A 55,340-nucleotide genomic window follows, 5' to 3' on the forward strand; every position below is an offset into this window, starting at 1 on the left:
TATTATTACAACCATGAACGGATACATACAGCCCTAAGATGCCCGCCGGAAACATTCGCTAAGAGGTATCAGTTAACTAACAGGACAAGGGAGTTACAACTTGTTTAAAAAAGGGGTACTTGACATTTTGTGTTCTGTCAAGGCCTTCGTACATAGCAAAAGCAGTTTTTTCGTCCAGACCTGGTGAATTGTCAAGAAAGACAGCTTCATTTAACTCTCTTCCCCCCAACAATACATTGGCTTGCCAGTAGAACAGTTTATATCTTTGATAAAAATGTATCTTGTCTTGGGACCCGAAGGGACATCTTAAGAATTTGGCTTCCAGGTCAACAACATGCCGGATTATCTCTTTTTTCCCACTATCTATCTTTAAGGGATCTCCGGTTTGTATTGCAGAATAGTATCTGCCCAGCAGGTCTATCTCTTTATCCATTAGATACCCGTCAAGCAATTTTCCTGCTTCGCCCTGCCGCACAAGCGCAACTTTTGCCGCGTTATCCATGAGGCTTGATTCATCCGCCTCTACACCTAGGATCTCCAACGCCGTTTTTCCGGCAATGACAAAAGCATAAAAGTTATTCCCGAGATTTGAATATACCGTCATTCTTTTCCCGTCATAGCCTTTTATGTCCTGAATTATCATATCTGCACATCTGTTGCAGAACATTTCTAGACAAGAACTTAGTTCTTGAGGCCGAGAATTAACCAGAAGAGACAGTATTTCCTTGTCGTCTTCAGTAATATCTCTCAAAGATCCAAGGCATTCTATATATGTTGAGACCTTTTGATTTGAGATTCCTTCAGGCGTCGGGTTTGAATGCAGTGGAATCATTGGGAAGCTATCGGACCTTTCAACTTGGGTCCCCTGGCTCAAAACCCCAAGCGGCCGGCCTGCGGGCTCTGCCACAAGACCACGAGGTGCTGTCTGCACGGATCTGGGACCGCCAATGCTCCCGGTGGGCTTGAGCTGACCGAAAACGATAGATGCTGCCATTTAAGTTCCCCCCCTCCCAATAATTGACGCATTAAAGAATGTTCGGTACCAGCCGGGGAAAACTTGCATGTTTTTTATGAGAACAAAACCTGTTGCGAGGTGCTATCCCTCAAGCCTGTCAACGATCTCTTTTATGACCCATTCAGGAGTGGACGCGCCGGCGGTGATGCCGACCGTTTTTTTGTTTTCTAACCATCCTGTCTTTATCTCATCAGCAGAGTGGATCATATGCGTTTCCACCCCCTGGCCAAGGCAGAGCTCCCTCAGCCTGTTGGTGTTGGCGCTTCTAACATCGCCTATCACGATCATCAGGTCGGCCTGCCTTGCAAGCTCTATGGCGGCTTCCTGCCTCTTTTCGGTGGCTGAGCAGATGGTGTTCTCCACTCTAACGGTACCGGATTTTTCTTTAAGCGCAGCCACCGTTGCTTCAAAATTCCCGACGGACTGGGTCGTTTGCGCCACTATCCCCATTTTTTCGCAAAAAGGCAGTGTCTCAACATCTTTTGGCCCTTCTACAACTATGGCGCTCTCCTGAGTCCAGCCCTTTATTCCTTTGACTTCGGTGTGGTCCCGGTCTCCGACTATGACGACCTGGGACCCATCTTCATAGAGCATTTTTGCTATCTGCTGCGCTTTTTTGACCCAGGGACAGGTGGTGTCAACTATTTCAAGCCCCATCTTTTTTGCATCCTCATAGGTCTTTGGCCCTACCCCATGGGCGGAAATTATCAGACCGACCCCTACGGGTATTTCACCTGCAGGGATTTCTGATAGATCCTTAATACTGTTTACGCCCATTTCTTCCAGTTTTTTTATGACATCCGAATTGTGGACGAGGTAACCGAGGATATAGGCTTTTTTGCCCTTTTTTGCGGTTTCAACGGCCTTTTCGTAGGCAAAGGCCACTCCCGTGCAAAACCCGCAGCACTGCGCTCTGACTATTTTCATTACTGGCAGGCCGGCATCCTTATGGTAAATGCCGTCCCTTCCCCCTCTTTGCTGTCAACCTCTATAAAGCCCCCGTGGGATTTAATTATACCGTGAACAACGGTCAATCCCAAGCCGGTCCCTCCGTATCTGCAGGTAAAGAACGGGTCAAAGATGTTCTTAAGGTCCTGTTTGCTGATACCGCAGCCGTTGTCCGATATCTTTATCTCGACCTGGTCCCGTCCTTCGGGACATATCCTTGAGAGTTCTATCTCCACCCTGCCTCCTTTTTCCACCGCGCTCTCAGCGTTCTGCAAAAGGTTTAGGAAGACCTGAAAAAGCTTCTGCATATCGGCGGAGATCTTCATTTTGCCTTTAGACTCTAAAGACAAACTGACGCCTTTGGCATCATACTGGGGCTTGACAAAATCCAGCGCTTCGCCCGCCAGCTCTTTGAGGTCAAAGGTTTCTATCTTAAGGTCCGAGGCTCTAACATAGCCGAGCATGCTGTCAATTATCCTGTCCATGCGGCCGATCTCTCTCGGGATTATTTTAAGATAATGGGATCTGTACTCCGGGTCGTCAAATTTTCTGCTCAGCAGCTGTGACAGGATCTTGATGGAAGAAAGAGGGTTCTTTATCTCGTGGGCCATGCCCGCGGCCATGGTCCCCAGGGCTTCAAGTTTTTCGGATCTTATCCTGCCGACATTATCGGACCTTGTAAAAACGGCCGTCACTCCCCTTGGCCGGCCCTTGTAATCCTTGAGCGCATAGGCAACGGCTATCCGGCAGGTCTTTTCTTTTTTTCCGGAAATGCTTATCCGTTTTTCCCGGGCTCCGCCGGGGCCAAGCGCTTCTTCTATAAAAGAGATGACTTCCGGATCACCGGAAAAGAAGGTTTTATATTTTTGCGGTTTTGGACCCGAGAGTTTTCTTCCGAAAAGCTCTTCGGCAGCGTCATTGTACGAAGTGATGAGACCGCTGCTGTCGATGGTTATCAATGCATCGGGCATATCGACAGTTTATCGTGCTTCTTTTGCCCGGATTTCACAAAAGGCCGCTTTTTCTGATCCTTTCGACAGCCTCTTTTATCCTGGCCTCGTCAGCGGTGATGCAAAACCTTACATATCCCCTGCCGCTGCCGCCGTAGCCGCTTCCCGGAACTACCAGCACGGCGCATTTGTCAAGAAGCGCGGCGCAGAACTGCTCGTCGGTATATCCTTTCGGCACGGGCACCCAGACATAAAAGGTGGCTTTTGTATACTCAAGCTTCCAGCCCATTGAGTTGAGCCCGTCAACAAGGGTTTTCATCCTTTTTTCGTACATCAGGTTGGTATTTTCGGTAAAACCGCCGGACCCGTCGAGCGCTTCGATAGCGGCCCTCTGAATAGCCTTAAAAGCGCCTGAATCTATATTGGTCTTTACGACAGCAAGGGCTTTCAGCGCCTCTTTGCTGCCCACAGCCATGCCTATTCTCCAGCCGGTCATGTTGAAGGTCTTAGAAAGCGAATGGAACTCGACCGCAACATCCTTTGCCCCGGGGATCTCAAGAATGCTCTGTCCCCTGTAGCCGCCAAAGGTTACTTCGGAATAGGCCAGGTCCGAGCAAAGCACGATGTCGTTATCCTTGCAGAAATTAACGGCATTCGTTAAGAACTCGGGAGTTGCCACTGCGGAGGTCGGGTTGTTGGGATAATTGATGAACATCACTTTTGCCTTTTTGGCGGTCTCTTTTGGGATGGAAGAAAGGTCAGGCATAAAACCGTTCTCTTTTGTAAGCGGCATAAAATACGGCTCTCCCTGCGCAAGCAGCGTGCACATCTTATATACAGGATAAGAGGGGTCCGGAATAAGAGAGATATCGCCCGGATCAAGGAGGGCAAAGAGCATGTGGGCTATCCCTTCTTTGGATCCGATCAGGGACATGACCTGCGTTTCAGGGTCAAGCTCAACGCCGAACCTCTTTTTGTACCAGTCTGAAACAGCCTTTCTGAATTCTTTTGTTCCCTCATAGGGAGGATAATTGTGGGTAGCAGGGTCATCTAGGGCTTTTTTCATTGCGTCTATAATGTATTTAGGCGTCGGCTGGTCCGGGTCCCCGATAGAGAGATCTATGATATCCGCCCCTTTGGCCAGAGCGCTTGCTTTCTTCTTATCTATCTCGGCAAACAGGTATTTTGGTATCTTTGAGATCCTTTGGGTGTGCTTCACTCTAAGCCCCTCCGGTTAAATTATACCTGAAATCAGCACTAAAATGACACGATACATTTGTAGCGGTCCAAAATCAGAAAAAGGAGAAGAATAATGGGTTTTCCTGCGGGATTGGCAGTTGCAGGGCTGTTCAGCGCTGGAGGTTCTATGCTTTCACAGGGAAAAAGACGAAGACATGTTAAAGAATTAGAGACAAAGCTGGAAAATGCCGGCAATGATCCCTATAAATACTCGCTGACAAGGCATGAATTGGACCAGGCAAGGCTTTCGATGGCCGCCGGTTCCCCAAGGTCAAAACTGCTTCATATTCTTACTCTTGGGCTAAGCACCACCCTGGGCAACAACACGCTTAAAGCAGAAGAAAACAAAATAGGCGCAGAAGTGCTCGCCCTGGCCTCCCCCGACCTGACCGATAAAGGCTCCATGTATTATCTGCTGTTCAAGGCAATGGATCCCGGAACAAGCCTGCGGGTAAGGACAGATGTAGCCGTGTTTCTGGCAGGCAGACCTCAACAGACAAAAGATGAATTGATCGATCTGTTGACCGCCGGCAAAAAAAGCTCCGGCATGGATCATAATTTCTATCTGGAATTGGACCGCCTCGGCAACAGCCGCCTCGCGGTCGGGAAAAGACAATTCCAAAACGCCAGAGAGTTTATGCTTTCATGCCTTAGAGGAGAACAGAGCTCTGATGCTGCGGCCAATACTAAAGCAGCCGCTCCCGCAACGCCGGCCGCCGGCAAAGAACCGGCAGTTTTGAGAAAACCACTGAGGCGCTCAGCAACCGCTCATGTGCCGCAGCCTGAAAGGGTTGGAGGCTTTAAGGGCACATCCAGCTGGTTCAGGGCCATTTATTAAAGCTTTTTGGCGCCGATATAGACCGCCGCACAGGCACTGAGAAGCAAATAGTTGTAGATAAAATCCTCTGCCGGTATCGTAAAGAACCTGATGTTTGAGATATGAAGTGAGCTGTAGGATACTACCGGCAAAGCGGTCAAAATTGAATTAAAGACCAGGAAAAGCCCAAAACAGATGATCAGATAGCCCCAATAATTCCTTGACCGTAAGATATCCGGAAAAAACCTTTCAGCGGCCAAAATAAATGCAGCCGTAAGTTCGACCACTAGCACTGTATAGAGCCTGCTGGGAAAAGCCAGGGCAAAAAGCAGAAGCGCCGCAACAACAGCATAGATCCACCTTCTATTGATGTTAATGACCTTGTCCCCGATAAAAACCTCCAGACACTCCAAAATAAAAAGGCAGCTGAACGGGACCGCGACAAAAAATAGGGCCTCTTCCAGCGGCAGCCCCGCAAGCTTGAAACCGCTTATATAGGCCGGATTAAAGGACCAAACGCCGATCTTTGTAAATATGATATCCCACAGCACAAAAGGAATGCCGACCGCTAAAATTGAAAGAAAGACCGCTTTGTACCTTTTTCGGTATCTGACAGGTGCAAGATCGCCGAACAAAAGCGGAAAACTTACGATCAACAGGTCCAGCGCAAGATATAAACTCATTTCTTCTTTCCTCCATGAATAATAATATTTTTCAGCGCACAGAGCAGTATCTTTGTGCGGGAGGGTTTGACCTTTTTCGAAAAAACAATGAGAGGGTCTTTTTTTATCTGATGTGCCGTCCAGTCATACATGTCCGAGGCTGTCTTTACGGGAACCAGATATCTTTTTGGCAGGAATCTGAACCCGGCAGAGGCATCTTCCATCCATGTCCCATACCTTTTGATCTGAAGTGCGATCAGATCTCTAAAGGCATCTTTTGAGGCCGAAGCGCTGCAAAAGTCTTTGGCGCTCAAGCCAAAGCGATCGATCTCGTCCTGCGGCAGATAAATCCTTCCAAGCGCAAGGTCTTCTTTTATATCCCTTATAAAATTGATAAGCTGCATAGCCTTTCCAAGTTGTCTGGCACAGTTGTCCGCCTCTTTGGGAAGATCCATTATCCTTGCCATCATAAGCCCGATCACTTCCGCGGACCCGTAGATATACTCTTCCAGCTCTTTGATGTCGCGATAGGAAGTTTTGACAAGGTCTTTTTCCATGGAGGACAAAAAAGCGGCGGCCCAGGCCGGCTCAAAACCTTTTTCTCGGGAAAGCCGGACAAATCCTCCTATAACGCTGTTCCTGCTTTTTTGATTGCTAGCGGCTTTTTCGTATTCCTTCTTGAAAGAATAAAAGCCTTCCTTATCCTGAGGAACGCTGTCAACAAGATCATCTGCCGTCCTTACAAAAGCATACAGTTTAAAGACATCCTCTCTGGCCTTTTGCGGAAAGAACATGGATGAAAAGTAGTAGGTCGTGCTGCCGGAGCGGAATATCTTATCAAGAACTTTGTCCGGCATATTTTTCTTTTATGGAAGAAGCACAGATCTGCGCGCTTATGAGGACCATCGGGACCCCTATCCCGGGATGGTTGTAGGCCCCGCAATAATAAAGGCCGTCCGCTTTTTTACTCTTTCTGGCAGGCCTGAAAACTGCCGTCTGAAAAAGGGTGTGGGAAAGCCCCAGAGATGTTCCCTTGTATGAGTTATATTCCCTGATAAAATCGTTATGGGCAAAATCTCTTTTCACTATGATCGAGTCCTTTATGCTATCTCCGCACAGCTTTTCCAGGTGAGCTATGGTCTTATTAAAGTACTTTTCCCTTATCTGCGGCAGGTCCTCTATTCCCGCTGCAACGGGAACAAGGACAAAAAGGTTTTCGCAGCCTTCGGGAGCCACGGACGGGTCGGTTTTTGACGGACAGCTCACATAAAAAGATGGGTTGTCAGGCCACTGCGGCCGTTTAAAAATTGTGTCAAAATGCTCGCTCCATTTTTCATCAAGGTACAGGTTGTGATGCTGCAGTCCTTTTATCCTCTTGTTGAGCCCCAGGTATATAAGGTAAGCCGAGGGCCCCATCTTTCTGCTTTCCCAGTAGCGCCTGCCGAAAGAGCGCCATTCTTTATCAAGCAGTTTTGACTCGGCATGCTCGTAATCGGCATTAACGACAACCAGGTCGCACGGATAGCTGCCCAGGTCCGTTTCTACTCCGCAGACCCTGCCGCCGGACACTTTTATCTTCTTCACCTCTTCACTAAGCCTGATCTCTACCCCGTTTTCCGAAGCGACTTTTTCAAGCGCCTCCGTGATACGGCCCATTCCGCCCATGGGGTACCAGACACCGAGACCAAAGTCGACATGGCTCATTATCGAATAAAGAGCAGGGGTATTGTCGGGAGATCCTCCCAGAAAGACCATAGTGTACTCGAGGACCTTGCGCAGTTTGTCGCTCTTAAAATACCTTCGCGCGAATTTATCCACGCTTTCAAAAATATGGAGCCTGAGCCCCTGTGTTATCAGGCGCAGGTCAAAAAAGTCCATAACGGAAGAAAAATCCCTGTACAGGAATTCCTTCATGGCTATGTCATACTGGTATTTTGCCGCTTCAAGATAGCGGCGCAGCTTTTTAGCAGATCCGGGCTCGATACCTTCAAAAACCTTTTCTATTCCATCCATGGATGAGGGTATATCAATTGGAGCAGAGTCCCCGAAAAAGACCCTGTAATTGGGGTCGAGACGCTTTAACTCGAAGAGGTCGCTGATCTTTTTTCCAAAAATAGAGAAATAGTTCTCGAACACTTCCGGCATTAGGTACCAGGAAGGCCCCATGTCATAGACAAAACCTTTTTCCCTCCATACCTGCGCTCTGCCGCCGGCTTGGGAGTTCTTTTCTATTACTGTTACCGAAAATCCGTCCCTGGCAAGCAGGTTGGCAACGGCAAGGCCGCCAAATCCGGCGCCGATAACTATGATCTTTTTTTTGTTCAAGATACTGACCTTAAAACGCCTTCGAACACTTTTTCCGCCGGACCTCTCATAATAATGTGCTTGTCCTGTTCCCATTCTATTTCCAGGTCGCCTCCGGGCAGATGAACAGCTACCTTTCTGTCGGCAAGCCCGTTAAGGATAGCCGCGGCAACCGCCGCGCAGGCCCCGGTCCCGCAGGCAAGGGTCTGTCCCGCTCCTCTTTCCCATACCTTGAGGTCCATTTCGCTGCGGCTTATGACCCTGGCAAATTCCACATTGGTCCTGTCGGGGAACTGAGGAAGGTTTTCTATGACCGGCCCGATCTGCGCAAGATCTACCGCCTTTAGGTCATCCACAAAGATGACGCAATGCGGGTTCCCCATAGAGATCTTGTTGATCTTATAGGAAGCCCCCTCAACCTTGAGAGTTTCGTTAAGAGCCTCTTCTTTGGGGACACCCATATCAACTTCTACGCCGATGAATTTGCCGTCATCCTCAATGATCGCCGGAATAATTATCCCCGCCAATGTCTCAACGGAAATGATGTCGGACCGCTCAAGTGCGGCAACGGGGGGATCGGGTACGGGCAGGACTTCGGCGAGCTCAGTCGAGTCGCGGCTGCCTGCCCCTTCAGGCCCATCCGCACCTATTTTATTCTCCCAAGTATATCTGGCAAAACACCTGATCCCGTTGCCGCACATCTCGGCCTCGGAACCGTCGGAATTGATTATCCGCATCCTGTAATCGGCCTTTTCGGAAGGCAGGGCCAGGATAAGACCGTCGGCGCCTATCCCGAAATGTCGGTCGCAGATGCGGCGTGCGAGCAGCGGCAGATCGCGACCAGCCCTTACAATATCCGGATATTGTATCCCGTCAATGATCACAAAATCATTGCCGGCGCCCTGCATTTTTACGAACGGTATGTCGCGCATGTTGTCTCCGATTCCCAGACCGAGGTCCTGTCCATCTGGACACCGGCCCCCGGCAGGCCTTTGAGCCTTGAACTGTACTCATTATATATTCTTTTTGCCAGGTTTTCTGCTGTGGGATTTTCGGCCCCAAAAGGTGCGGTCTCATTTAGGTTTTTGTGATCAAAAGCCTGCAGGATATCCTTAAGAATTTTTTTTGCTTCTTTAAAGTCGAACAGCATCCCGACGCTGCCAAGTTCTACTCCCTTTAAAAATACCTGCACTTTCCAGGTATGCCCGTGAAGATTTTCGCAGGGACCTTCATAGCCGACCAGTTGATGGGCCGCCGCAAACTTGTCTTCCACCATCAGTTCGAACATAGCTACACCTGCTTTCTTCCGGCCCTGCCAAGGCTGACCTGCCTTACATTTAAGAGCGGCCTTCCAAGGAGCTTTGACCCGATATCCGAAAAGACCGCCGTTTGCCCGCTCACAAAGAACTGGTAATTGGGTTTTGCGGAAGACCCGGGCCGCTGGCTCAGCAGCCCGCGCTCCTTGAGCAGTTTTTTCACCTCTACAACGGCTTGTTCCGCAGGATCAACGAACTTGATCTTTATCCCTGTGATCTGTCTAAGGACCTTTGTAAGGTGCGGATAATGAGTGCAGCCCAGTATAAGAGTGTCTATCCCTGCTTTCATAAGCGGCTTAAGGTACTGGGCAGCCACCTTTTTGGTCTCTTCCGCTTCAAAAAATCCGCCCTCTACCAGCGGCACAAAAAGCGGGCAGGCGGCCGCAAAAACCTGGGAATCCCTGCTTAATTTTTTTATTGCGCGCTGGTAAGCCCCCGAATCCACTGTGGCCTGCGTAGCGATCAGGCCTATCTTACCTGTTTCGGTAGCCGATACCGCAGACCTTGCGCCGGGTTCTATCAAGGATACTATGGGAACTTTGTAGCGGTCCTTTACCAGGGGATAGGCAACTGCAGAAGAGGTGCCGCATGCCATTATCACGAGTTTTGCCCCCGCCTGAACAAGAAAGCTTATTATCTCCTGATTGAATTTGACTATCTCCTGCGGCAAGCGCCCTCCATAGGGAACCCTTGCAGTATCGCCGAAATAGATCATGTCCTCACCGGGGAGCTGCTTTATGGCTTCCTTGAACACCGAAAGCCCTCCAACACCGGAATCGAACATAGCGATAGGAGAAGCCGGGGACACTTTGTGGGCGGAGGCTCCCTCCGATGCCTTTGGCACTATTCTTTCGGATGCCACGGATCTGGGAGGAGTGACCTCAGACATCTTATCTAACCCTCGCTATTATCTCAAAATATTCTTTTACTCCGTCAAAAACGCTCTTTGCCGCTTTTTCCTGAAAGCCGCTGTCCAGCGCCAGCCTTTCCTCCTCCGGATTGCTTATGTAGACCGGCTCCAAAAGAGCCGCCGGCATCTCAACATTTGCTATCACAAAGAACTTGACCTTGGAAAAGGCCCTGTTCTCCCTCCTAAGGTCCTCAAGCAGCCTGCGGTGAATGACCGAGGCCAGCAGCTTGCTGTTGGGATTATAGTAATAAGTCTCGGTGCCCGCGGTCGTCGTCTTATAAAAAGAATTATAGTGCATGCAGAGCAGAATGTCAGCTTTGTTGCGGTTGGCAAAGTCCACCCGGTTCTGGAGGCTCATATCCATGTCATCCTCCCTGGTAAGGAGGACGGCGGCCCCGGCATCGGAAAGCATTTTGGCAAGCAGCTGCGCTATGGCAAGGTTGAGGTCCTTTTCTTTGACGCTTTCTCCAGAATAGCCGAAGGCGCCGGGATCGCTGCCTCCGTGTCCGGGGTCCAAAACTATCACTTTGCCCTTTAAGGCTTTGACGATCTTGGTCTTTCGAGCGGCCACCTCGGCTTTTTCCACATAAATAGAGATGGTCTTTTTATCTTCAGAGACTTTAAGGTCATAATTGAGCTCTTTCTGAAGGTCGATCACGACTCTCGAAACAAGAGGCTCTATCATGAACTGGCTGGCCCTGACACGCAGGACCCCGCCTTTACCTATCTCAAGATATTTTTGCGCCTCAAAAGCGGACCCGGGGATATCCACGATCAGCCTGTCAGGGTTGGCGAGCCTTTTTACCTGCGGCTCCGCCCGTTTTGTCATGGAGATATCGATCTTTACGGCTTCCGCTTCTTCGGTTGCCCTGATGCTGCTTACCGCCGGAGGAAATGACACCAGCAGGCCGTTCTCCACCGCTTTGATATCGTAGCTTTGCGGCTCAAGAAGATAGATACCTATGCTTACCGAGCCGTCCCGTTTCTGCAGGGCTTTAACGCCTTTTATCCCGTCCTGGTTAATAGAGAGCCTGTCCTGATCAAGGTCAAGGATAAAACCCGGGATACTCACGGCAAGAAGGAGCGGCTCTTCTCTGGTCTTTGATTCCCAGGTCACCACCTGAGAATTGGAGGAGATAAATACATATTTTTTCCCTTCATGCTCGGGATAAGAAATACCGTTGATCAGGGGAAGTACACTCAGAGCTTTTGAAGTCTTATCCCACAGGACTGAATATCCAAGCCATTTAACAGTTGAAACCAGAGGCACATAAATACGCCCTTTTATTTTTTTGGCCGGTCTGGCCATGACGCGTTCAACTTCTCCAATCGCCATCTTATTTGAGTTAAGGTAGAAATTTACATCGCTTGCCCCGGAAAACGAGGCCTTGATCGAAAGTCCTCCCCTGCCGGAAGAGACCTTGTACCCCAGGGACTCAAAAAGGGTTTTGACAGGTACCATCAGGACCCTTTTGTCGAAAACCTGGAAAGCTCCCGTATCCAGTCTTGTCCCCTCGGCATAAATGGAGAACTTAGGAGACTTTGACAGGTCCGGAAGGGTTATCTTTTTGGGCGGGGCTATCACCACCTGCGGCAAAGTGTTCTCTTTTTCTGCGGGCTGTAACTCTTCGGCAGAAGGCTGTTTTACTTCTGCTGCGGCCACTTCTTCAGCACCGGGAAATTTAAGGGCCAGCCGCTTACCGTCATTTTCGCTTACAAGTTCGGGAACGGCTGTGGCACCAAGATCAACCACAACTCTTGCCACATCAGGACTATAGCTGTTCTGGGCCCATCTTACTTTCGAAAAATTCTTCCCGGCAGAAACTATTTCCTTTTTTCCGCCATTCCAGACTGAGCCCTCAAAATCAAGGACCAGCCTGTCCGGCTCTTTTAAGAAGAACTGCCTGACTTTTGGCTGAGAAGAAAAGTCCATGACCACCTGTTCCCCGCTTGCCCGGGCCTCAACGGATACGCTGAGCAGTTCCTGCCCAAAAGAGCAGGCAGCCATGATAATTGTAAAGACCAGGATGTAAAGTTTCTTCATTATTCTGCGGGCCCGCCCAGAAGTTCTATCAGCTTTTCCCTTGTGTTCAGAGACGGGTCGTCCAGCACTTTTTCGAGCAGGCCGCCGAGGGCCTCCCCGACCCTGGGCCCGGGTCCTATTCCAAGAGCTTTCATAACATCGTTGCCGCTGACCTTGAGCTGCGAAACCGTCAGGGCATCGTTTTTTTCAAGGATCTTCTTTATCCTTTGCTTAAGTTCCTCCACATGTCCTCCGGATTTTTCTCTCTTCATCGCGGTAAGATCGGCCTTCCTTAAAACAAAAAGGTCTTCAAGATTGTCTGCGCCTACCCTGCTGATGAACCTGCGGACGGCAGAATCGCTCCACTCCTGCGTGTAGTTGAACATATGGTTCTTGACCAGGTTCTTAACCCTGGCCGTTTCTTCGTTGCTGAATCTGAGCCTCTGCATTACGGTCTCAACTGTTTTTTCGCCTGCCTGGTCGTGGTCATAAAAAGTATCGCCCTTTTTGCAGGCAGGCTTGGCTATATCGTGAAAAAGCGCAGCCAGCCTGACAAGAGGAAACTCAGCAGGAGCTTGGTCGCAGGCGGACAGATTATGCTTATAAACATCCTCAATATGATAAGGCTTTGGCTGCTCTACCCCTATGCCCTCTTCAAGTTCCGGTAAGACCTCTTTCAAAAGGCCTGTCTTTCTCATGTACTCTATCCCGATAGAAGGTTTTGGGCAGGCCAGCATCTTTACCAGCTCTTCCCTAACACGCTCCGGAGAGACCTTTTTGAACACGGACAGGGCCCTTGTTATAGACTTAAGGGTCTTTTTTTCTATCTCAAAACCCAGTTTGGCGGCAAACCTGCATGCCCTGAGAGCTCTAAGACCATCCTCGGCAAAGCGCACAGAGGGGTCTCCCACCGCGCGGATAAGCTTCTTTTTTATGTCGTCCCGGCCTTTTGCAACATCTATAAGTTCCTGTTTTATGGGATCGTAGGCAATGGCATTGACGGTAAAATCCCTTCTTTTCAGGTCCTCTTCGATGCTCTTTGTAAAGGTCACGATGTCGGGCCTTCTGCCGTCGCTGTAGCGCTCGTCCTGTCTAAATGTTGTGACCTCGTATTCCCCGCCTTTTACAATAACGGTCACGGTGCCGTATTTGACGCCGGTGGGAACAACTTTGTCCCCGCTAAAGATCTCCTCCACTCTGGCAGGAGCAGCCTCGGTAGCAATGTCCCAGTCATAGACCGGGGAGCCCATCAAAAGGTCCCTAACCGCACCGCCCACAAGATATGCCTTTGCCCCGCTCTTTGCCAGGGTGTTTATTATATAAGATACGCCTTCGGGAAGAGTGAACATTGTGGTTTCAGTTTACAATAAACAAAGGCTTTAATGCAACAAATAGACCGTAAAATCGTTGGGCAGATAACCTCTGCTTATGCGTATGTCGGAAGTGATTTCACTAAGGTCCTGCATGACCTCGTTATCATCGTGAAAATAAAAGCGCTCAAGTTCCTTTCCCAGCTCTCTTCTTGGTATAAGCGATATCCCTTCCCTGCTCTGAAAATTGACCGCGACCCCGCGCCTTGAAGCATTGAACAGCCGGGACAGTTCCTGCGTGTAATAGCGGCGGATGTCGAAATCCCGAGAGAACCTGAGATTGAATATTCCCGAACACAGGACGATATCAAACTTTTCTTCATATATTGATGCATCCTTGATCCTGAACTTTGCCTCCGGAAGCTGTTTGCCGGCTTCTTTTAGGAAAGCCTCGTTTATGTCCACACCGGTATAATCTATCTTCCAATTTTCCAGAAGCCCGTTTACTTTGAGGAATTTGTATAAATGCCCCAGGCCGCAGCCCATGTCGAGCAGGCTGACGGCCCCTGCAGTATCCACCATCGAAAATATCTTGAGGAGTTCGATAAAGCGCTGGTTTTGCGAAGCTTCTGATCCCCAGTGAAGTGCGCTGACGCTGTAGCCGTGCTTTTTTAAAAGAGGCGTAAAGAATTCGTTCTGCTTTTTTAAGTATTCATTTTCCATTTTACTGTCCCCCGCGGTGGAAACACCGCCCAGAAAAGTGTATCATACTCTGTTAAAAGGAGAAAATACATGAAAAGGACACTGCTGCTTGCATTATCGGCTGCAACTATTCTTGTTTCAGCCTGTTTTGCGGCAATGCCCTACGCTCCGGAAAATGTGATAGCTATACACATAGGGCCGAAGAACCCGACTTTTGACGAAGCCCAGTTCCCCGACATAAGATTTTATTACACCCCGGGTCTTAAATGGGCCGCCGAAAAGACGACAGGAAAACCGGAGCTGCTGGCCGATTGGATCAACAAAAAAGGCTTGAGGATGGATGAGGCGATCGTTCTGGACAAGAACGCTAATGTAGCGTTCAAGAACATCCTTATGAGCTTTAAAAAAATAGTTGACGCCAACAGCCAGGGGGACCTTGACACCATGGGCAATGTTCTAAAGAATGTGGTCGAAGAGAACAAGCCCGCCCCTTATGTGAGCAGCAAGCCTTTTGATCCTTCCGATATAAGCCTGCTTGGACAGAAGTTGCCTGATCTTTTGCTGCAAGACTCTTTCGGAAAGCCGGTTTCGCTGGCATCCCTTGTCAGTTCAAATGACAAGCCCAAGCTCCTCTTTTTTTACAGGATACCGAGCACTCATGTCTTCAGGGACATCAGTGAGTCGATGAAGGATGTCACTTCTCCGCTACAGATGCTTGGGGCCGTATCGGAACAGTCGGTGGGAGACGAGTACCTTGCAATACTAAAGCGGTTCGAGGACGACCTTTACTGCAGATAAAGGATAGTCTGGCACGGGACATTGTTGGGACCGAACATGGAACTCGGAACACAGAGCTCAGAACTCAGGGTCCCTTTAACTATGTTCTGTGATCTATGATCTAAGCTCTATGCTCTCAATTTTGGAGCTGGCGGGAGTCGAACCCGCGTCCGAAAAGACAGAGACCCAAAGACCTACAAGCTTAGCCCTCTATTGATTTTTGTCGCCCGCATGATATAGCCAAGGACGGGGCCATCAGGCAGGCCAGCCTTCTGTTTAGATTCCCCTCGCCCGCCGCAGGCGCGCGGGCTCGGGTATCCGGTATTATGACGTTCAAACCCGGACCTGCCGAAAAGTCCGGAGAACGGGCAGCCTAATTAATTAAGCTGCGGCGCCAACATGAGCGAATGAAGGTGCGAAACCTTCAAACCACTGCACATTAGCCATTGCTTGTTTTACGTCAGCATTTATGACGCGCTGCCATTATTTACGAGGAAAGCAGCACCCTCGGCTTGCACTCCGGGCCCCCAAACCTTTCCGTCGAGACCCTTACAGCCCCTCGACTCTCCTTCGACTCACTCACTCCGTTCGTTCGCTCAGGATCGCTCGGGGTAAACCCCCTATTAGCTACAAATGGATACCTTTGATTTCTTGATCCAATATGGACAGGAAGCCCTTTACCTGGTCCTCGGAAAGTTCGTGTTCAAGGATATCTGCCAGGCCCTGCCAGGCTTGGGCCTCTTCCATCAGGTCCTTGTTGCTTTTTATCTTATCAAGTTCATCTTCTATCTCTTTTTGCAGTTTTCTGTTTGCTTCTTCCATGGCGGCCTGCGGCTCCGAAAGGCCTGTCTCTTTTATGGCCTTTTGAATGACCTCGTCAAAAGAGATCTCCCTTTCCTTTGCATCCTGCGCAAGGGCTGCCATCCTTACCGCAAGGCCCTGCGAATCCATCTGAAAAGGTTCTCTTGAAACTCCTGCCCTTTCCGGGGCCTTGGACTTGGCCGCCTCGCTCGTCTGCTCGGTCTTCTTTGGCTGGTTAGGCGGGACTATCGGCGCCGGTATCGAACCTGGTATCTTTACCATTTTATCCCCTTCCTATTTAAGGCTGTCTTTGTTCTGCGCCAGGAGTTTTGCCAGTTTAATGGCATGATAGCTGGAAAAACCCGGGAACTGCCGGTTTATTTCCTGCTCGGCCGCTTTAACCACATCAAGCATGGTTTTCTGGTTTTTGGCCCCTTGTTTTTGAGACGATTGTTTTCCTATTTTAGCCACGCCTGTCAACGAGTTCCCTCCCCATTTCCCTGTCAAGGTCCTTCTTCCTTATGACCTCTTTCTTATCGAACAGTTTTTTGCCTTTTCCCACCCCGAGCTCCACTTTTGCAAAATTGCCCGAAAAGTACATTTTTAAAGGCACTATCGCCAGGCGCTTTTCAAAATACCTGGCGGACAGTTTCTTTATTTCCGGCTTAGAAAGGAGGAGCTTTCTCTGCCGCAGAGGGTCCGCCTCATCAGCCCCGGAAAATTTGTACGGGGTTATGTGCATTCCAAAGACCCAGAGCTCCTCTTTTTCTGGCCTTACAAAGCTCTCTTTTAAGCTGACCCTCCCGGCTCTGACGGATTTTACCTCGCCGCCCTTTAACACTATCCCGGCCTCGTACTTTTCCAGGATATGAAGATCATAATAGGCCTTGCGGTTTTCCGCAACTGTTTTATGATACTTTGGCATTGTATTATAACACCTTGTCAAAGGGCCATCAAGGAAATGATGGCCTTCCTTATGGACTCGTTCTCAAGGTCCTGCGAGGCTTCTATTGGAGCGCCGATATTGATGCGCACGGTACTTGGCCTGATCATATAGCTTCCTTTTTTTTGAATATCAAAACTTCCCGTGATCCCTATCGGAACTATTTTTGCCTTGTTCTGCAGGGCAAGGAACAGGCTTCCCTTTTTGAACTCCCCCACTTTTCCTTCCCGGCTCCTGGTGCCTTCGGGAAAGACCATGAAGATATCACCTCTGGAAACTCTTTTTGAAGCCGTTATCAGGGTCCTCATCGCTGCTCTGGGGTCCTTTCTGTCAACCGCGATATCACCCCTTTTGCCCATGTACCAGCCCATGATGGGCACTTTGAATAGTTCTTTTTTTACTATAAAACTGAACGGCTTTTTAATGGAAGCCATAAGGCAGGGAATGTCAAAATTGCTCTGGTGGTTGGCAACATATACTTTTGGGCCGTCAAATTCGAGGTTTTGCAGGCCATCTATTTGAACTCTTATCCCGCACAGGCGCAGAAAAAATCCCGCCCAGACCACCGAATTTTTCCAGTAGATGGTGTTCTTATCCGCTCCAAAGCGGTCCTGTACTATCGCCGAAAGTGTCCAGTAGAACACACCCATCAGGGCCATAAAATAAGCCCATAAGGTTTTTACAAGTATTGCCATGGCTATACAAATATATCACAAAGAGTGAAATTATTGAATTGCATAGCGATATATAATTTGGAAGCATGGAAATAACAGCAGTTGAAAAAGACAGGGAAGTATGCGGCGCCGGAATAAAGAGTAAAGCTCCGCAAGCAAAAAGCTCTCAGGCCAAAAAGTGCAAATACCTTGCAGGTACCGATTGCGTGGCGCCCTCGGCCTGGTTCGAGCTCTGCAAGACCTGTCCTTACGGCTATATCTATTGTTTCGGGGCTATTGTGAAGAACCTTTACCAGAAAACCGTAGGCCTTGCTATAAACATCCTCCTAAGGGACAAGGACATCAATCGCATTCAATAACTCGCAGCACTTCTTCCCTGGTCGTGAGACCCTCTCCGGCTTTCTTGAGCCCATCCTCCATCATAGTAAAGATCCCGCATATATCGGCCAGTTCCTCGGGACGGGCTCCTTTGCAGATCACCTGCCTTGCCTTTTCGTCCACTTCCAGGAGTTCAAAGATGGAGGTCCTGCCCTTGTAGCCGGAATAGGAACACCCGGGGCACGGAGGGCACTTTCTCCTGACAAGGCGCTGCGATAAGACCGCGGTTATTGAAGAAGCGGTCAGATAGGGCTCTATCCCCATATCGATAAGACGCTGGGCCGCGGCGCAGGCAGTTTTTGTGTGCAGGGTGGCAAGAACAAGATGCCCCGTCAGCGAGGCGGTCACGGCTATCCTTGCGGTTTCCTCGTCCCTGATCTCGCCGACCATTATGATATCCGGGTCCTGCCGCAGTATTGAGCGAAGTCCTTTAGAAAAAGTGAGGCCGGTCTTCTCGTTGACAAGGACCTGGGTAATGCCGCAAAGCCGGTATTCCACGGGGTCTTCTATTGTGGTAATGTTCTTTTCGCAGGAATTGAGCTTGTCCAGAGCCGCATAAAGAGTGGTGGTCTTGCCGCAGCCGGTCGGGCCCGTCACAAGAATAAGTCCGTTGGGTCTTTTTATGAGGCGCAGAAATCTGGCCAGACAGTCTTTGCCCATTCCCAGCTCTTCCAGCGAAAGCGCTGTGGTGCGGGGATCAAGCAGGCGCACCACAGCTTTTTCTCCAATGACCGTGGGAAGTATGGAAACCCGTATATCAACATCCTTGCCGTCTATATTAAGGCGCGATCTTCCGTCCTGCGGCAGGCGCGTCTGTCCGATGTCAAGATCTACAATGACCTTTATCCTGGCTATAAGTGAAGGCACCATGGAGCGGTGCACGGTAAGAGCCTCGCAAAGAATCCCGTCTATCCTGTACCTTATCTTGAGCATGGCGTCCTGCGGCTCAAAATGGATATCGGAAGCTTTCTTTTTTACGGCTTTTTCAAGGACATCATCTATCAGCGCCGCGGCGCCGCTGGATCCCGGTGTTTTTATGAGTTGTTCCATCAAAATGAAATCCTAAGAGGGCGTAAACATATCCGTTCTGTACCCTAAGACCGTTGAACCTGACCCCTCTTTCCCTGCAGATCTCCATAAAAAGGTCAAAGACATAGTTGGCCCCTCTTTCTTCAACAAGCCTTTTGTAGGAGAGCTCCGTGAATACCGGGACTTTGTAAAGATGGAAACCCCTGTCAGAAAGTTCCGGGCTGATGCAGCTTGCTATCATGATTTCACCTCCCGAAAGCATGGATAGCAATTTTGGCGCCAAGCCCCGGGGACGAGGGCACAGGGTTTGGTGTGCGGGATTTTTCAACACCTTCTACAATAGGAGAGCTTTCTGCGCGGCTTTCATCATGACCTCAACCGGAGCCTCTAAACCCGTGAACAGTTTGAAGGAAGCAGCTCCTTGACGCACCAGCATGCCAAGTCCCGTTGCCGCAGCAGCTCCTTTAGCCCTGGCCTTTTTTACCAGGAGCGTCTGGGACGGGTTATAGACCAGGTCATAGACCGTCTGACGGGGGGAAAATACCGCGCCTTCCGGTACCGGGCAGGCTTCTTCCTGAGGGAACATGCCCACGGGAGTGCAGTTTATTATGATGTCAACTTTGCCAAACAGTTCTTCCAGTTCTGTTGGAGATTTTACAGCACTGATAGAGGTCATGGATGTCCCGCTGAGCTCCTTTGCCAGTTTCTGCGCCTTCTGCGTCTCGACATCATGGGTAAAGACCGCTCCGCAGGCGCTTTTGCAAAGCCCCGCGCAGACCGCTCTTGCACCGCCGCCCGCCCCCAGCACAAGAGCCATCTTTCCGTCCGGGCTTACGCCGGCATCATGTTTAAGAGAATCCAGAAAGCCGGTCATGTCCGTGTTGTAGCCCAGCAGTCTGCCGCTTTTGTTGACAACAGTGTTGACCGCCCCGATCAGCCGTGCCTCTTCGTCTATCCCGTCCAGGAACTGCACAACCTTTTCTTTGTAAGGGACCGTTACATTGGCCCCTGCGACATCGGGAAGTCTCAGGCTTTCCACCGCCTTTTTCAGGTCCTCTTCCTTTACCTGCCTTGCGAGGTATTCAAAATCCAGCCCCAGCTTTTTATAGGCGGCATTATGCATCTGAGGCGAGATGCTGTGCTCAACCGGATTCCCAATGAGATAGACGAATTTTCTTGGCATGCTAGGGAAATTATAGCATCCATAAGTGTTATAATACATATAGATGACTTCCGAAAAAGAACAATTAAAAGCTCTCCTCAAGCAAAGAGCCGTCAAAACCGGGCAGTTCAAGCTTTCTTCGGGCGGAACAAGCGATTTTTATGTTGACTGCAAACAGGCCACTTGCCATCCGCAGGGCTCTTATTTAATAGCCAGGCTTATACTCGGAAAGATAGCGGGGCTTGATGTGAGATATATTGGAGGAATGACTATAGGCAGCGATCCGATAGCGGCAGCCGTTTCCCTGTTAAGCAGAGATCTAAAAAAACCCATACCTGCATTCATCGTTCGCAAACAGCAAAAAGAGCACGGGATGAAGAAAGAGATCGAGGGGATCATCGAACCCAATTCGAATGTTGTGATAGTTGATGATGTCATAACAAAGGGGACCGCAACCCTGGGGGCTATCGCGGCGGTAGAAAAGATAGGCTGCAAGGTCATAAAAGTGATCTGCGTGGTGGATAGACAGGAAGGCGGCGACGAAGCCCTTGAGGAGTACGATTATGACCCTATCTTCAAAAAAGAGGAGCTTATCTAGTGGCAAAACGCCTAATCAAACTTGAGAGAAAGACAAAAGAAACGCATGTAAAAGTGACTTTGAACATTGACGGCACGGGCAAAAGCAACATAATCTATCCGATACCTTTTTTCGGGCACATGTTCACCCTTTTTGCAAAGCACGGGCTTTTTGACCTTTCGCTGACCGCAAAGGGGGACCTTGAGGTGGACCTTCACCATCTGGTCGAGGATACCGGCATCTGCCTGGGAGATGCCTTTCACAAAGCGCTTGGAAAAAAGTTAAAGATCGAGCGGTACGGACACGCGATAATACCGATGGACGAGGCGCTCGCCGAGGTAAGGTCCGCAGTAGACCTTTCGGGCAGACCGCATCTGACCTTTAATGTAAAGTTCGCAAAGGAACCCGTTTTTGTCATGATAGGCAAAGAAACCGTCCAGCTTTTTCTTGACGCAGAAATGCTTAGAGAGTTTTTTGAGGCCTTTGCCGTTAAGGCAGGGATCTCTCTACACATAGACCTGATCAGAGGAAAAAACACTCACCACAAGATAGAGGCGATCTTTAAAGGCTTTGCGGTCGCTTTATCAAGAGCCTGCCAGATCAACCCGCGAAAAAAGGGCGTGCCGTCGACAAAGGGGATATTGTAGAACTCCTTTCGCATTCTTGCTTTTTGTCTCCCGCTATAATATATTTACTTATAAGCAATATGCCGTTTTGAACGAGGAGATATCATGAAAAACCCTAAGATCGCGGTCGTAGTGGGCAGCAAATCGGACCTTCCAAAACTCGAAAGCGGAATATCGGTCCTTGAAAGGTTCAGGATCTCTTTCGAGATCATCGTGGCTTCGGCCCACAGAAATCCCAGAAAAGTAATGGGGCTTGCAAAGAATGCCGAAAAGAACTATGACCTGCTCATCGCCGGAGCAGGGATGGCAGCGCACCTTCCCGGAGTGATCGCTTCCTACACGACACTTCCTGTCATCGGACTGCCTATTTCTTCACAGTCGCTCGGGGGCTTTGACTCTCTATACTCTATCGTCCAGATGCCGCCGGGCATTCCGGTAGCAACTGTTGCGGTTGACGGAGCCAAAAACGCCGCGATACTGGCCGCGCAGATACTGGCGCTCAAATACACATATCTAAAAAAGGAACTGCAAAAGATGAAGAAAGAACTAAAGGTTAGAGGGAGAATCTAGTAAAGACGCCCCGGCGGGGCGTCTCAACCAATATATGAACTACATCGATATCACCATCCTTATCATCCTTGCCTTTTCTACCCTGCGCGGACTGATGAGGGGGCTCATCAGGGCTGTCTTTGACATCATGGCCTTTGTTTTCTCCATCTGGCTGGGAGCCCTGTGGTACAGAGAGCTGTCCTTATATCTGACCAATTACATGAAATTGCCGGGAAATATCATATATACAATAGCTTTTGTGCTTATCTTTATCGGCGTCTATCTGGTCACAGCCTTTGCCGGCGGCTTCCTTCACAAACTTGTAGGAAGAGGCATACTGGGACCTCTTAATCTTCTCGGAGGGGCGCTCATCGGAGCGGCAAAAGGCATCATCATGGTCTGGATAGTCCTGCAGTTAACGGTCTTGTTCCCTCTGCCCAAAGAAGCCCTGTCCCAGATGGACACTTCAAAAGGCATCAAAGCGCTCAAGCCGGCGCTGGAATACACCTCAGGGATCATCTTTAAGATGGCGCCAAAAGATATGTACAACTTTAATAAGTTTATACCTGCATTATCTGACAGCCCCTCGCCTGCAGATAGCGGAAGCAAAAAGAAATGAAACACATCATCCTCGTGGGAGACGGGATGCCCGATACTCCGGTAAAAGAACTGGGCAACAAAACACCTCTTGAATTTGCAAAAACGCCTAACATGGACCTTGCTGCCGCCTCCGGGCTGTGCGGCACTGCGGATTTTGTCCCGCCCTCGCTAAAGCCGGGTTCTGATGTGGCCAACCTGTCGCTCTTTGGATATGATCCGCTCAAATATTACACGGGCAGAGGACCCTTTGAAGCCGCCAGCATGGGGATCGATATAGGCGATGATGATGTTGCATTCAGATGCAATCTGGTGACCATTAAAGACGGCGTCATGGACGATTACAGCGCGGGCCATATAACAACTGAGGAGGCCAGGTCCCTGATAGAAACCCTCGACCTGAAACTTGGAACCCCTGAAGTCCATTTCTATCCCGGGATCAGCTACAGACATTTGTGCGTTATCAAAGGCGTGGCGCGCAAAGCAAAATGCACAGCGCCTCATGATATTTCCGGAAAAAAAATAAACCCGCACCTTCCGTCAGGCGAAGGCGCTACACTTCTTAACGAACTCATGAAAAAAGCCGTGGATGTGCTAAGGGATTGCCCCGTGAACAAAAAGAGGGCCAAGAACGGCAAGAAACCTGCGACGGATATCTGGCTGTGGGGCCAGGGACAGAGGCCGTCGATGCCGACCTATAAAGAAAAGTTCGGCTTAACCGGCTCGGTTATAACCGCTGTCGATCTGATAAAAGGCATCGGGGTCTACGCGGGCCTTGATGTGATAAATGTTCCGGGAGCTACCGGGTATCTGGACACGAATTACAAAGGCAAAGCCGAGTACGCGCTCAAATCCCTTAAGGTCAAGGATTTTGTCTTTGTTCATGTGGAGGCCCCGGACGAAGCCGGGCACAACGGGGACATAAAAGGCAAGGTAAAGGCGATAGAAGACTTTGACAGGCTTGTGGTTGGTACCGTCCTAAAAGGACTTTCCGCCTTTAAGGAGTGGCAGGTGCTCATAACAGCAGACCACGCAACGCCGCTAAAAATAAGGACCCATGCAAGGGGCGCTGTCCCCTTTGTTGTCTGCGGCACCTCAATAAAAAAAGGCTCGGTAAAAAGTTTTTGCGAAAAAGAAGCCGTCAAAGGGCCTTTAAAAATAGCAAAAGGTTATACTCTGGCGTCAAAGTTCATCAAGGGGGGGCTATAATGAAAAAGGTGGCAATAATAGGAATGGGGCTGATCGGCGGCTCTATTGGAATGGCGATAAAGAACAAAGACCTGGCACAGGAAGTGATCGGGGTTTCAAGGAGCATAGAACATCTTAAAGAAGCAAAAAAGAAATGCGCGCTTGACAGCTACAGCATAGATCCCATAGAAGCCTCAAAGGACGCAGACCTTGTTTTTGTAACGACCCCTATCAACTTGATAGCCGCAATAGTAAAAACGATCGCGCCCTCGCTCAAGGAGGGCGCCATTGTAACGGATGTCGGCTCTTCAAAGGCCGCGATAGTGGCTGAGATAGAGTCGTCTGTTTCCGGCAAGTCCTTTTTTATCGGCGGACACCCGATGGCCGGCACCGAGCACAGCGGAATAACAGCAGCAACAAAGTTCCTATTTGAAGGGGCAAATTACATTCTGACCCCTACAGAAAAGACCCCTAAAAAGGCCATCGAATCCCTTAAAGATTTTCTTTCAAAACTTGATGTCAATGTCATGACAATGTCCCCTGAAAGGCACGATCTTGTGGTGGCCGGGATATCCCACATGCCCGTCGCGGTCGCTGTATCTTTAGTCAACACCGTAGCCGGCATGGAAAAGGAAAGGGACGAAATGCTGGCGGCCGCTTCTTCAGGATTTCGCGACACCACCCGGATAGCCGCGGGCAATGTGGAAATGGCCCTTGATATGTTCTCAACCAACAAGGGCGCGGTCCTTGCCATGATAGAAAAATTCAAGGCATCACTGGAAAGGATGGAGAACCTGATAAGGGAAGGAAAGGGCAAAGAACTGGAACTTGAGCTAAAAAGGGCCAAAGAACTGAGGGCGGGAATGTATGCAGTTAACAGTTAAGCCAAGGCCCGACCTTAAAGGGCGTTTTGAGGTCCCTGGGGACAAATCCATCTCTCACAGGGCCGTCATGCTTTCCGCCCTGTCCATAGGCAGATGCACTATCAACAATTTTCTTTTTTCCGAGGATTGCCTGAAGACCGTTGAATGCTTCAGGGAAATGGGTATAGAGATATCGGCCTTCCCCGAAAAGAAACAGCTGTCCGTATCTGGTAAAGGCCTCAACGGACTTAAGGCGCCAAAAGACATTCTTTATGTAGGCAACTCAGGAACGACCATAAGGCTGCTTTTAGGCATCCTGGCAGGCCAGACATTCCAGACACTTATAACCGGAGACGAGTCGATCAAGAAAAGGCCCATGAAAAGGGTGGCAGAACCGCTCAGGCGCATGGGTGCTGCGATCACAGGCAGAGATGACGGCAATTATGCGCCTCTAGAAGTAAAAGGCGGCAGGCTTTATCCGATAGAGTACAGGCTGCCGGTGGCAAGCGCTCAGGTAAAATCGGCCATAATGCTTGCGTCCCTTTTTGCTGAAGGAACTACTAAGGTGATCGAGCCCATGCCCTCCAGGGACCACACAGAAAGGATCTTCCGTCACTTTGGCATCTCTTTTTCAAGGGATAACAATGGGATCTCTGTCCGTAACACCAAAGAGTTTGGTCCGGCTGATGTAGATGTTCCCGGAGATATTTCTTCGGCAGCGTTTTTCTTTGTCGCGGGATCGATAGTTCCCGGCTCAGAACTAACCGTAAGCAATGTGGGGCTTAACCAGACAAGGACCGGGATAATCGATGTTCTGCGTTCAATGGGAGCAAAAATAGAGATCAGCAACGAAAAGCTGATTTCGGAAGAACCCAGAGGGGATGTTACTGTAAGAAGCAGTGAGCTGAAAGGGACGACCATAGGAGGGGACCTCATTCCCAGGCTGATCGACGAACTTCCGGTAATTGCCGTAGCCGCGGCCCGGGCAAAAGGAAAGACCGTTATCAAGGACGCCTCCGAATTAAGGGTTAAGGAAAGCGACCGCATTGCCGCTGTCTGCGGGATGCTCAAAAAAATGGGCGCCAAGGCGAAAGAAACGCCCGACGGCATGATCATCGAAGGCCCTTGCTTACTGAAAGGCGCAGAAATAGAAAGCCTAGGCGATCACAGGATAGCGATGTCGGCTGCAATAGCCGGTCTGGCCGCCAAAAATGAAATGACCATAGAAAATACGGAGTGCATTGAAACTTCGTTCCCCGGATTCAAGGAACTGCTACAAAAGACCGTTTAGAAAAGCAGCTCCCCTTGCGTGTCATAGATCGGATAAAAGACACCTGTCTGCGCCATTATTTCAAGGATCGCCTTCCCGGCCTTTGAATCGCTGACGATGAAGCCTCCAAGGCTGTTTATCCCTCCCTCATCCGCAACAGGAATGGGACTGTAGACCCTGACTTCATCATAAGAAGTGTGGTCCCTGAGCCATGGATTGCGCTGTCTTTCATATAAACCGTACAAGAATTGCTCAAGCTCGCTCCCTGTATGCCTGAACAATATATCAAGACATTCCCCGCTGTTCACCATCTTGAAATCTTTGTGATGCTCCAGGGAATATAAATAATTGATAAAAAATGAAACATCAAAATTATAAGGGTTGGCGCCGAAAGGATAAGTGGCTGTCGAGGTCTTAAGATACCCCAGAGGAGAGACCATGGACAAATAGATGGGGTCCCCGTCCCCGGGACACATGTACGAGAACGAAAACGGCGTTGGAGAAGGCCTGATGCCTTCGGTCAGCATACTGCGGATCTTTTCTGCCCTAAAAGAACCTATGCCGCGGACTATCGTGCAGGGGATATTTATGGTGCGCTTTTCTGCCGGTACAGAATCCAGTATCTGGCCCGGATTCTTTACGGCCGTCCTGCCCATGGCTTCCTCTATCCTGCGCTCCACCAGCCGCCTTAAAGCCAGAGAGACGGGAGGGAACCCCATAAAGGCTTTTACAAATACATCTTCGGGAAGAACAAGCAGGCTTGTGTCCGTTTCGGCCAAAACATCAACTGTTCTTTTCCCTGTTTCCCCCATCAAAGCCATCTCTCCGAGCAAAGAAGGAGCCCTGCAAAAGATCTCTGTTCCTGACACCCTGGCGGCGCCTCCTGTCACAATAAAGGCTTCTGAGCCGGATCTTTCCGCCTCGATTATCCTGCTGCCCCTTTCGATGAACCGGTGTGAAACCCCATTAAGAATCAGAGAAAGAGACCTCTCAATAGAGCGCGGGAGGATGTAACCGCATACTCTTTGCATTGCGGCCCTTACTATGCCGGCGTTGCTTACAGACGCTTTCGTCATAGTTTAGAATTCCGTGCGCTGCAAGATCACTGTGGAGTTGGGAACTTTTTCCCTTGCCGAATGGACCCTCTCTGCCCGCAGGTCTGACAGGTCCATATATCTGAACCCAGGGTTCCGATACCGCCCCAGATAAAACACGGGGTTCACCTCCGTGCTCATTACGCTTGGTTCTTTGCTCCAGCCCGCTTTTTCCGAGTAGGCGCTTCCCGTCGGCACAAGTGAGATCTTAAGCGCATCCCTTAGATAATGGAAGCCTGTTGTCCTTCCCATCAGGCGTTGTATCGTGCTGAATGCATTGATCTCGCTGTCTTCAAATTCAAGCCGGGAACCCAGCAAAGCCTGGAACATGTAAAAACTCGGGAGCCTTAAAAAATACCCCCGCGGCCTGGCAAAAACATTAAGCCTCTGCAATAGCGTCGAACAGTCTTCAACGCTAAGTGTCAGCGGGTTCGTGAAGGAGTCTTTTCTCAACAATTCATGATTGCCTATTTTTTCGTAAAGATATCCTCCAAACTGCGACAGCCAGTCCAGCGTTAGAGGGAAAAAGAAGGAATCTTGCGGTACGGCCGTCTCATTATCGTACAGGCCTTGTCTTAAGGCCAGCACCTGCTCGGGCCATGAGATAGCAGGAAAAAGCTCGTCGCATTTTGACCCCATCCTAAGGCTTTTTACATAGTTGCTCCTTGAGGCAACATTTTCCTGCTCTAGAGCATCGAACGGAAAATGTCCCACCTGAGGCTCTGATCGAGGAGCCCTCATTTCCAGTATTCTTTGTGCAGTTGCCGGAGAAAGAGGCCCCTCAAAATGCCCGATAATGTCAATGTACCTCTCCCCCGGTCTCAGCCCTTCGGATATCATGCGCATCAGCGGCCATCTGGTTTCAGGATACGCTTTTTTGCTGGAGAAAACCCTCGTCGGCTCGTTTGACCCCCTGGACCCGTAAACAATGTGGAACATTTTTGGCTCCTTATGCTCTTATTTCAATCCGATGATCTTGGAAGGGATACGGTTACAGAAGTCCGCTCCGGCGAAGTGTCCACCATAAGCCATCCTCTTGCGATAGCGATTATGTCCCATATCTCCGCCATTCCTATAGGCACCCTCTTTTCTTTCTTTCTAAGAGTGAACAATCTGGGGTACCCTTCGATATATTCCTCAAAACTGCCCGCAGGGATAGGCCCGCCGCTGTTGGCGACCGAAAAAACAAAGCCCGGTCCTCCGGCAAGGTTTACCCTGATCGGTTCTTTTGGTCTCCCGTGCACAAAACCGTTAGACACAAGATTATTGAACAGGGAAAAAAGCCTTGAGGGCGGCATCTCCACTTTGAGTCCCGAGCCCCCATCATCTGTGACCTCGAACGGGAGCTTTCGTTCTCTCCAAAAATCTTCCAGCCCTTCCCGCACATCATCAAAGGAAGTGCTGGTGCTGCCTTTATCTCCTTCCAGAAAAGCCCTTCTGTCCTCAAACACATCTCTCAAGTAAAGGACGAATTTTGATACATTGTTAAGACATTCCAGGCAATAATGCTTTGTTCTTTCTTCACTGATCTGATCTATAAGAACTCTCAGGCTGGATGCGGTATCTCCTTCCAGCAGATTTGCGCTCAAATAATTCAAATTCGCCACGTACTCGTCGAACAAAGCCGGAATTCTTCCGGTGTAAGGCAGGGAATAATAGCCCTGTCTGTCCTCAAAACCTCTGTAAGCTGTCATCAACAGATCTGTCCTGAGCCTTCCTATCTCTTTCAATTCGATATCCGCAATATTTGGGACCCCAAGGTGCTTGAACAACTCTGCCGAATGGTAATCGATATAAGTAAGAGCCCCTGCCAATTCATAACGCACCGAAGAGGCGTGTTCCAGCCCCATTGCGGCTATAAAGTGCTGCCTGAAAGGCCGTGTTCTGTCTATCAAAGGGCAGACCGGACCAAATCTTAAGCTGCCGCCCCTTATCCCAGCCCCCGCCGAAAGTTGTGTCATGCCATCTCCCAAAAAAGCAAAAAAATACCCGCTTTTACAATATGTGATAAAATTAGTCTACTTATCTATCCCAAAAAAAGAGCCCTGATTTCATGAAAAACAGGATAAACATTTTAAAAGACGACCTTATTTCTAAGATCGCCGCGGGCGAGGTGGTAGAGCGGCCGGCTTCGGCGGTAAAAGAACTTGTAGAAAACTCCATAGATGCCCAAGCAAAAAGAATAGAGATAGAGGTCCACAACGGCGGAAAGAGCCTGATCAGGGTAACGGATAACGGGAGCGGAATGTCTTTTGAAGAAGCTGTACTGTCGCTTCAAAGACATGCCACTTCAAAGATAAAGGAGATCGATGACCTTTTCAATATCCGCACCCTGGGGTTCAGGGGTGAGGCGCTGCCTTCTATAGCATCGATATCAAGACTGGAATTGATCACAAATGATGGGGTGCGGGGTATGGGGTGCAGGGTACAGGCAGAAGGAGGCAGGATTGTCGAAGAAAAGGGCTTTGGCTGCCCAAAGGGGACTAGCGTCATCGCAAAAGACCTGTTCTTTAATACCCCTGCCCGGCTCAAATACCTTAAATCAGACACAACAGAGGCCTCGCACATCATCGACACCGTATCAAAGTTCATCCTGTCGCACCCGGACATCTCCTTTACACTGATCTCTAACGGCAGGACGGTCTTTTCTTTCCAGGGAAGAGGCAGGCTTGACGAAGCAATAGCCGAGGTCTGGGGAGAAGCTGTTTTAAATGACCTTGTGCCGGTTGAAGAAAAATATGTGAGGGGATATATCAGCAAACCATCCGCGCTAAAAAGCAACCGTCAATATCAGGTCTATTTTGTGAACAATCGGCTTGTCAACAATTTTCAGCTTTCCAGAGCGCTTGAGGCGGCCTACTATTCGCTCATTCCCGGGGACAAACACCCCCTGGGGGTACTGTTCCTTGAAGCAGAGCCCGAAGAGATCGATGTCAATGTGCATCCGGCCAAGAAAGAGATCAAATTTTCCAAGCCCAAACAGGTCTTTCTGGAAATAAGCGAAGCAGCAAGGCAGGCTTTGGTAGGCGCCTCTCCCATTGAGCTGATCTCCTCCCCTTCACATGCATTCAGGGAAGAGAAAAAATGGACCGGACAGATGCAGCAGGTCTGGATGGAGAACACGGGAACTGCTGCGGCATCTGCCGCGCCTGTGGCCGCATTCGATCAAATGCAGCCTTCCAAAACTCAGCCGTCATTTCCCTGCCCCGTCTTTCAGTTGGACAGGACTTACATTGTATGCGTTGACCAGGACGGCCTTGTAATAGTGGACCAGCACGCCGCGCACGAGAGGATCCTTTATGAAAAACTCAAAAAAAGACAGCCCGGCACGAACGCTTCGCAGTGCGCTCTAATCCCTGAACTCATCGAACTGTCGGCAAAGGACTTTTCGGTCTTTGGGTCGGTAAAAAGCCTCTTCTGCGAACTTGGGTTTGAGATAGAGGAATTCGGAAAGAACAGCCTAAGGGTAAAAGCCGTTCCCTCAGAAGCGACAAAAGCGGACCTAAAACAACTGATAGAGGACATTATCGAAGAGTTCTCTTTACGGGCAAAGCCCTTAAGCGCACAGGAAACCAGGGAAAAGCTGCTAAAACTTACCGCCTGCCGCTCCGCGGTCAAAGCTGGCGACGAGCTTAACAACACAGAAATGAGCAACCTGATCAGCGAGCTTTTTTGTCTGGATAATCCAACAACCTGCCCGCACGGAAGGCCGTCCGCAGCAAGGCTTTCAAATACTGAGATCGCATCCATGTTCAAAAGATGATCAAGCCAATATCATCGGCCGTTAAATTCTGCGCGGCCATGCTGCTAAGGCTGCTTATGACTGGCATTTCCAGGACGCTCGACATAAGGATAAGCGGCTACAGCGGTCTTAACGATAATTCGATCTTTGCTTTTTGGCACAGGGCTTCTTTCTGCCTGTTCGAGGCCAACCCCATAAAAAAGACAGCGGTGCTCACGGCAAAGGGAGGCCCGGGAGATATTTTTACCAAAGCCGTGGAGGTTTATGACATCAGGATAGTTCAGGTACCTTTCACCGAAAACCCATCCCAGGCATCCCTTACCGCCATCAAGCTCCTTGGCATCCTAAAAGAAGGCTACAGCCTGATGCTGGCGGTTGACGGACCCAAAGGCCCGGCGTACAAAATAAAACCGGGGGTCTTTTTCCTTTCCAAAAGGTCAGGAAAAAAGATCGTTCCGGTAGGCGTTGCCGCAAAAAGGAGGCTCGTCATTCCTTTTAGATGGGACGAATATTTTATTCCCCTTCCCTTTTCCAGGGTAGCTGTTCATGTTGATATGGACTACAAGGATGACGGCACTGCCATGTCTCTAGAAAAGGCGATCTTCCTTGCCGAAGAAAAGGCCGCCGCCTTTTTGAAAAGTTGACAACTTTCCGGTTTTGCTGATATATTCAAAAAAGCCCGCAGCAGCGCTCAAGGAGGGAACCGTGCCCGCAAACCTGATAATAGTGGAATCGCCCGCCAAGGCAAAGACGCTTGAAAAATTTCTTGGAGGCGCCTACAGCGTCAAGGCCAGCGGCGGTCATGTGATAGACCTGCCGGTCAAGTCCCTGGCTGTTGATGTTGACAACGGCTTTAAACCGCTTTACGCCCCCATTAAGGGAAAAGAGAAGGTCATAAAGGACCTTAAGGCAGCCGCAAAGTCCTCAAAACTGGTCCTGCTGGCGCCCGATCCGGACAGGGAGGGAGAGGCAATAGCCTGGCACATAGCAGGGGCCATAGACCCCAAGATCAAGGTTAAAAGAATAGAATTTCACGAGATAACCAAAGAGGCCGTGCTTGAAGCGGTGCGCAACCCGCGCCATATAGACATGAACAGGGTCAACGCCCAGCAGGCCCGCAGGATACTTGACCGGCTTGTGGGATACAAGATAAGCCCCATACTATGGAAAAAAGTAAGAAAAGGGTTGTCGGCCGGAAGGGTCCAGTCCGTTGCGGTAAGGCTGATAGTTGAAAAAGAGAAAGAGATCCAGAGATTTACGGCACAGGAATACTGGAGCATCACCGCCTTCCTCAAAAAGCCCGGCTCTCTTGAGCCTTTCTCGGCATCCGTACATTCAAAGGACGGCGCGCAGATAAAAATAGAGACGAAGGAAGCCGCCGACAGGGTCCTGAAAGATCTGGAAGGAGCCGTGTTTGAGGTATCAGAGGTCAGGAAAAAAGAGCAGAAAAGACATCCTTATGCCCCTTTCATTACAAGCACTCTCCAACAGGAAGCCTTTAGAAAGTTCGGCTATCCTGCAAAAAGGACTATGAGCATAGCGCAAAGGCTTTACGAAGGCATGGACCTCAAGGACAAGGGACATGTGGGGCTGATCACTTATATGAGGACCGATTCTGTAAGAATAGCCGACAGCGCCCTTTCTGAAGTAAGAAAGTTCATAGCGCAAAAGTATTCGGAAAAATATCTTCCTCCCGGCCCCAGGGTATACAAAACTAAGAAAAGCGCCCAGGACGCGCACGAAGCCATCCGGCCAACCTCGGTATTGAGGGATCCCGGGTCGCTTAAGAACATACTTAGCCCGGAACAGTTCAAGATCTACGGCCTTATATGGAAGCGTTTTGTCGCTTCGCAGATGGAATCGGCAGCAATGGACCAAACAAGCGCAGACATAAAAGCGGGGGACTATCTCTTCAGGGCTACGGGAAGCGTGATAAAATTTGACGGCTTTCTGGCGGTGTATGAAGAAAGCAGGGACGAAGAAGGGGAAGAAAAGACCGGCCTGCTGCCCGAGCTTAACAAAGGCGAAAAACTGACCCTGGACAGGATAGAGCCCAAACAGCATTTTACGCAGCCCCCCGCGCGCTACACCGAGGCAACGCTGGTAAAAGTTCTGGAAGAAAAAGGCATAGGGCGTCCCAGTACTTATGCCCCGATAATCGGGACCATAATAGACAGGGGTTATGTGGTGCGCGAAGGAAGGGCGCTAAAGCCCACGGAGCTCGGCATCATAACCAACGGTCTGCTCGTTAAACATTTCCCCACGGTGCTGGACATAAAATTCACAGCCCACATGGAGGACGAACTTGACGAGATAGCTGAGGGAAAGATTGACTGGGTGGCCGTGATGGAAGAATTCTATTCTCCATTCAAGGAGACGCTGGAAAAAGCCGCAAAAGAAATGCCGAAAGTGAAAATGGAGGAAAAAACGGACGAGGTCTGCGAAAAATGCGGCAGCCCCATGGTCGTTCGCCAGAGCAGGTACGGCTCCTTTCTTGCCTGCAGCGCTTTTCCAAAATGCAAGAACACCAAGGACCTTGATTCAAAAGGAGCGATAGTTCCGGAATCTAAAGAGGTCTGCGCCAAGTGCGGCAAGCCGATGAAGGTCAAAAGGAGCAGATTCGGGAGCTTTTTGGCCTGCACCGGATATCCTAAATGCAAGAACATAGTAAGCATCCTAAACAAGACCGGAGTAAAATGCCCCGAAAAGGACTGCGGCGGGGATATTGTAGAAAAAAGAACAAGAAAAGGCAGGACCTTTTTTGCTTGTTCAAACTACCCCAAATGCAAATTTGCCATCTGGAACAAGCCGATCGCGGAGAACTGCCCCGATTGCGGCGCCTTTCTTGTCGAAAAGCGCACAAAGAGCTCCGTTACCAAAGAGTGCTCCAAAAAGTGCGGTTATAAGACACAGGAATAATTAAGATGAAGACCGTAAGTACCCCGGAAAAAATGTCCGTTATCTGCGCCGGCCTAAAGTCAAAACAATATACTATCGGCTTTGTTCCGACCATGGGAGCTCTTCATGAAGGCCATCTCACCCTGGTAAGAACGGCTAAAAAACATTGCGACAAAGTTGCGGTCAGCATCTATATCAATCCAACGCAATTCGGCCCCAAGGAAGATCTCACTAAATACCCTCGAAATATTAAGAAAGACAGGGCTCTTCTAAAAAAAGAAGGCGTGGATCTTATCTTTCTGCCGTCAAATAAATCCATGTATCCGCAAGGATACAAGATCTTTGTTGAGGTAGCAGACCTTGGAAAGATCATGTGCGGGAATTCAAGGCCGGACCATTTTAGAGGAGTAGCGACGATAGTTTTAAAACTATTCAATATAGTTAAGCCGGATATGGCCTTTTTTGGCGCTAAAGACTTTCAACAGCAGGCAATAATAAGAAAAATGGTCCGAGACCTAAATATGGAGATCAAAATAATCACTGTTCCAACGGTAAGAGAAAAAGACGGTCTTGCGATGAGCTCAAGGAACGCTTATCTTTCGATTAAAGAAAGAAAGATTGCTCCTGTTCTTTACCGTTCATTAAAGATGGCAAAAGGCTTGGTCAAGAACGGGGAAAGAGATGCACAAAGAATTATTGCAAAGATCAGGGCCACGATAATGAAAGAAAAAATGTTTAATATCGATTATATTGATATACGCAACCCGGGAACATTGGACAAGATCAAAAAGATCAAAGGAAAAACTCTAATAGTCCTTGCCGCCTATCTGGGAAGGACCCGCCTCATAGACAACATCACCGCCTGATCCTGCATACAGGCAACGATGAAGAGGGAGTCAACAACTTCATAAGATCTGCCCGAAGGCCATTCAAACCCCGTGCATGCACCTGACCACGTGCAAGCAAGATACATTCCCGGTATACAGATTCACTGATACACCGTCCGGATACGTTGACGGATTCAATGCCTTTGCCGCATCAAAACCCTGTTTGAAGAGTGCGTTATAAATTGACACCAGCCATTCCTCGGACCTGACAAGACCGTTAAGGCTGCCAAGCATTTCAGAGATCGAAGCATCCCCTTTAAGGGAAGCCTGCCGCAGCACCAATGCGCCTTTTTGATCCACAAAAAGTCCGGCAGGGTGTTCAATAATATGCCCGGGTTTTACGCGTTTAAGGCCGGCAAATGAAGGTCTTTTACTGGTATACTTCTCCATTAATCTGACCGATCCCTTCCATGAATGGTCAAGCTGCCATACATTGCCCCAAAGCACCCAGCCGGTAAGCTGAGCCGGTTTGACCGGGACCGCATATTCTGTCAGCGCTTTAGAAGTAGATTCATCAAAAAAACCTTTGATAACAGAAAATGCATCTGGTGATACAGTCCCTATCCCAAGGACTGTTTCATCATGCTTTTTAACAAAAGCTCCGTAATAATAGCAGCTATCTTTATGAACTGTCCAGGTAGACGGCTGATAAAGCACTTTCGGAAAAAGCTGCAGAACAGAAAGCAACACATTTGCCGGCGTGCGGGCTGCTTCATCAAGATAATAGGGCCGGTCCATTTTCAGCCCGCCGGAAGCTAGTACAAAGTCCCTGATATCATCTTTTGTCGCCGCTCGCATCCTGCCAACACCGACAGACGGGGATATAACACGGATTTTGGGAACTTGTACATTTGTCATAAATATTTAACTCCTATTTTAAGCTCTTTAATAAAAAACTCCGCTTTTTGCAGAATTTGACTTTTTTGTCTCCACATTATTTTTTGAATGGGGCAATATTTTCATTCTAACCTATGAATTCATCGATAATATCGGGCGGATATTTCATTCTTTTTTAGAATTGCGCCTGACCGCTGTTGATGGTGTTGAAAAATCCAGCACTCTGATTGTATTCCCCTCTCCCTATGGGAGAGGGGCTAGGGGTGAGGGGTGTTTTGCGCCCCCCCTGGCGCCAGAATTGCTACCCCCTTTATCATGACAAAAGGCTTCACATTGATAGAGCTCATCCTGATTGTCTGCGTGATCTCTACGGTACTGGGCTTCTCTATAGAACAGATACGGCCGTTAAAAGAGAGCCTTGCTATCAGAACTTTTGCGCATCAACTATTGGGGGATCTTAACAATATTAAGCAAAGGGCCTGCCAGCGTGGGGCCGTTTATGAACTTAATTGCGAGAAATATTTATATACCATCAGCTATTTTGACAGCAAAACAGACTGCTTTGTAAAAGAACGCTCAGAACCGTTAAACAACAGCATTTTTTTTGAAAAACCCGTCAATTTCCGGTTCTCAAGCAGCGGTTTCCCCTGCCCCGGGCATATCGGGACCGCTCAAATAAAAAGCCTTACGGGAAAAGCAGCAAAAGTTATACTATCTTCCGTCGGAAGGATAAGGATAGAATGAAAACAGGATTTACTTTGATAGAAGTCATCATTTCTGCCTGCGTCATCTCTGCCTTCTTCTCGTCCTTTTTTATATTTGTAACAAGTGACCCAGTTATCCGCAAAAGAGGCGAAAATACCCTATGCGATCTGGTCAGTATTGAATCCGCTATTGAAAGCTTAAGGAGCATTCCTTTTGAAACCATTAAAGATTCCGCTGGTATCTCGGTAAAAAAGGTTGATCCGGACACCAAGTCGATCGAGATCTCCAAAGGAGGTTATTCAGTAGAATGCGCAATATCAAGGTTCTAGGTTTTACCCTTATTGAGCTCGCGGTCAGCTTGAGCCTTGTCTCTATAATAACCTTGCCGCTGGTCGGGCTTATGTATTCTGCGGTGAGACATGAAAACAAGACCTTTCAAAAGCAGGAAAATCTTATAAATGCCGTATCCTCTCTTGATCTTATCTGCGGAGAAATTAGATCATCAAAAGGTATCAGCGCTTCGTCTTCTACCGCAAGGCTTGTTCTACTTTTTGACGCCTATTCGGTCTCCTACGATCTTACGGCTGGTAAAGTCAGAAGGACAAAAAACACCGCGGCGTCTTATCTCAACCCGGACAATACTATAGAGATCCTTTCTTTTTCTTACCCGGGCACGAAAAATGTGATCACAACTATCGGCCCCAAGAGATCAAAACTGCTTTTAACCCTTGAAGCCTCGTGCAGAAATTGAGCAACAAAGGCTCGATACTGCTTCTTTGCCTTTTTGCCGTCTCCGTCTGCATGATGTGCCTTGCCGCAGGCGCCAGGCTCCGCCTTTTACAGATAGGAATGAACATGGAAAGACTGAACGGCACGAGGTGTTTTTACCTTGCCGAATCAGGGCTCGAAATATCCAAGGTAAAGCTCGCTCATGACCCAGGCTGGTTTACCGACCCTTCGCACGCCGAATATGACAAAAAATGGCTTGTCGCCGGGTCAAAGGGGCAGACATTCAGGTTCGGGCGCGGGGGCTTCAAGGTCATAAAGGAACAAGGAAAAAACCGGGTTTATTCGGTCGGGTTCATCGGCAATTCAATAGATGAAAGCAAATATTTCTGTTTTCTAAGGATGGATTATTCGGTCCCTTTTAAAAAGACGGGATGGGAGAGGTTCTAATGGCATTCCGGAACCCGCAACGGCGCAAAAAAGGATTTGATTACGCCCGGAACGGGTATTATTACATCACAATCTGCACGAAATACCGGTATCCCTGGTTTGGAAAGATCCGTGATGGAAATGTTGTGTTATCCGATTGCGGCGTCATTGTAAAAAATCAATGGGAATGGTTGGCAAAACAATACCAATATATCCGTTTGGATGAATATGTCGTAATGCCGGATCATTTTCATGGGGTCGTGCAAATTGATAATGATATCCGATGTGAACGAATGGTAGATGTCGGTCGCGACCGACATCTACAAACGAACACCACCAAACCATTGCATGATATCATCGGCGCGTTCAAAACAACATCATCCAAAATGGTCCACATTGCGGGACATTCATTTTTTTCGTGGCAACGGTCATTTCACGACAGGATAATACGCAACGATATGGAATTATACAGGATCAGGGCATATATCAGGAATAATCCGTCGAAGGGGTATTATCAATCCTTCTTATAATACTGCGTAAAATCCTCGGGTTTCATGTTGTCGATAAAATCCTTCAATTTTTTTGTTTCTTCGGCATCCTTTTCCGCATTGACCAGTTTTGCCTGCATCATCACGACCTCGGCCACAAAGATCGGGGCCTTTGACCGCACGGCAAGGGCTATGGCATCCGAGGGTCTGGAATCTATCAGGATCTTTTTGCCGTCCTTTGCTTCCAGGTCGATAACGGCAAAAAAGGTCCCGTCCTTTACCTCGTTTATGGATATCTTATTGATCTTGGCCCCCAGCCGGGCGCAGACATCAAGCAAAAGATCATGCGTCATCGGCCTTGGGGCCTTAACCTGCTGCAGTTCCATGGCTATGGAGGTGGCTTCAAATATCCCTATCCAGATAGGCAAAAAATTTAGTTCTTCTTTGTCCTTTAGAAGGACCAGAGGGGACAGGTTCTTGGGGTCAAAGCCGAGGCCGCCGACTTCCATCTCGATCATGCTTATTTATTCCCCAGTGCGGCCTCTACTATCTTTTTGAAAGCTCCGGTATCCGACACGGCAAGATCGGCTAGCATTTTTCTGTTTATGGCTATTTTTGCTTTTTTCAACGCTCCCATCAGGACACTGTAAGAGGTCCCTTCCTTTTTCGCTGCAATGCCTATTCTTACATTCCACAGTCTTCTAAAATCGCCTTTTTTGGTGCGGCGGTCTGATGTGGCATAGGACATAGCGTGGTATACCGCCTGTTTTGAGGCCCGAAACATCTTTCTTAAGGAGCCCCTAAAACCCTTTGCCCTATTGAGGACCTTTTTCCTCTTTTTTCTTGCTACATTGCCTCTTTTGACCCTTACCATTTTTTGACGCCTTTCTTATAAATGCTTATAACCGGGGATCATCGCTCTTACCCTGCGGACATCGGTGTCAGACACCAGTACCAGTTTAGAAAGCCTGCCCTTTTGTTTTGAGGTCTTCTGCTCCAGCAGATGTCTTTTATACGCTTTTTTTCTGCGTATCTTGCCGGTCCCGGTAAAACTGAACCTTTTTGCGGCCGATTTCCTTGTCTTCATCTTTGGCATTTTATTTCCCTCTATCCTTTTATTTCGGCGAGACCATCATCACCAGATTTCGGCCTTCCTGCTTGTAGCTGCCTTCGGGAGCGCCGCTGTCCGATACGACCTCGGCCATCTTTCTGAGCAGGTTTCTTCCTATTTCAGGATGGGTGGCTTCTCTTCCCCTGAAGTGGAGCGTCACCTTGACTTTGTAGCCTTTCTTTAGGAATTCCTGAGCCCTTTCGGCTTTCACTCTAAAATCGTGCTCGCCTATCTTGGGCCCCATCTTGACTTCTTTTACCTGGCCCGCCTTGCCTGTCTTTCTGGACTGCTTTTCTTTCTTCTGGGCTTCGTATTTTATTTTGCCCAGGTCGGCTATCCTGCAGACGGGCGGATTGGCATCTGGAGATATCAGGATAAGGTCAAAACCGTTTTGCCTTGCCTTCTCTATGGCCTCACGGGTCCCCATCACCCCCGCCTGCGAGCCGTCATGGTCTATGACCCTGACCTCCCGGGCGCGGATGCTTTCGTTCGTCACATAATATCTTCCTGCTATGCCAAACCCTCCGAATAGAATGATTATATCAAATGCCGCCTCGGTTGACAACTCCGGTATTATTTGCTAGAGTAAAAATATCATGTATGCGATAATCGAGTCCGGCAGCAAACAATACAAGGTTGAACCCGGCAATATTATAGATGTGGAACTGACAGGCCAGCAAAAGGACGATAAGGCGGTCTTTGACAGGGTCCTTTTGGCTGTTAACGGAAGCGAGATAAAAGTCGGGACCCCTTATCTTAAAAGCCCCAAAGTCAGCGGCACGGTCCTGGACCTGGTCAAGGACGCAAAGGTGATCAGCTTTAAGTACAAAAGAAAGACCGGTTATCACAAGACCAAAGGTCACAGGCAAAAGTATACAAGGATCCGGATAGAAAGCATATCATAGCGGAGGACCCATGGCACATAAAAAAGGCGGCGGGACATCTACCAACGGAAGGGACTCGCACGGACAGCGGCTCGGAGTAAAGACTTACGGAGGCCAGCATGTTACCGCGGGCTCTATCATACTAAGGCAGAGGGGCACCAAGTTCCTTCCCGGGACCAATGTAGGGATAGGAAAGGACGATACTCTGTTCGCCCTTTCGGACGGAAGGGTAGTGTTCGGCAAGCGAAGCGTAAGCATAGCCCCGTAAAGGGGGGTAATTCTATACCATGTCTCTTTTTCCCCGTAAGGACCTTTGCAACTCCAATTTGATCGTTATCAAGATAGGAACCAGCTCTATAACTGACACTTCCGGCTGTCTTGAAGGCGAAAAATTCAGAAAACTGGCCCAGGAAGTCCACTACATCGTGTCCGGAAGAAAAAAACAGGTGGTGCTGGTGTCTTCGGGGGCGATCGCTGCCGGGGTGCAGAAGCTGGGCCGCAGCAAAGCGGTGTGTTCTATCCCCGAAAAACAGGCCGCCGCCGCGATAGGCCAGAACCTGCTGCTTACCCAGTATGAAAAAGCGTTCGGAGCTTTTGGCCTGGCGGTAGGACAGGTGCTTCTGACCAGGGACGCGATGGAGGACCGGGAAAGATATCTTAATTCAAGGAACACCATTCTTCAGCTGCTCAAGTTCGGCGCCGTTCCCGTTATCAACGAGAACGACACCATGGCAACGGATGAGATCCGGGTAGGCGATAACGACAACCTCAGCGCTCTGGTGGCAAGCCTGATAGGGGCGGACCTTTTGATATTGTTAAGCGATGTCGAGGGCTTTTTTATGGATGGAAAACTCCTCTCTTATGTGGACAAAATAACAAAAGAGATAGGATCTGCGGCAAAAGGCAGCTCTACCCTTCTGGGGACCGGCGGCATGTCCACCAAGCTCGACGCCGCAAAGATAGTGCTTAACGCGGGGATCCCCATGGTCATAGCCGACAACAAAAAGGAGGGGGTCATTACCTCTGTGCTTGACGGAAATGAAGAAGGGACCCTTTTTGTTCCCAAGCTCTCAAGGATGGAGAGCAAAAAAAGATGGATAGCCCACGGCAAAAAACCGGCCGGACAGGTAGTTATTGACGCAGGGGCATGCAAAGCCCTGCTCGAAGGAGGAAAAAGCCTGCTTGCGGTCGGGATCAAAGAAATAAAAGGCCGTTTTGGCACCGGCGAGGTCATAGGCATACTTGACGGCTCCAAAAAAGAGATAGGCAGGGGCTTAACAAACTATACAAGCGAGCAGCTGGCAAGGATAAAAGGCCTCAAGACCTCGGAAATAGAAAAGGAAGAGGAAGGCTCCTTGGGGGAAGAGGTAGTGCACAGGGATAATATGGTGATACTGTGAGCTCTGAAGCTATAGAAAAAGCCTCCGCGGCAAAGAAAGCCGCGATGGCTCTGTCCGTTATGGATACAAAAACAAAAAATGCCGCGCTTTTGGCAGTGGCCTCCTCGCTTTTGTCTTCGAGCAAAGCTCTTCTTGAGGCCAACAAGAAGGATATAGAAGCCGCAAGAGCAAAAGGCCTTTCAAAAGCTCTTATAGACCGTCTTTCCTTAAGCGAAGCCAGGATAAAAGACATGGCGGAAGGATTAAAAAAGGTAGCGGGGCTAAAAGACCCCGTGGGAGAGGTCATCTGCAAATGGAAAAGGCCCAACGGGCTCAGGATAAAGAAAGTTCGCGTGCCTCTGGGCGTTATAGCGATCATCTATGAGGCAAGGCCCAATGTCACCGTTGATGCGGCCGCTCTCTGCCTTAAATCCGGGAATTGCGTGGTGCTGCGCGGAGGCTCTGACGCCGTCAATTCCAACATCTTTCTTGCGGGCCTTATTTCAAAGGCCGCCTCCTCCTGCGGGATACCAGATGGCGCTGTTTCCCTGATAAATTCAACGGACAGAAAAGCGGTCGAAGATCTTTTGTCGCTGCGGCAATATATTGATTGCGCGATCCCAAGAGGAGGCGCCGGACTTATAGACATGGTGGTGGAAAGATCCAGGGTCCCCGTAATTGAAACAGGTGTCGGCAACTGCCATGCCTATGTTGAAGCAAGTGCCGACCAGAGAATGGCGCGGGAGATCATATTTAATTCAAAAGTCCAACGGCCCTCGGTCTGTAATGCCATAGAGACCCTTCTTGTTGACGAAAAGATAGCCGCAGGTTTCCTGCCCTCTATAATAAAGCGCCTTAAAGAGGCCGGCGTCCGGATAAAGGGCTGCAGCAAAACAAGGAGGATAGACCCCTCACTGGAAGAAGCCTCCGAGGAGGACTGGAAGACAGAGTATCTGGACCTGATCCTGGCAGTTAGGGTCGTTGCCGGGATAGATGAGGCCATAGAGCATATAACTCAATACGGCACCGGCCACAGCGAAACCATCATAACGAGGGACAGAAAAAAAGCCCGTCTGTTCACTTCAAAACTTGATTCGGCTGCCGTGTATGTGAACGCTTCCACGCGCTTTACCGACGGCGGAGAGTTCGGCTTTGGAGCTGAGATAGGCATTTCCACGCAAAAGCTTCATGCCAGGGGCCCCATGGGATTGAACGAGCTGACCAGCTACAAATATGTGATCACAGGTTCGGGACAGGTCAGGAAATGAAAAAGCTCGGTATCCTGGGGGGCACCTTTAACCCTCCCCACAAAGGGCACCTCAGCCTTGCCAAAACCGCCGCAAAAAAAGCCGGACTCGATCTGGTGGTGTTTGTTCCGACCGGCCTTCCGCCCCACAAGAGCACTAGGAACCTCGCGTCAAAAAAGCACCGCATGAAAATGGTAAGGCTGGCGGTAAAGAATGGCAGCCGACACTTTAAAGTGTCGGCTATCGAGATCAACCGAAAGGGCTATTCTTACGCGGTGGATACCTTCTCGAAGCTGAAAAAGAGATACGGGGCAGGGACAAAGCTCTACTACATAATGGGCCTTGATTCCATAAATGACATTCTCAACTGGAAAAAACCGCTCGAGCTATTTAAACTGTGCCGCTTTATCGTGGCCACGCGCCCGGGGGCAAAGATCAAGACTTTCAGAAGGATCATGAAATTCCCTCCCGTTGCGCTTAACAAGGGGAAAATAGAGCTGATAGAACTAAACATGAAGATCTCTTCTTCCGACATCAGGGAAAGGCTCCGAAAACAAAAAGACATCTCAAAATTTGTTCCCGGCGCAGTTAAGGACTATATCACGGAAAATAGGCTATACTTATAACAAGATGCGCCTTCCCAACGCCACAACATCCATACTTGACAACGGCATCACGCTTTTAACGGAAGAGATCCCCTCTTTAAGGTCGGTCAGCATGGGCCTTATGTGCAGGGTGGGCTCTTCCAGCGAGGCCCTCGAAGAGATGGGCATTTCCCACTTTATTGAGCACCTGACCTTCAAGGGGACGCAAAAAAGGACCGCGGCCATGATAGCACAGGAGCTTGACGGAGTAGGCGGAAGGCTTAATGCCTTTACCGGAAAGGAATTCACGGTTTACTACGCCATAGTGCAGGACAAACATATTGATGTGGCCGCAGATGTTCTGTCAGATATTTTCCTGAATTCAAAATATGAAGCCGCAGATCTTGATGTGGAAAGGCATGTCATCCTTGAAGAGATCAAAATGTACGAAGATGCCCCTGATGAACAGATCCACGATATCTTTACTTCTTCTATGCTGCCCGGAAACGGCTTTGGCAACACTACCATAGGCACCGAAGACACCGTAAAGTCCCTTGACAGGGATAAGATACTTGAATTCAGAACAAAATACTATACTCCCCAAAACCTTATCATCTCCATTGCGGGAAATATCAAACCTAAAGAAGCACTAAAAATAGTATCGTCCTCTTTTTCCGGGTACAGCGGGAACTTTGAAACCCCGGACCTTGAACCTGCAAGTCCGTCCCCATGCATAAAACTGAAAAAGAAGAAGACGGAACAGGTCCACCTGATAATCGGCGCCAACGGCGTTTCTCAGACCGACCCGGACCGGTATGCGTTCTCCCTCCTGGACAATGTGTTGGGGGGCTCCATGAGCTCAAGGCTGTTCCAGGAAATAAGGGAAAAGAGAGGCCTGGCATATTCGGTATTCTCATTTAACCACGGCTTTAAGAACGCGGGGCTGTGCGGCATTTATGCCGGAACAAGAAAAGAGAACTTTGAAAGAACGGTAGAGCTGATCCTGGACGAGATAAGAAAGTTAAAAAAGGACGGCATAACAAAAGCAGAATTTGAGCGCTCAAGGGAGTACATAAAAGGATCCCTCGTCTTGTCCCTTGAGGCAAGCAACAGCAGGATGAATTATATGGCAAGATCACACTTTTATTATGAACAAGTCCTGACGATAGATGAGGTGCTGAGCCGGATCGATGCAGTTACTCCGGACAAAATAATGGAAATGGCCGCCCGGCATTATGACAACAAACAGCTTTCGCTGGTTGTGATAGGCGATTTTGACGAATTGCCAATAAAGAAAATAGAGGTATAATTAGCAGTATGGAAAGAACAAGGGTGCTCATTAACGGCGCTAAGGGAAAAATGGGCCGGGAGGTCATAAGGGCTGTCTCAAAAGAAGCCGAGCTTGAACTTGTGGCGCAGGCAGACCTTGGCGACGATCTGGCAGGGACCATCAAAAAGTCCAGGCCTGATGTCGTCATTGATTTTACTATCCCAAAGTCGGCCATGGACAACATAAGGACCGCGGCACAGAACAAATGCCATGTGATAGTGGGAACTACCGGCATCACCGAAAATGACCTTGCCGAGATAAAGGACCTGTGCAGCACCAACAAAGTGAACATCCTGGTGGCCCCCAACTTTGCCGTCGGGGCCGTCCTCATGATGAAGTACGCCTCCGACGCGGCCAAATATATGCCTAAGGCCGAAATAATAGAACTGCATCACGACCAAAAGCTTGATGCCCCTTCCGGAACAGCGCTTAAGACCGCGGATATGATGAAAAAGAGCTCCGGCATAAAGGATGTTCCCATCCACAGCGTAAGACTGCCTGGTTTTGTAGCCGACCAGCAGGTCATCTTTGGCGGCCTGGGACAGACCCTCACTATCAAGCATGAAACCACGGGCAGGGAGTGTTTTATGCCCGGTGTAGTACTTGCCGCAAAAAAGATCAAGTTGCTCAAAGGCCTGACCTACGGGCTCGAGAATATATTGTAGAGCTTTTTCCTCTACCTAACTTCTACCGCGATCGGGATTATACTGAAATCCCTGAAATATTGCATCGATATACATCCGTGATCGGTCAAAAAGGAGAATTACTATGGTAGAAAGCGTCGGGGCTACGGTGTTATGTGCATTGGGTGCAAGAGGACCGAGATTTCATGAAGGGGACAGGATCGCCACTTTTGATATAGGCGGGGGCACAGTAAGATCGGGGGTTTTTAGGCTGGAAGCTGGCAGAAGGCCTGTTCTGGAAGAAGCCTTTCGGATAGAGCAAAGATATGCAAATTCTGCCGATCTGATCCGGGACTGCTATGTCTTTGCCGAAGCAACAATGCCGGCGGAGCAGAGTTCCTGCGTGTTTTCTTTTGCGGGGCCTGTCGACACTGGAAGAGGGACCATTGTTAAGCTCACCAATCATGTCGGGGTCGAGGAAAGGCACATCCCGTTCGCAAGTTCTGTCAGCGGCCTTTTTAGAGAAAACTGCGGCAGGGGTGTAGAAGTAACTGTCATCAATGACGGCGAATCGGGCGCATATGCCGAATTCAGCCCTCAGGGAGCCCTGGCACGCCTTAAAGACGGCGACCTGGGCATGGCGCTCATCTGGGGAAACGGCATAGGAGGAAGGCTTTATCAAAAAAGAGGCAACGGGATCGCCAAGGTCCCGGGAGCTTTTGAGCCGGGGCACTTTTTGATGAGCCGCACCCTATTAAATGCTCTCGGGATGCCGGATATGAGCATACCGGCATCATGCGGCTGCCAGGTTACTCCCAATCTTTCTCCGGCCCACTTCGAAAATTATTGCATGGAATCGGTAATTAAAGGGCCTTCTTTGCAGAAACTTATATCTGAATTTGCAGGCCGTGAACTGAAGCTTGAAGATGTGCCAGCCGCTCTTTCTAAAGGAATTCCGGATGGGCGGGACTTGGGAATTTTGGATGCCTTAGGCACAGCAGGCAGGATCCTTGCGCACAGGCTCGAAGCCCTGCAGAGGGGCTATGATGACATGGGAGCTATCTCTTTTGCTCTTATAGGCGGGGTCGGCGTTAATCTCGGGCAATGTATCATCCCCAGCATGGACGATTACAGCCATAAAATGGCTTCCAGCTTGCAAAAACCGGCATGGGCACAGACACCTAATTATTACATCGGAGCTTTTCCGTCGGATCAGACCAATCTCTGGGGAAATATTTTCTATCAATTGGGGCTTTGATCTTGAACAAAAGCCTGAAATCTCTCCACGGAAAGGCCGATATACATATAGAAGGGGGCAGGCCCGGGAACAAGCCGGTGCCTCGCCTGTTGATCACCGGACCAGATCTGCCCCGCTCTTATTTACAGAGGGGACCAATGATAGAAAAAGCTGGAAAAGCAGAAAATATGATGCATAAAATTGCAGCGGACAACATCATGAAGAATAATTGTACAAAAAGGAACTTTTCCGGAAGCGACCTTAGGGCCGCTGCCTCGGACCTGCTCAACAATGAACTTAAAGAGCTTGGAACACGGCTTCCCAAAGAAGACCAGGGCCGTCTTTTGGACCTGGCGCTAATGGCTTACATCAAAACCGAGATCAAACAGGCTTAACCCGCCGACCTGTCTATAGCCTCCCTGATATTTGAGACCCCGGTTATCTCCATGCCTTTTACAGGCTTGATCTTGTTCAGGCTGATCGCAGGCACAAGGGCTTTTGTAAAACCGGTGGCGGCCGCTTCCGAAAGCCTTTTTTGCAGGTTCGAAATGCTCCTGATCTCCCCCGTCAATCCCAGTTCTCCGGCTATAATCATTTTGGGGTCTATCCCTTTGTTCTTTGCGCAGGAGACCACCGCAAGAGCCGCCGGCAGGTCCGCAGCAGGCTCATCCACATAAAGGCCCGAGGTAACGCTGAGATAGATGTCCTGTTCAAAAAGCCTGATGCCGGCTTTTCGCTCGAGCACCCCTATGATCATTGAGCACCTGTTGTGGTCCAGTCCCGTTACCACTCTTCTCGGATAGGCAAGTTTGGACTGGCTTACAAGGGCCTGTATCTCTATCATAAGAGGACGGCTTCCCTCCACCGCACAGGAAACAACGGAACCAGGAGATCCAAGAGAGCCTTCTTCAAGAAGGACCTTTGAAGGATTAACGACCTCCTTAAGCCCTTCCTGCGTCATTTCAAAGATCCCTACCTCATTGGTGGAGCCAAAGCGGTTCTTGACCGCCCGCAGTATCCTCAACTGGCGGCTGTTCTCCCCTTCAAAGTAGAGAACAGTATCAACCATATGTTCAAGGATGCGGGGGCCTGCCACAGAGCCGTCTTTTGTCACCTGCCCTATCAAGAAAACCGGGATGTTAAGGGTTTTTGCTATTTGGACCAGATAGGAGGCGCAATCCTTGATCTGGGATACCGAGCCGGCGGCGGAAGGGATGTCGCTCCTGCTGACTGTCTGTATGGAATCTATCATGACCAGATCGGGTTTAAGCTGAGTTATCTGCTCCTCAATTTCAAAAAGTCCGGTATCGGTATAGATAAAAAGCCCCGGAGCGTTCACGGACAGCCTCTGGGCCCTTACTTTGATCTGGTTAAGGGATTCCTCTCCGCTCACATAAAGGACCCTTCCCTTTTTCCCGACGGAAGAAGCCAGCTGCAGCATGAGAGTGGATTTGCCCGTCCCCGGCTCTCCTGCCACAAGCACGGCAGCCCCCTTTAAGATGCCCCCGCCCAGCACTCTGTCAAACTCCCCTATCCCCGATAAGGTCCTGGGATCTTTTTGAACATCTATCTTATCGATCGATACCGCTTCTGAACTTTGAGATTTGAATTTTTGGATCTGTTTTGGATTTTGAGTTTCGGATTTTGAACTTTCTTCAATATAGCTGTTCCACTCTTCACAGACAGGGCATCTGCCTATCCATGAAGGCGACTGCGCTCCGCAGCTCCGGCAAACAAATGGGCTCATTTTGATACCGGGGTTTCGGCCTCTTTGCTTTCCGATGTTTTTTCCGCCCTGCCCTGCTGCTTTTTTGCCGGCTTCCCGGTGAACACTATTTTTTCATCCTTAAGGTCAACCTTTATCCTGGTGCCGTAGGGGAAATTGCCGAGCAGAACTTCTTCGGAAAGAGGTTCCTCTATCTCATTTTCTATGGTCCTTCTTAGCGGTCTTGCCCCGAATTTTGGGTCGTACCCTTTTTCCGCAAGAAAATCTTTTGCTTTTTTGGTAAGTTCCAGAATAAAACCTTTTGCCTCAAGCCTTTCGTTAAGTTCCCCTATCATGATATCCACTATTTTGACAAGGTCTTCTTTGGTTATGGGATGGAACACTATGCTTTCGTCTATCCTGTTGAGGAATTCAGGCTTAAAACTCTTTTTAAGTTCTTCCAGGACCTGCTCCTTCATCCTGTCATAGGTGGCCCCTGCATCGTCCCTGGTAAGGAACCCGAAAGAAGTTTGTTTTCTTATAAGATCTGCCCCCACATTGGAGGTCATTATGATTATGGTGTTTCGAAAGTCCACTGTGTGCCCCTGCGAATCGGTAAGTTTACCGTCGTCTAAGACCTGCAAAAGTATGTTGGTTACATCGTGATGGGCCTTTTCTATCTCGTCCAAAAGGACAACTGAATGCGGCTTTCTGCGCACGGGCTCCGACAAAAGCCCTCCTTCCCCAAAACCGACATATCCCGGAGGAGAGCCCACCAGGCGGGATACCGTGTGTGATTCCAGATATTCGGACATGTCTATCCTTACCATTGCGTCCTTGTCGCCAAAGATGAATTCCGCCACCCTTTTTGCGAGCTCGGTCTTGCCCACGCCCGAAGGCCCCATGAACAGGAATGACCCGATGGGCCTTTTAGGGTCTTTCAATCCTGCCCTGGACCTTCTTATGGACCTGGCTATAACGGAGACCGCTTCTTCCTGTCCCACGACTTTCCGGCCTATCTCTTCTTCCATCTTAAGGAGCCGCTTTGTCTCTTCTTCGGTAAGCTGGGTTATCGGGACTCCCGTCCAGGAAGAAACTATCTGGGCGATCGATTCTTCGCCGACCTCCGGCCTGTCCTGCCTGTCCATAGAGCCGATATTCTTGGCAGCCGCCTCGTACTTGGACCTTATTTCTTCTTCCTTGTCCCGCAACTGGGCGGCTTTTTCATATTCCTGGTCCCTTACTGCGGTCTCTTTTTCCGCTTTTATCCTCTCAAGCTCTTTAGAAAGCTCCACCACTTCAGGAGGCGCCACGGCAGAGCTCAGCATTACCTTGGCAGAAGCTTCGTCCACCAGGTCTATAGCCTTGTCCGGCAGATGCCTGTCAGGAATGTAGTGCGCCGACAGTCTGGCGGCAGACACCAGAGCTTGATCTGAAATCCGAACCCGGTGAAAATCTTCATATCTTGGACGAAGACCTTTAAGTATTTCTATGGTCTCGGGAACTGCGGGCTCTTCTACAAGAACGGACTGGAACCTGCGCTCGAGCGCGGCGTCGCTTTCTATCTTTTTGCGGTATTCGTCCTGCGTGGTGGCGCCTATGCACTGGAGTTCTCCCCTTGCAAGGGCGGGTTTAAGCATGTTGGCCGCATCCATGGCGCCCTCGGCGGCTCCCGCGCCGATTATCGTGTGTATTTCGTCGATAAAAAGAATGACATTGTCGCTTTTTCGCAGTTCCTCTATTATCCTTTTAAGCCTTTCCTCAAACTCGCCGCGGTATTTGGTGCCGGCTATCAAAAGCCCAAGGTCAAGAGAAACTACTCTTTTGTTCATCAGGGTGTGAGGGATATTGCCTGTCACTATTTTTTGGGCAAGGCCCTCAACAATGGCGGTCTTTCCCACTCCGGCCTCTCCTGTAAGCACCGGGTTGTTCTTTTTTCTGCGGGACAGTATCTGAACCACCCTTTCTATCTCCTTGGCCCTGCCCACAACGGGATCAAGCTTCTTTTCCCTGGCCTGAACTGTAAGGTCGCGGCTAAATGCATCAAGCACAGGCGTCCCGGAAGAAGAAGGAGGCTTTCTGTGATAAGCGGTCTCTTCTCCCAGGAATGCTATTATCCTGTTCTTGGCGGTAGAATAATTGATGCCCAGGTCGTTAAGCACCCTGGCGCAGAGTCCCGTGTTCTCGCGCAGCAGCCCCATAAAAAGGTGCTCCACCCCGACATAGCTGTGGCCGAGCTGCCTGGCCTCGTCCCAGGCCAGCTCAATCGTATGTTTTACTTGAGCGCTGAACGGGATCTCGCTGGCGGGACGGCCCCCTTCGCTTTTTATCGCCTCTTCCAGAAGGCTCTTTATGCGTCCGGGCTCCGCCTTGAAAAATTCAAAGGTCTTAAGGACGACCGGCTCTTTTTCCCGGATCATACCCAATATCATGTGTTCGTTGCCCAGGGAATGGGCCATGAGCCTCTGGGCCTCTTCCTGAGAGGCCATGATGACCCGGACCGCACGCTCGGAAAACCTGTCGAACATTACCATATTGTGTACCCGCCTCTGGAAAAATTATAACAGAAAATAAAGGGGATTAGCATGCAAGTTCAAGGCCCTTTAACGCGATGGATATATAGGGAGGCAAATCCATGTCAGCTGGTTCCAACTTATCTGTTTCTAGCAATAACAAGCACGGCCTTTCGTTCGATCCCAACGGGGGAGTATCGGCTATAAGGACCGGAGGGAACATAGATATCTCAGGACTTGCCCTGAAGGGTGTGGATGCCAACAGCAACAAAGAGAACAGGATCACCCAGATAGCCCACGCCGCGCTCGGAAATATTGGTAATAATGTCTACGAAATAGCCTAAGCGGTCTTTTCTATCGGCAGCATAATAATAAAAGTCGTCCCTTTCCCAACCTCGCTTCTTACCTTTATAGTTCCTTTATGCTCTTCGATTATCCTCAAGGTTATAGGCAGTCCCATACCTGTCCCGCTGGATTTAGTGGTGTAAAAAGGATCGAAGATATTTTTCAGGTCTTCTTCTTTTATTCCGGAGCCGCTGTCCGATATCTCGACAAACACGGTCGGAATGGTATTCTCGTTGGTCTGGGACCCGTTCTTTTTTATTGATACAAAACCTCCCTTTGTGATCTTGCCGAGTTTTATCACCTCGCCGACATCCGTCTTTATTATAAGCTCGCCTCCGTTGGCCATTGCCTGCGAAGCGTTAAGTATTATATTGAGGAACGCCTGGGACAGCTGCGAGGGATCGGCATTTATCTCCGGCAGTTTGGCGAACTTTGTCGTTATTCTTATATTGTTCTTCCTGAACTGGTTCTCCAAAAGGTCAAGGACCTCTTCGAGCACCGAATTGGGGTTGGTCGGCTTGAACTCCGGTTTTGAAGGTTTGCCGAACTTCAGCAGGTTCTCGGCTATCTTATTGATCTTTTCTATCTCAACGGGAACTATGGCGGAAAACTTGTCCCTAAAGTCCTTGTCCTCCCATTTAAGCGGGATGAGCTGGGTAAAGGTCCTTAGCGCGACCAGAGGATTCTTTATTTCATGGGCCATTCCCGCCGACATCGTGCCCAGGGCAGCCAGTTTTTCGGAGGCTATCAGGTGGTCCTGAGTTTCTTTTAATTCGGCCGTCATTTTGTTGAAGGCCCCGGCAAGCCGGCCTATTTCATCAAGGGAACCGGTCTTAATTTTATAATTGAGGTTCCCTTTCCTTATCGCCTCTGTGCCGGAAATGACCTCGCTGATCGAGGCCTCTATACTTTTTGCAAAAAACAGCCCAGCAGTGGTCGCGATAAGTATGCCCATTATCACAAAGGCCAGCGAATTGGTCTCCACTTTCCTGATCTCAAAATAAGCCTGTGAGGCCGGCTCCGACACCGCCACTACCCAGCCCAGCTTGCTTATAGGCAGGAACGAACCTACCATCCTGTCCCCGTCCTTGCCCAAAAAATCCCCCCCCGCCCTGGAGCCAGAAAGCGCTTCTCTGATATACGGAAGATCGTTCATGCTTTCTCTCTCAAGGGCCCTTTTTTCGTCGGGATGCGCAACTATCTTCCCTTCCGAATCCACCACATATATTATCCTGTTCTGGGCATAGCTGAGTTCTTCCACAGAGTATTGGATCCTTTTGATCAAACCGGCCATATTGTTCTCGCTGTCGATGTAATAATTGACCTTGTCAACCACTCCCAGAGCTATCTGGTTGTCTGTCTCGATAATGGCCTTTAGCAAAGACGCTCTTGAAACAGCTATAGTGGCCAGGGTGGTAGCCTCCACAATTATCACTATCAGCACCACAAAGATGAGCACTAACTTGAACAGTATTTTTGTGCGCAAAAAATTGAGGGGCTTAAGGGCAAGATCGTCGGTCGGCGGGATAAGGTTGCCCAGCAGGAACATTGAAAAAGCAAAAAGGGCTATCACCCAGGACAAAAGAAGGTACAGGCTTGCTCCGTAAGAAACATAGAACACTGTAAGGATGTATGCTGCCGCTATGGCAACGGAAGAGATCCCGCACAGGTATTCTATATTCTTCTCTTTCTGGTCCTTTGATCTAAGGGTCCTTATCAGATAATTCATTCCCAGAAGGGCCCAGATGCCTGTCCAAAGCACCCTGATCGGCAGCATTGCCGCAGATTCTATGGCGGGCTCTATGACATCGAACCTGTAGGCAAGGCTCACCGGGGTAGAAATGAGAAGATATCCGGTATAGGCAAGCGCCGCGGCCATGAGTGCGGCTGCCGTAAGCGACCTGTATTTGAACTTTTCACAGGCAAACCTGAAAACAAAATAGACACAGATCAGCAGGCTCAAATAGACGGCCTTCTGCAAAAGCATAAGGGTCGAGAGCTGAGCCCCTATATTGAAGAGCATCTGTGAAGCAATCGTACCCACCACAAAAACCGTGAAAAAAAGGAATAGCAGCGAAAGATACAGATCTCCTTTTTCTCCTTTTTCCAGGAACCTTCGGAAGAGAACATATGACCCTACCGCAAGGATGCCGGAAGCGAATATCTCTACAAAGATGCTTATTATCGTGATCGTTGAGAACACTTTACTGTGCTGCTCCTGCCGGCGCCTGCTCACGCACCGTTATATTCGCTTTTGTCATAGAAAGCCAGCCTTTTTTATTGGCGACCGCAATAAGTATCTCTTTTTCTCCCGGAGGGGTCTTGGCGCTGATGCTGCTCTGGAGCGTAAAGACGCCGTCGTTGGGGGAGCCGTCGCCCCAAAGACCGTTGTCGACAAGTTTCATATTGGATAGCCTTCCCAGGCTGGATATGTCAGCCCTGACATCTTTAATATCCGTTAGTCCGTTGGGATCTTCTACCTTGACAATGAGGTCAAAAACCGATATCCCGTCGGCGTTGATCCTAGCCGGGGTTACTTTTACATACTTGATGACCGGTGCCATCGTTGCCCTGTTAAGCTGGACCAGATTGTAGCCGATCGCAACATTGAAGAGGTCTGAGATCTTCTTTTTCATGAAGTCCGTGGCGGAAAGCATAACAGCCATCTCTCCCTTGGTTATGTACTTTTCTTTCTTGTCCGGCTGCGGCGCGGCCAAAGCGGGGCCTTGAAACAGCAGCAATACGGCCAGCAGCGCCGCGGCAATTAAGACGACCGGCCTATTTCTATCTTTTAAGTTCATCAAATTTCTTCAGGATCTCCATTCCTTCGGATTCCCTTATTCCTTCCTGTGGATGGAACTTCCCGTCCGCAAACGGTTTCATCAGTCCTATCTGAGCTACAGTTTTTATGTAAGGTGCGGACCAGGAATCGGCCGGGACATCCGGGAACGGGGCTCTGTCCACTCGAGCAAGGTCAAGCGAGCGGGCCCTGACCAGCCAGACAGCCAGCTCAGCCCTGGTTATCCTTTCTTCCGCTTCAAATTCCTTTTTTGCAGGGATCTGGATCACTCCTAGCGTTGCAAGTCCTTCCAGGGTCTGTTTCTTGCTCTCGGCCTTGGCCTTTTTCTGCTCCACGGCCTGTTTTTCTTTTTCCAGGCGCTCCTGCCTTGCAAGCAGCTCCTGCTTCTCCTTTTCAAGCCTTGCCTTTTCTGCTTCCGAAAGCTCTTTGGCCCTTTCTTTGTACGCTATTTCCGCCTGTTTTTTGACTACCTCGTCCTCTTTTTTCAGGACCGCTGATCTCTCCTGCTCAAGCCTTTTGAGTTCCGGTATCTTTACCGCGACCTTCCTTAACACACGCCTGGAAAAAGAGATCTTCTGTTTCTCATGTTCTCCCGTGATCTCTATCTTGTTCTTTCCAATATCAAGAGGCACTTCAACGGAAAATATGCCGTCGGAGGCGACATATACATCCAGGCCGTTGACCTTGGCCCTTACCCCCTTTGCCTCTCCGCTGACCAAGACCCTGTCATTTTCGGTAGAGGATTCGTCCTGCGGAGAGAACACCTTCAAATACCTTATCTTTTTTTTCTTTTGCCAGCCGATTCCTCGGGAACATAAGATGCGGAAAATACCAGGCTGCCTCCCGTGGTGATCGAAGGGTTCATGGCCGCATCCAGTCTCCAGCCGTTAAAAATAAAGCCGGCCCCAAGGGTCAAACCTGTTTCCACCGTTTTTACACTAAGCCTCTGGTCTATGCCCGTCCTCAGGAACAGGGATTCGTTGGGACTCCATTCCGCGCCGGCATGCAGGATCAGAGGTCTGGTCCCCGAAGAGATAGAACCTTCAAGGTCTGCGGCAAGCAGCAGGCTGCCGGGGTAAGAATATCCCAGGTATGAACTGTCCCCGAACACCCTTGCGCTTGTACCGCCTCTTACGACAAGAGGGATCCCTTCTGAGTCTCCGCTGTTCCAGACAATGCTTCCTCCTCCCATGGCGCCTTTTGGCAGCGCGTTCTGAAGAACGGCTCCCAGACTCAACCAGCTGTTGGGAAAGGCAAGGACACTCAGGTCAAGGTCCCAGCCGGAACCGTTCTGTACAGAGACCGGGGTCTGCAGTTCTTCGTTAAGGAGCAGTTTGAGCCCGGCACCTATCGAATATCCCGGGAATTCTTTTGCATAGGTTATTGTGCCGTAGCTGTTCGAATTGGACACAAGCCCCCCCGGGGTGGAAAGGTCCTTGAACGACCTTGACACAAGCCCGAACCCGATGGTGCCTATATCGGTCGGATACACCTGCAGGATGGAGAGATTTTTTGCGTCCCTGAAAGAAAATGAGATCTCGCCAAGACCGGCCTGGGCCGCCGGATTATAAAAGACCGCGTTGCCGTCCTGAACTACAGCGGTAAAAGCGCCGCCCATCCCAAGAGGCCTGGCTCCTACAGAGATATCAAAAGCGTTGACCCCGTAGTCCGAAAGCGCAGCAGAAACCGCTGCCGGCGTAATCGCCGCCAGTACAGCAGCAAAAATCATGCGTGTCAGTGATCTGTTCATTTATAAAATATCCAGTTTTATCTGCCCTTCCGATGCTCCCCCCTTTTTGTCCCTGACGACAACAGGAATGGGAACACTGGAACTTTTGATGCCGGACGGGACCCTGATCTCCTTCATGAATATGAGATCACCGCTCTTAACATCCCCGCTGGTCCCGTTGTCGACAAGGATCTCTTTGGAGGTCCCTCCAAGCGCCGAAAGATCTGCGCTTACAGATTCTATGTCAGAAGCCCCGTCCTGGTCCTCAACTCTTACGGCAAGGACAGCTGCCCCTCCCGGCCTTACGGCAAATGGATATGAGATACTGCTCAATATGATCGGGGGCCTGTTCAAGGCAAATACACGCAGCCTTGCTGTATCAGAAGAAGACAGCCCCCATTTGTTAACTGCCGCTAC

The 55,340-nt window shown here is 49.5% G+C and carries 63 protein-coding genes and 1 other RNA gene (1 of these 64 running past the window's edge); 28 read left to right on the top strand and 36 right to left on the bottom strand.

Annotated features, from left to right (window positions below; translation table 11 throughout):
• Positions 1-76: 76 nt before the first annotated feature.
• The 4 genes from WC490_02470 to WC490_02485 all read right to left on the bottom strand — a co-directional run bounded on the left by WC490_02470 (position 77) and on the right by WC490_02485 (position 4,132).
• Positions 77-643, bottom strand: a complete 567-nt coding sequence (locus tag WC490_02470) for a hypothetical protein (protein MFA5097474.1) — start codon at positions 641-643, stop codon at positions 77-79.
• 453 nt (positions 644-1,096) lie between these two features.
• The gene (gene ispH / locus WC490_02475; GenBank protein MFA5097475.1) at positions 1,097-1,942 is read right to left on the bottom strand and encodes a 4-hydroxy-3-methylbut-2-enyl diphosphate reductase; all 846 of its coding nucleotides are present in this window, start codon (positions 1,940-1,942) and stop codon (positions 1,097-1,099) included.
• A complete protein-coding gene (locus WC490_02480; protein ID MFA5097476.1) occupies positions 1,942-2,934 on the bottom strand; it encodes an ATP-binding protein in 993 nt (330 codons plus the stop codon). Before WC490_02480 ends, ispH begins: the two co-directional genes overlap by 1 nt.
• Before the next feature lie 34 nt (positions 2,935-2,968).
• Positions 2,969-4,132 carry an LL-diaminopimelate aminotransferase gene (locus WC490_02485; protein ID MFA5097477.1) on the bottom strand — a complete coding sequence of 388 codons (1,164 nt, stop codon included), beginning with the start codon at positions 4,130-4,132 and terminating at the stop codon, positions 2,969-2,971.
• Positions 4,133-4,225: 93 nt separating this feature from the next.
• On the opposite strand from WC490_02485, the gene WC490_02490 reads away from it, so the two are divergent.
• On the top strand, positions 4,226-4,990 hold the full coding sequence (locus WC490_02490; GenBank protein ID MFA5097478.1) for a hypothetical protein: 765 nt from the start codon (positions 4,226-4,228) through the stop codon (positions 4,988-4,990).
• Here WC490_02490 and WC490_02495 read toward each other — a convergent pair.
• From WC490_02495 to WC490_02535, 9 genes are read right to left on the bottom strand one after another with little or no spacing between them, the layout of a single operon-like run.
• On the bottom strand, positions 4,987-5,652 hold the full coding sequence (locus WC490_02495) for a lycopene cyclase domain-containing protein (protein ID MFA5097479.1): 666 nt from the start codon (positions 5,650-5,652) through the stop codon (positions 4,987-4,989). The two genes, WC490_02490 and WC490_02495, sit on opposite strands and share 4 nt — an antisense overlap.
• Complete coding sequence (locus WC490_02500; GenBank protein ID MFA5097480.1) at positions 5,649-6,488, bottom strand: phytoene/squalene synthase family protein; 840 nt, start codon at positions 6,486-6,488, stop codon at positions 5,649-5,651. The genes WC490_02495 and WC490_02500 overlap by 4 nt, the downstream gene beginning before the upstream one ends.
• Positions 6,469-7,956 (bottom strand): phytoene desaturase family protein, encoded by a 1,488-nt coding sequence (crtI, locus tag WC490_02505; protein MFA5097481.1) that lies wholly within the window; start codon positions 7,954-7,956, stop codon positions 6,469-6,471. The genes WC490_02500 and crtI overlap by 20 nt, the downstream gene beginning before the upstream one ends.
• Positions 7,953-8,858: a diaminopimelate epimerase gene (gene dapF / locus WC490_02510; GenBank protein MFA5097482.1), complete on the bottom strand. Its 906-nt coding sequence runs from the start codon at positions 8,856-8,858 to the stop codon at positions 7,953-7,955. Before dapF ends, crtI begins: the two co-directional genes overlap by 4 nt.
• Positions 8,846-9,223, bottom strand: coding sequence for a 6-carboxytetrahydropterin synthase QueD (queD, locus tag WC490_02515; GenBank protein ID MFA5097483.1), 378 nt, complete (start codon positions 9,221-9,223; stop codon positions 8,846-8,848). The genes dapF and queD overlap by 13 nt, the downstream gene beginning before the upstream one ends.
• A 2-nt stretch (positions 9,224-9,225) precedes the next feature.
• Positions 9,226-10,140, bottom strand: a complete 915-nt coding sequence (murI, locus tag WC490_02520; protein MFA5097484.1) for a glutamate racemase — start codon at positions 10,138-10,140, stop codon at positions 9,226-9,228.
• Position 10,141: 1 nt separating this feature from the next.
• Positions 10,142-12,205, bottom strand: coding sequence for an N-acetylmuramoyl-L-alanine amidase (locus tag WC490_02525; protein ID MFA5097485.1), 2,064 nt, complete (start codon positions 12,203-12,205; stop codon positions 10,142-10,144).
• Positions 12,205-13,533, bottom strand: coding sequence for an HD domain-containing protein (locus tag WC490_02530; protein MFA5097486.1), 1,329 nt, complete (start codon positions 13,531-13,533; stop codon positions 12,205-12,207). Before WC490_02530 ends, WC490_02525 begins: the two co-directional genes overlap by 1 nt.
• Positions 13,534-13,563: 30 nt before the next feature.
• Entirely contained in the window at positions 13,564-14,217 is a 654-nt protein-coding gene (locus tag WC490_02535) for a class I SAM-dependent methyltransferase (protein MFA5097487.1), read from the bottom strand.
• Positions 14,218-14,286: 69 nt separating this feature from the next.
• Here WC490_02535 and WC490_02540 point away from each other — a divergent pair, with 69 nt between their 5' ends.
• Complete coding sequence (locus WC490_02540; GenBank protein ID MFA5097488.1) at positions 14,287-14,994, top strand: hypothetical protein; 708 nt, start codon at positions 14,287-14,289, stop codon at positions 14,992-14,994.
• Positions 14,995-15,113: 119 nt separating this feature from the next.
• Here WC490_02540 and ssrA read toward each other — a convergent pair.
• From ssrA to WC490_02565, 5 genes are all read right to left on the bottom strand, one after another.
• Positions 15,114-15,532: a transfer-messenger RNA gene (gene ssrA, locus WC490_02545) on the bottom strand.
• A 68-nt stretch (positions 15,533-15,600) separates the two neighbouring features.
• Positions 15,601-16,056: a hypothetical protein gene (locus tag WC490_02550; protein MFA5097489.1), complete on the bottom strand. Its 456-nt coding sequence runs from the start codon at positions 16,054-16,056 to the stop codon at positions 15,601-15,603.
• Between the two features lie 12 nt (positions 16,057-16,068).
• Entirely contained in the window at positions 16,069-16,245 is a 177-nt protein-coding gene (locus tag WC490_02555; GenBank protein MFA5097490.1) for a hypothetical protein, read from the bottom strand.
• A complete protein-coding gene (gene smpB / locus WC490_02560) occupies positions 16,238-16,699 on the bottom strand; it encodes an SsrA-binding protein SmpB (GenBank protein MFA5097491.1) in 462 nt (153 codons plus the stop codon). The genes WC490_02555 and smpB overlap by 8 nt, the downstream gene beginning before the upstream one ends.
• Before the next feature lie 17 nt (positions 16,700-16,716).
• Complete coding sequence (locus WC490_02565) at positions 16,717-17,412, bottom strand: lysophospholipid acyltransferase family protein (GenBank protein ID MFA5097492.1); 696 nt, start codon at positions 17,410-17,412, stop codon at positions 16,717-16,719.
• Between the two features lie 65 nt (positions 17,413-17,477).
• Here WC490_02565 and WC490_02570 point away from each other — a divergent pair, with 65 nt between their 5' ends.
• Positions 17,478-17,750 (top strand): hypothetical protein, encoded by a 273-nt coding sequence (locus WC490_02570; protein ID MFA5097493.1) that lies wholly within the window; start codon positions 17,478-17,480, stop codon positions 17,748-17,750.
• On the opposite strand, the gene WC490_02575 is transcribed toward WC490_02570, so the two are convergent.
• The 3 genes from WC490_02575 to WC490_02585 form a co-directional block, all read right to left on the bottom strand.
• Entirely contained in the window at positions 17,734-18,819 is a 1,086-nt protein-coding gene (locus WC490_02575) for a GspE/PulE family protein (protein MFA5097494.1), read from the bottom strand. The two genes, WC490_02570 and WC490_02575, sit on opposite strands and share 17 nt — an antisense overlap.
• Positions 18,764-19,039 (bottom strand): hypothetical protein, encoded by a 276-nt coding sequence (locus WC490_02580; protein ID MFA5097495.1) that lies wholly within the window; start codon positions 19,037-19,039, stop codon positions 18,764-18,766. The genes WC490_02575 and WC490_02580 overlap by 56 nt, the downstream gene beginning before the upstream one ends.
• A gap of 93 nt (positions 19,040-19,132) precedes the next feature.
• A complete protein-coding gene (locus WC490_02585; GenBank protein MFA5097496.1) occupies positions 19,133-19,981 on the bottom strand; it encodes a shikimate dehydrogenase in 849 nt (282 codons plus the stop codon).
• Positions 19,982-20,024: 43 nt separating this feature from the next.
• Between WC490_02585 and pyrE the strand changes: the two genes are divergently transcribed.
• From pyrE to aroA, 7 genes are all read left to right on the top strand, one after another.
• Positions 20,025-20,558, top strand: a complete 534-nt coding sequence (gene pyrE / locus WC490_02590) for an orotate phosphoribosyltransferase (GenBank protein MFA5097497.1) — start codon at positions 20,025-20,027, stop codon at positions 20,556-20,558.
• Positions 20,558-21,184: an imidazoleglycerol-phosphate dehydratase HisB gene (hisB, locus tag WC490_02595; GenBank protein ID MFA5097498.1), complete on the top strand. Its 627-nt coding sequence runs from the start codon at positions 20,558-20,560 to the stop codon at positions 21,182-21,184. The genes pyrE and hisB overlap by 1 nt, the downstream gene beginning before the upstream one ends.
• Before the next feature lie 84 nt (positions 21,185-21,268).
• Positions 21,269-21,733: a 5-(carboxyamino)imidazole ribonucleotide mutase gene (purE, locus tag WC490_02600; protein ID MFA5097499.1), complete on the top strand. Its 465-nt coding sequence runs from the start codon at positions 21,269-21,271 to the stop codon at positions 21,731-21,733.
• Between the two features lie 34 nt (positions 21,734-21,767).
• Positions 21,768-22,331 (top strand): CvpA family protein, encoded by a 564-nt coding sequence (locus WC490_02605; protein ID MFA5097500.1) that lies wholly within the window; start codon positions 21,768-21,770, stop codon positions 22,329-22,331.
• On the top strand, positions 22,328-23,518 hold the full coding sequence (locus WC490_02610) for a cofactor-independent phosphoglycerate mutase (GenBank protein ID MFA5097501.1): 1,191 nt from the start codon (positions 22,328-22,330) through the stop codon (positions 23,516-23,518). The genes WC490_02605 and WC490_02610 overlap by 4 nt, the downstream gene beginning before the upstream one ends.
• Positions 23,518-24,381, top strand: coding sequence for a prephenate dehydrogenase/arogenate dehydrogenase family protein (locus WC490_02615; protein ID MFA5097502.1), 864 nt, complete (start codon positions 23,518-23,520; stop codon positions 24,379-24,381). The genes WC490_02610 and WC490_02615 overlap by 1 nt, the downstream gene beginning before the upstream one ends.
• Complete coding sequence (gene aroA / locus WC490_02620; GenBank protein MFA5097503.1) at positions 24,365-25,651, top strand: 3-phosphoshikimate 1-carboxyvinyltransferase; 1,287 nt, start codon at positions 24,365-24,367, stop codon at positions 25,649-25,651. Before WC490_02615 ends, aroA begins: the two co-directional genes overlap by 17 nt.
• Here aroA and WC490_02625 read toward each other — a convergent pair.
• The 3 genes from WC490_02625 to WC490_02635 are packed head-to-tail and all read right to left on the bottom strand — an operon-like array spanning position 25,648 to position 28,685.
• Complete coding sequence (locus WC490_02625) at positions 25,648-26,706, bottom strand: cyclic nucleotide-binding domain-containing protein (protein ID MFA5097504.1); 1,059 nt, start codon at positions 26,704-26,706, stop codon at positions 25,648-25,650. The two genes, aroA and WC490_02625, sit on opposite strands and share 4 nt — an antisense overlap.
• Positions 26,707-26,709: 3 nt before the next feature.
• Entirely contained in the window at positions 26,710-27,663 is a 954-nt protein-coding gene (locus WC490_02630) for a hypothetical protein (GenBank protein ID MFA5097505.1), read from the bottom strand.
• Positions 27,664-27,686: 23 nt separating this feature from the next.
• On the bottom strand, positions 27,687-28,685 hold the full coding sequence (locus tag WC490_02635) for a hypothetical protein (GenBank protein ID MFA5097506.1): 999 nt from the start codon (positions 28,683-28,685) through the stop codon (positions 27,687-27,689).
• A gap of 92 nt (positions 28,686-28,777) precedes the next feature.
• Between WC490_02635 and mutL the strand changes: the two genes are divergently transcribed.
• From mutL to panC, 4 genes are read left to right on the top strand one after another with little or no spacing between them, the layout of a single operon-like run.
• Positions 28,778-30,487 carry a DNA mismatch repair endonuclease MutL gene (gene mutL, locus WC490_02640; protein ID MFA5097507.1) on the top strand — a complete coding sequence of 570 codons (1,710 nt, stop codon included), beginning with the start codon at positions 28,778-28,780 and terminating at the stop codon, positions 30,485-30,487.
• Positions 30,484-31,110: a DUF374 domain-containing protein gene (locus WC490_02645; protein MFA5097508.1), complete on the top strand. Its 627-nt coding sequence runs from the start codon at positions 30,484-30,486 to the stop codon at positions 31,108-31,110. The genes mutL and WC490_02645 overlap by 4 nt, the downstream gene beginning before the upstream one ends.
• Before the next feature lie 13 nt (positions 31,111-31,123).
• Positions 31,124-33,385, top strand: coding sequence for a type I DNA topoisomerase (gene topA / locus WC490_02650; protein MFA5097509.1), 2,262 nt, complete (start codon positions 31,124-31,126; stop codon positions 33,383-33,385).
• A 5-nt stretch (positions 33,386-33,390) separates the two neighbouring features.
• Complete coding sequence (gene panC / locus WC490_02655) at positions 33,391-34,230, top strand: pantoate--beta-alanine ligase (GenBank protein ID MFA5097510.1); 840 nt, start codon at positions 33,391-33,393, stop codon at positions 34,228-34,230.
• Positions 34,231-34,293: 63 nt separating this feature from the next.
• Here the strand turns inward: panC and WC490_02660 are convergent, their stop codons facing one another.
• A complete protein-coding gene (locus WC490_02660) occupies positions 34,294-34,989 on the bottom strand; it encodes a hypothetical protein (protein ID MFA5097511.1) in 696 nt (231 codons plus the stop codon).
• A 414-nt stretch (positions 34,990-35,403) separates the two neighbouring features.
• Between WC490_02660 and WC490_02665 the strand changes: the two genes are divergently transcribed.
• Genes WC490_02665 through WC490_02680 form a run of 4 tightly spaced genes read left to right on the top strand, consistent with a single transcriptional unit; the run spans position 35,404 to position 36,969 of the window.
• A complete protein-coding gene (locus tag WC490_02665) occupies positions 35,404-35,832 on the top strand; it encodes a type II secretion system protein (GenBank protein ID MFA5097512.1) in 429 nt (142 codons plus the stop codon).
• On the top strand, positions 35,829-36,122 hold the full coding sequence (locus WC490_02670) for a hypothetical protein (GenBank protein ID MFA5097513.1): 294 nt from the start codon (positions 35,829-35,831) through the stop codon (positions 36,120-36,122). Before WC490_02665 ends, WC490_02670 begins: the two co-directional genes overlap by 4 nt.
• A complete protein-coding gene (locus tag WC490_02675; protein ID MFA5097514.1) occupies positions 36,101-36,544 on the top strand; it encodes a prepilin-type N-terminal cleavage/methylation domain-containing protein in 444 nt (147 codons plus the stop codon). Before WC490_02670 ends, WC490_02675 begins: the two co-directional genes overlap by 22 nt.
• A complete protein-coding gene (locus tag WC490_02680; protein ID MFA5097515.1) occupies positions 36,541-36,969 on the top strand; it encodes a hypothetical protein in 429 nt (142 codons plus the stop codon). Before WC490_02675 ends, WC490_02680 begins: the two co-directional genes overlap by 4 nt.
• Before the next feature lie 493 nt (positions 36,970-37,462).
• Here WC490_02680 and WC490_02685 read toward each other — a convergent pair whose 3' ends face one another.
• From WC490_02685 to infC, 4 genes are read right to left on the bottom strand one after another with little or no spacing between them, the layout of a single operon-like run.
• Positions 37,463-37,954: a bifunctional nuclease family protein gene (locus WC490_02685; GenBank protein ID MFA5097516.1), complete on the bottom strand. Its 492-nt coding sequence runs from the start codon at positions 37,952-37,954 to the stop codon at positions 37,463-37,465.
• A gap of 2 nt (positions 37,955-37,956) precedes the next feature.
• Entirely contained in the window at positions 37,957-38,310 is a 354-nt protein-coding gene (rplT, locus tag WC490_02690; protein MFA5097517.1) for a 50S ribosomal protein L20, read from the bottom strand.
• A 15-nt stretch (positions 38,311-38,325) separates the two neighbouring features.
• Positions 38,326-38,532: a 50S ribosomal protein L35 gene (gene rpmI / locus WC490_02695; protein MFA5097518.1), complete on the bottom strand. Its 207-nt coding sequence runs from the start codon at positions 38,530-38,532 to the stop codon at positions 38,326-38,328.
• Positions 38,533-38,551: 19 nt separating this feature from the next.
• Positions 38,552-39,043 (bottom strand): translation initiation factor IF-3, encoded by a 492-nt coding sequence (infC, locus tag WC490_02700; GenBank protein MFA5097519.1) that lies wholly within the window; start codon positions 39,041-39,043, stop codon positions 38,552-38,554.
• 100 nt (positions 39,044-39,143) lie between these two features.
• Here infC and rplU point away from each other — a divergent pair, with 100 nt between their 5' ends.
• From rplU to WC490_02745, 9 genes are all read left to right on the top strand, one after another.
• Positions 39,144-39,452: a 50S ribosomal protein L21 gene (rplU, locus tag WC490_02705; protein ID MFA5097520.1), complete on the top strand. Its 309-nt coding sequence runs from the start codon at positions 39,144-39,146 to the stop codon at positions 39,450-39,452.
• 10 nt (positions 39,453-39,462) lie between these two features.
• On the top strand, positions 39,463-39,699 hold the full coding sequence (gene rpmA / locus WC490_02710; GenBank protein MFA5097521.1) for a 50S ribosomal protein L27: 237 nt from the start codon (positions 39,463-39,465) through the stop codon (positions 39,697-39,699).
• A gap of 19 nt (positions 39,700-39,718) precedes the next feature.
• Positions 39,719-40,831: a glutamate 5-kinase gene (gene proB / locus WC490_02715; GenBank protein ID MFA5097522.1), complete on the top strand. Its 1,113-nt coding sequence runs from the start codon at positions 39,719-39,721 to the stop codon at positions 40,829-40,831.
• On the top strand, positions 40,828-42,078 hold the full coding sequence (locus tag WC490_02720) for a glutamate-5-semialdehyde dehydrogenase (GenBank protein MFA5097523.1): 1,251 nt from the start codon (positions 40,828-40,830) through the stop codon (positions 42,076-42,078). The genes proB and WC490_02720 overlap by 4 nt, the downstream gene beginning before the upstream one ends.
• On the top strand, positions 42,075-42,683 hold the full coding sequence (gene nadD, locus WC490_02725) for a nicotinate-nucleotide adenylyltransferase (GenBank protein ID MFA5097524.1): 609 nt from the start codon (positions 42,075-42,077) through the stop codon (positions 42,681-42,683). Before WC490_02720 ends, nadD begins: the two co-directional genes overlap by 4 nt.
• A 4-nt stretch (positions 42,684-42,687) precedes the next feature.
• The gene (locus WC490_02730) at positions 42,688-43,950 is read left to right on the top strand and encodes a pitrilysin family protein (GenBank protein MFA5097525.1); all 1,263 of its coding nucleotides are present in this window, start codon (positions 42,688-42,690) and stop codon (positions 43,948-43,950) included.
• Positions 43,951-43,958: 8 nt separating this feature from the next.
• Positions 43,959-44,636, top strand: coding sequence for a 4-hydroxy-tetrahydrodipicolinate reductase (gene dapB / locus WC490_02735; GenBank protein ID MFA5097526.1), 678 nt, complete (start codon positions 43,959-43,961; stop codon positions 44,634-44,636).
• A 103-nt stretch (positions 44,637-44,739) separates the two neighbouring features.
• Positions 44,740-45,852 carry a hypothetical protein gene (locus WC490_02740; GenBank protein MFA5097527.1) on the top strand — a complete coding sequence of 371 codons (1,113 nt, stop codon included), beginning with the start codon at positions 44,740-44,742 and terminating at the stop codon, positions 45,850-45,852.
• Positions 45,853-45,989: 137 nt separating this feature from the next.
• Complete coding sequence (locus WC490_02745) at positions 45,990-46,226, top strand: hypothetical protein (protein ID MFA5097528.1); 237 nt, start codon at positions 45,990-45,992, stop codon at positions 46,224-46,226.
• On the opposite strand, the gene radA is transcribed toward WC490_02745, so the two are convergent.
• Together radA and WC490_02755 are read right to left on the bottom strand one after the other, a co-directional pair.
• Positions 46,223-47,578, bottom strand: coding sequence for a DNA repair protein RadA (gene radA, locus WC490_02750; protein MFA5097529.1), 1,356 nt, complete (start codon positions 47,576-47,578; stop codon positions 46,223-46,225). The genes WC490_02745 and radA overlap by 4 nt on opposite strands.
• Entirely contained in the window at positions 47,575-50,064 is a 2,490-nt protein-coding gene (locus WC490_02755; protein ID MFA5097530.1) for an ATP-dependent Clp protease ATP-binding subunit, read from the bottom strand. The genes radA and WC490_02755 overlap by 4 nt, the downstream gene beginning before the upstream one ends.
• A gap of 107 nt (positions 50,065-50,171) precedes the next feature.
• Between WC490_02755 and WC490_02760 the strand changes: the two genes are divergently transcribed.
• A complete protein-coding gene (locus WC490_02760; protein MFA5097531.1) occupies positions 50,172-50,393 on the top strand; it encodes a hypothetical protein in 222 nt (73 codons plus the stop codon).
• Here the strand turns inward: WC490_02760 and WC490_02765 are convergent.
• The 5 genes in view from WC490_02765 to WC490_02785 are tightly spaced (at most 11 nt apart) and all read right to left on the bottom strand, a layout consistent with a single transcriptional unit that may run on beyond the window.
• A complete protein-coding gene (locus tag WC490_02765) occupies positions 50,390-52,597 on the bottom strand; it encodes an ATP-binding protein (GenBank protein ID MFA5097532.1) in 2,208 nt (735 codons plus the stop codon). The genes WC490_02760 and WC490_02765 overlap by 4 nt on opposite strands.
• Position 52,598: 1 nt before the next feature.
• Positions 52,599-53,195, bottom strand: coding sequence for a hypothetical protein (locus WC490_02770; protein ID MFA5097533.1), 597 nt, complete (start codon positions 53,193-53,195; stop codon positions 52,599-52,601).
• Entirely contained in the window at positions 53,179-53,958 is a 780-nt protein-coding gene (locus tag WC490_02775; protein ID MFA5097534.1) for an S-layer homology domain-containing protein, read from the bottom strand. Before WC490_02775 ends, WC490_02770 begins: the two co-directional genes overlap by 17 nt.
• 11 nt (positions 53,959-53,969) lie before the next feature.
• Positions 53,970-54,944 carry a hypothetical protein gene (locus WC490_02780; GenBank protein MFA5097535.1) on the bottom strand — a complete coding sequence of 325 codons (975 nt, stop codon included), beginning with the start codon at positions 54,942-54,944 and terminating at the stop codon, positions 53,970-53,972.
• On the bottom strand, positions 54,945-55,340 hold the 3' end of the coding sequence (locus WC490_02785; GenBank protein MFA5097536.1) for an S-layer homology domain-containing protein. Its footprint extends 1,260 nt past the window's final position; the window shows 396 of its 1,656 coding nt (coding positions 1,261-1,656); its start codon lies off the right edge, out of view; the stop codon is at positions 54,945-54,947.

It is taken from the genome of Candidatus Margulisiibacteriota bacterium, from assembly GCA_041650635.1.
Lineage (GTDB): Bacteria > Margulisbacteria > WOR-1 > JAKLHX01 > JBAZKV01 > JBAZKV01.

Excerpts from the sequence above, each read along its gene's own strand:
- WC490_02470 (MFA5097474.1), bottom strand. The coding sequence starts at position 643 with ATGATAATTCAGGACATAAAAGGCTATGACGGGAAAAGAATGACGGTA.
- WC490_02780 (MFA5097535.1), bottom strand. The coding sequence starts at position 54,944 with ATGAACAGATCACTGACACGCATGATTTTTGCTGCTGTACTGGCGGCG.
- pyrE (MFA5097497.1), top strand. The coding sequence starts at position 20,025 with ATGACTTCCGAAAAAGAACAATTAAAAGCTCTCCTCAAGCAAAGAGCC.
- WC490_02530 (MFA5097486.1), bottom strand. The coding sequence starts at position 13,533 with ATGTTCACTCTTCCCGAAGGCGTATCTTATATAATAAACACCCTGGCA.
- WC490_02630 (MFA5097505.1), bottom strand. The coding sequence starts at position 27,663 with ATGTTCCACATTGTTTACGGGTCCAGGGGGTCAAACGAGCCGACGAGG.
- WC490_02535 (MFA5097487.1), bottom strand. The coding sequence starts at position 14,217 with ATGGAAAATGAATACTTAAAAAAGCAGAACGAATTCTTTACGCCTCTT.
- ispH (MFA5097475.1), bottom strand. The coding sequence starts at position 1,942 with ATGAAAATAGTCAGAGCGCAGTGCTGCGGGTTTTGCACGGGAGTGGCC.
- WC490_02500 (MFA5097480.1), bottom strand. The coding sequence starts at position 6,488 with ATGCCGGACAAAGTTCTTGATAAGATATTCCGCTCCGGCAGCACGACC.
- WC490_02770 (MFA5097533.1), bottom strand. The coding sequence starts at position 53,195 with ATGAACTTAAAAGATAGAAATAGGCCGGTCGTCTTAATTGCCGCGGCG.
- WC490_02645 (MFA5097508.1), top strand. The coding sequence starts at position 30,484 with ATGATCAAGCCAATATCATCGGCCGTTAAATTCTGCGCGGCCATGCTG.
- rpmA (MFA5097521.1), top strand. The coding sequence starts at position 39,463 with ATGGCACATAAAAAAGGCGGCGGGACATCTACCAACGGAAGGGACTCG.
- purE (MFA5097499.1), top strand. The coding sequence starts at position 21,269 with ATGAAAAACCCTAAGATCGCGGTCGTAGTGGGCAGCAAATCGGACCTT.
- smpB (MFA5097491.1), bottom strand. The coding sequence starts at position 16,699 with ATGCCAAAGTATCATAAAACAGTTGCGGAAAACCGCAAGGCCTATTAT.
- rplU (MFA5097520.1), top strand. The coding sequence starts at position 39,144 with ATGTATGCGATAATCGAGTCCGGCAGCAAACAATACAAGGTTGAACCC.
- WC490_02675 (MFA5097514.1), top strand. The coding sequence starts at position 36,101 with ATGCGCAATATCAAGGTTCTAGGTTTTACCCTTATTGAGCTCGCGGTC.
- proB (MFA5097522.1), top strand. The coding sequence starts at position 39,719 with ATGTCTCTTTTTCCCCGTAAGGACCTTTGCAACTCCAATTTGATCGTT.
- radA (MFA5097529.1), bottom strand. The coding sequence starts at position 47,578 with ATGAGCCCATTTGTTTGCCGGAGCTGCGGAGCGCAGTCGCCTTCATGG.
- WC490_02660 (MFA5097511.1), bottom strand. The coding sequence starts at position 34,989 with ATGGACCGGCCCTATTATCTTGATGAAGCAGCCCGCACGCCGGCAAAT.
- rplT (MFA5097517.1), bottom strand. The coding sequence starts at position 38,310 with ATGGTAAGGGTCAAAAGAGGCAATGTAGCAAGAAAAAAGAGGAAAAAG.
- WC490_02760 (MFA5097531.1), top strand. The coding sequence starts at position 50,172 with ATGTCAGCTGGTTCCAACTTATCTGTTTCTAGCAATAACAAGCACGGC.
- nadD (MFA5097524.1), top strand. The coding sequence starts at position 42,075 with ATGAAAAAGCTCGGTATCCTGGGGGGCACCTTTAACCCTCCCCACAAA.
- WC490_02665 (MFA5097512.1), top strand. The coding sequence starts at position 35,404 with ATGACAAAAGGCTTCACATTGATAGAGCTCATCCTGATTGTCTGCGTG.
- WC490_02495 (MFA5097479.1), bottom strand. The coding sequence starts at position 5,652 with ATGAGTTTATATCTTGCGCTGGACCTGTTGATCGTAAGTTTTCCGCTT.
- WC490_02745 (MFA5097528.1), top strand. The coding sequence starts at position 45,990 with ATGATAGAAAAAGCTGGAAAAGCAGAAAATATGATGCATAAAATTGCA.
- rpmI (MFA5097518.1), bottom strand. The coding sequence starts at position 38,532 with ATGCCAAAGATGAAGACAAGGAAATCGGCCGCAAAAAGGTTCAGTTTT.
- WC490_02610 (MFA5097501.1), top strand. The coding sequence starts at position 22,328 with ATGAAACACATCATCCTCGTGGGAGACGGGATGCCCGATACTCCGGTA.
- WC490_02480 (MFA5097476.1), bottom strand. The coding sequence starts at position 2,934 with ATGCCCGATGCATTGATAACCATCGACAGCAGCGGTCTCATCACTTCG.
- WC490_02580 (MFA5097495.1), bottom strand. The coding sequence starts at position 19,039 with ATGATAGCAAGCTGCATCAGCCCGGAACTTTCTGACAGGGGTTTCCAT.
- WC490_02570 (MFA5097493.1), top strand. The coding sequence starts at position 17,478 with ATGGAAATAACAGCAGTTGAAAAAGACAGGGAAGTATGCGGCGCCGGA.
- WC490_02550 (MFA5097489.1), bottom strand. The coding sequence starts at position 16,056 with ATGGTAAAGATACCAGGTTCGATACCGGCGCCGATAGTCCCGCCTAAC.
- WC490_02755 (MFA5097530.1), bottom strand. The coding sequence starts at position 50,064 with ATGTTCGACAGGTTTTCCGAGCGTGCGGTCCGGGTCATCATGGCCTCT.
- WC490_02670 (MFA5097513.1), top strand. The coding sequence starts at position 35,829 with ATGAAAACAGGATTTACTTTGATAGAAGTCATCATTTCTGCCTGCGTC.
- WC490_02565 (MFA5097492.1), bottom strand. The coding sequence starts at position 17,412 with ATGGCAATACTTGTAAAAACCTTATGGGCTTATTTTATGGCCCTGATG.
- murI (MFA5097484.1), bottom strand. The coding sequence starts at position 10,140 with ATGTCTGAGGTCACTCCTCCCAGATCCGTGGCATCCGAAAGAATAGTG.
- WC490_02615 (MFA5097502.1), top strand. The coding sequence starts at position 23,518 with ATGAAAAAGGTGGCAATAATAGGAATGGGGCTGATCGGCGGCTCTATT.
- WC490_02490 (MFA5097478.1), top strand. The coding sequence starts at position 4,226 with ATGGGTTTTCCTGCGGGATTGGCAGTTGCAGGGCTGTTCAGCGCTGGA.
- WC490_02585 (MFA5097496.1), bottom strand. The coding sequence starts at position 19,981 with ATGCCAAGAAAATTCGTCTATCTCATTGGGAATCCGGTTGAGCACAGC.
- WC490_02635 (MFA5097506.1), bottom strand. The coding sequence starts at position 28,685 with ATGACACAACTTTCGGCGGGGGCTGGGATAAGGGGCGGCAGCTTAAGA.
- WC490_02740 (MFA5097527.1), top strand. The coding sequence starts at position 44,740 with ATGGTAGAAAGCGTCGGGGCTACGGTGTTATGTGCATTGGGTGCAAGA.
- WC490_02540 (MFA5097488.1), top strand. The coding sequence starts at position 14,287 with ATGAAAAGGACACTGCTGCTTGCATTATCGGCTGCAACTATTCTTGTT.
- WC490_02685 (MFA5097516.1), bottom strand. The coding sequence starts at position 37,954 with ATGATCGAGATGGAAGTCGGCGGCCTCGGCTTTGACCCCAAGAACCTG.
- aroA (MFA5097503.1), top strand. The coding sequence starts at position 24,365 with ATGCAGTTAACAGTTAAGCCAAGGCCCGACCTTAAAGGGCGTTTTGAG.
- WC490_02605 (MFA5097500.1), top strand. The coding sequence starts at position 21,768 with ATGAACTACATCGATATCACCATCCTTATCATCCTTGCCTTTTCTACC.
- WC490_02525 (MFA5097485.1), bottom strand. The coding sequence starts at position 12,205 with ATGAAGAAACTTTACATCCTGGTCTTTACAATTATCATGGCTGCCTGC.
- queD (MFA5097483.1), bottom strand. The coding sequence starts at position 9,223 with ATGTTCGAACTGATGGTGGAAGACAAGTTTGCGGCGGCCCATCAACTG.
- dapB (MFA5097526.1), top strand. The coding sequence starts at position 43,959 with ATGGAAAGAACAAGGGTGCTCATTAACGGCGCTAAGGGAAAAATGGGC.
- WC490_02575 (MFA5097494.1), bottom strand. The coding sequence starts at position 18,819 with ATGGAACAACTCATAAAAACACCGGGATCCAGCGGCGCCGCGGCGCTG.
- panC (MFA5097510.1), top strand. The coding sequence starts at position 33,391 with ATGAAGACCGTAAGTACCCCGGAAAAAATGTCCGTTATCTGCGCCGGC.
- WC490_02625 (MFA5097504.1), bottom strand. The coding sequence starts at position 26,706 with ATGACGAAAGCGTCTGTAAGCAACGCCGGCATAGTAAGGGCCGCAATG.
- WC490_02730 (MFA5097525.1), top strand. The coding sequence starts at position 42,688 with ATGCGCCTTCCCAACGCCACAACATCCATACTTGACAACGGCATCACG.
- mutL (MFA5097507.1), top strand. The coding sequence starts at position 28,778 with ATGAAAAACAGGATAAACATTTTAAAAGACGACCTTATTTCTAAGATC.